Genomic DNA, 45,409 nt, shown 5'->3' on the forward strand with positions numbered 1-45,409 from the left:
GCTTTGAGAAAGCTGGGTGGTGCGTCAGGGAATGGGTTGCCGCTCGCAATCAGTTCGCCATTCTTTATCCAGAACGGTTCAACAGATGACCCGTCTCAATAGCATGGGCCGAACCCCATACAAAGAGTTTCAGACACTTCCAAGCGTTGTGATAAAATCAACCAATAAGGCTAGCCACCAAGCTGCGCCATCTTTGCTCGAGTAAGCGAAGACAGTTGCGCCAATGATGCCGACATCCGCCCCAGCAGTCGTTGCGACCTTAGCCGACTGCTCAAACACCAAGCCGAGAACAATTCGCAGTAATGCGCAAATTGGTGACAAAAGCAGCGCTATTGGAAGGATCACAGACTGCGCATTGCCCATACGCCGACGCCTTCAAGAACAGACAGCGGGCGGCTGTCGAGGATTATGCATACCAATGCAGATATGCCCCACCCAATCGGCGAGTGTGGAGCGATGCAGGCCTATTTGATCTCGGGCGTAGATTTTGGACTGTTGGTCAAGCGGCAGGTGATTGCACTTCTTGCCGACCAGTATGTACGCCAAAAGGCCAGAGCCGGGCCGACCACGTTTGATAGGTCGTGAAGGCAGATCAGCTTGGGTAAAGCGCTCGCAGGCCTTGCAGGCCATACGTGGGCGGATGACTTTGTTCACGACGAAGCGGTTAATGATGTATTCCAGTTCTTCGGTGATGTCCTCGCCGACTTGGCGCAACGCACCACCGCAAGCACAACTCTCCTCGGGTGACAAAACCTGTTCGCGCCGTTCCAGACCCTCTCGGGACATTGCTGCGTAGTACCCTACCTGACAGTGGATGGCCTCAGCGCTTTTTCCAAGCGCCTCCAGCAAATCGTCTCGGACATGCTCATCTCGGCGTATATTCGCTTCAGAAGGGGGTTCTCCTCGGCCATATCCTTCATCTCAGAAAACATCGACGCGCCGATACCGCCAAACTTCGCACACCATTTGTAAAAACTGGCAGCGCTCATGTCATGCTCGCGGCATGGTTCAGAAACCGGTACATCGCCCTCCACTTGCTTCAGGATCGCCCGCCGGGCAATGCATGATCAGCGCGTCGCTGGATCGTCTGTTCCTCATCGTAAATCTCCTCAGATATCTTGCCGAGAAAATTCTACTTTTGAACACCAATAATTCCCGGAGAGATTACCGGATGTCCATTATCAATGGTACACAATATTTGTGGACCGGGGCATTGAAGTTAAGCGGCTGTATCCTTGTTGCCATCGTTGTGTCGGTGCAATGAGCTTCTGATGCTTTTAGGTGTCGAAGAATCGACCACAAAACCAGCAACAAGAGTTGCCAGTTGACTTGCCTCATCAGTAAGCGCCTGACTGGCTGCGGTCGTGGTTTCAAACATCGCTGCGTTGTGCTGCGTTGACCGATCTAGTTGATCTACAGCGGTGTTGATTTCGGCAATGCCGGTAGATTGTTCATTCGTGGAGTTGGCAATGTCGGCAACATTTTGAGACACATTGATGATCCCACCAAGTATCGTGTCCAAGGCTGTATTGGTTTTATCAATCAACGAGACACCATTCTCGACATGTCCAGCAGATTCCGAAATGAGTTGGCTAATCTGCAACGCGGCTTCTGCACAGCGGTGTGCAAGGGTTCGAACTTCCGAGGCGACAACCGCGAACCCGCGCCCAGCTTCGCCTGCTCTTGCAGCCTCCACTCCGGCGTTTAGCGCGAGTAGGTTGGTTTGAAATGCGATGGAATCGATGACTTCCACAATTTTTGTGATCTTTGAGGACGAGGCTTCAATTTCACTCATTGCGTCGACTGCGTCCTGCATGACTTCCTGACTGTTTTCTGCGTCCTTTTTCACCGTCTCGACCGTCATGTTGGCGTCTGATGCACCACGCGCTGCGGACGAAACACTGCTTGTAAGTTCACTCAAAGCCGCGGCAGTTTCTTCCAACGTCGCCGCTGCTTTTTCGGTTCGATGAGATAGGTCAAGAGACGAAGACGCAATCTCCCCGCTGCTGGCGTCGATGTTGCCCGCACTATCCCCAATTTGACGTATTAGACCGGACAGGTTTGCAACGGCACCGTTGAAATCCTGCCTCAAGGCTTCATACGCGCCGGGGAATTCTTCGTAAATTTGGTGCGATAAATCACCTGCCGATAAGCGTTGTAAGCCGTTTGCTAATTGTTTCACAACGGCTTCTTGTTCCTCGGCATGAGCCTTGCGTTCGGCTTCTGTGGTTGCACGAAGTTCTTCATTGCGCGCCAGTTCTGCAGCCTCGCGATCTCTTTCATCGCGTTCACGTTTGGCTTGTGCTTCGCGTTCGCGATTTGCTGCTTCTTGTTGGGCTACTTCTGCTGCGCGTTCGGCGTCCATTGCCTGTTTTTGGCGCTCCTGTTCTTGTTCTTGCAGTTGAATGCGTTCTAAAGCACCGGTTCTGAACACCTCCAAAGCCCGTGCCAAACGCCCAATTTCGCCTTTTTGTTTTCCCAAGCCTTCGATAGGCGATAGGTCACCTTGTGCTAACCGCTCGGTCACCGAAGTGACTTTGTTTAAGGGGCCCGTCACCATCCGCCAAATAAAGAACGGAGCAAGAATAACGAGCACAAGGCTCGCGAGGCCAATTTGTTGCATTTGTTTCTTTGCATGCGCGGCTTCGGCATCAAGCTGTGCAGCCGCTGTATCGATCGCATCCTGCGCACCTGCAGCGAATGTATTTATCACGGATGCGATTTCACGCACGGCTTGAGTCGCACTCTGTGTGGAATTGAGTACTTTTTCACTTGCTTCGAATGCTGCGGCGCGGGTTGCGGCGATGCCAGTTTCAGGATCCGCGATCCGAATAATAGTTTGAAGGTTCTCGATGACATCGTCCGGTGCACCGGTCATAGCTTCTTCTAATTGAACGCTGCTCAATGTTAGGGCGCCCTGCAGGTTGCCCAACTCGACGATGTTGCGAGCCAATGCGGTTTGAATCGCGGAGGCAAAGAACGATTTTACAGCAGAGTCGAGAGCCGCTTGTTGTCGTATGCGGTTGACTTGACCATCCATCAAATTGCGAATGCTCTGTTCGTTGGTTGTCTTCGCGTCATCGCTGTTGATCACGAGTTCAAAGTATATGTCGTCCAACGCAGTTGCGAGCGCTGTGTCAGTTTGCTGCCGTAGGGCTAGAATGCTCTGGGGGCGCAATAGCGAACGGTTCTGGCCAAAGAGTTTCTCGAATTCGTTATGCGCGTTTTCTACGGTCTCATAGAGAGTGGGCGCGCCTCCTGCATCCGCGATGACAGGCAAAAGGTTTTGGAGTTCGCCTATTGCCGCATCAGAAAGATCTGTCAAAATTGAAAGTATGGCGGGATCATTGGTTTGCATCACGCTGATGGCCAAACCTGACAACAGATTGATTTCCGCGCGCACCTGCAACGTCGCTTGATATGCTGCGAAATCTCGCTCAATAAGCAGTGAAAGCGTGCCATCGATCTGTGCGATAGTATCGTCGGAGCCGAGCACCAAATCAAAATATGCATCGTCGGTAGCTTGATCTAGCAGCGCACTGGTCTGAGTTGACAGCGACAATGCTGCATCGACACGTGCCGACAAAGCATCTGCGCGGGAAAATTGTTCCAGACGCGCCTCTCTAAGCGAGGCGAGCGCGGTTTCGGTTTGTGCGATCTTGTCTGCAAGCATCGCTTTGCGTTCGGTCCCTAAGCTTTCAGCCGCCGAATCCAACTCTGCCAACACCAGGTTTGTCCTGCCAAGTAGACTATCGACTTCTTCAGACGTGGATGCTGTGAGGATGTTCGTGAGGGTTGCGCGAACACGGTCTGCTGCGGCAACAACGTGGGCGCTTTTGCGCAGCTCCGGTAACCGCTCGTGTGAAAGCTCGGTCATATGGCTCGCCATAGATTGAAAAACCATCCAGCCGATGACAATCGCGGCGGCGGTCATCGTTGCTAGAGCCCCAACTATCAATGCAAGGCGCATGAGAACTGAACCAAAGAGGTTTGAAACGGCGGAGCTCATAGGGAAGTGACCTTCTACTTCGAGATATGCTGGAGGCGGCTAGCGCACAGGTGTTTGGGAATGGCCCGCCATAACGGCGGGCCATTGTGTTAGCTTCCGGGACGCATTGCCTCAAAGCTGCCGTCGGCCAGAATGCGGGTCAAAAACACGTCGTCCGATCCCTGGTTGTCGCCTGGGCCAAAGCTCAAGGTCATCCCGCCTAGGTCTAACGTACCAAGCGTGTTCATGGCGTTGGTGAAGCTTTCACGCGACAGATCTGCCCCAGTTTGGCGCAAGCCTTCGATCACAAGACGACCGGCGACATAGCCTTCCAAGGAAACAAAACCTGGCTCTGCTGTGGCTTCAAGCGCGCTGAGAGCCGCTTGGTATTCTGCGACGATGGGCAGGTTGGTGTCCCAAGGCTCTGGCACGACTTGGCTGACAATGACGCCGTCTCCGTCGGGGCCCAGTTCGGCGGCCAGCGCTTTGGATCCGACAAACGAAATGGTCACAAATGTCGGATCCATTTTCATTTTTCGCGACAGTTTAATAAACTCTGACAGTGGCTTATACGCGCCAACCATAACCACGGCTTGCGGTTTTGCTTTGCGAATATCCAGCAGCGCCGACTTAACAGCGACGGTGTTACGGGTATAGCTGCCTTCGGCGACCAAAGACATGCCACGGGCTTCCAGCGCTTTTTTCACGCCGGACAAACCTACGCGACCAAACCCGTCATCTTGAAACAAGATCGCGATGTCTGTGTGTCCAAGCTCATCAACCAGGTAATCCACCCAAGCTTGGGTTTCGGCGTCGTATGTTGCGCGCACGTTTACCACATTTTGTAATGAAGGATCGCGCAGGAAACCGGCCCCGGTGAAGGGCGCAATCATTGGCATTCCGGCTTGTGTTGCAAGAGGTTGGGTGGCTTTGGTTGTTGGCGTGCCGACCGGGCCGACCAATGCGAGATAGTCATCGCCTTCGATTACGGAACGTGTGTGCGACACAGAGCGATCAGGCTCGTACCCGTCATCCATGCTGGTCAGGCTGATCGTGCGCCCATGAATGCCGCCCGCGCGGTTGGCCTCTTCAAATGCGGCCAACATGCCTTGGCGCATGCCAGTGCCCAAAGCAGCGGCAGGCCCTTCGAGGGCTGCGACCTGCGCGAGCCGGATTTCAGTGTCGGTTACGCCTTGATCGGCGGCGAGTGGGGCAGCAGTCAGAGCACATGCGGCAAAGGCCGCCGCGCGGGAAAGATGGAGCATAATATCGTCCTGAGTTTTGTGACTATCTGCGCCCAAAAGCACCGCAAAGTATCAAAAAACACTTAAAGGAGGATCAGCCTGCGTGAGAGGTTAGCTGGCGTGTCCTATGCCTTGAGGTGTTCGCACATTACAGCAGGTTGAAAAAAATATTTTAAAACAAGGTAGTAAAGGACTTCTGAAAACTGCATATATATTTTTGAGCCAAAACCGTGGCAGGGATTAATCGAATTTGAGCAATTTTCCACTCCGCCTGCGTGATATATCAGCCTTTGTTTCCAATAGCTTGTTGCTTAATCGCGATGGGACGTGTGCCGATCCGCTTTCTTGCGCACTAACACAGACCTTAGGTCATGCATGGCCAGTAAAAGCGCATCTGTGATGGTTTCGAGCTGCTCGGGGGTGGCGCGTGATTGTGCCCATTGAGCGGTCAGGTTCAGGTGGTCCACCGTCCGGTTGATCTGATCCGAATCGCGCGCAGTAAGGACGGTTTTGCGCGTATTCATCCAGTCTGCGATGGCCCGTTTGTCCGCATCCGACAAGACCCGACCGCCCTGCGGTTTGATCTCTCCGTTGCGCATGTTGAGAACGGCGATCTGCTCCATCTCGATCCGGCGTTGGCGGTTTTGCGTATCAACACGAAACACCGCCGCGCCATTTTCGCGGATTCGAAAGTAATACTCGGGCAGATCAGCCGTCATTCACGTGCCTCAATCAGGTCAATCCCGCACAGAAGGTTTGGATGCGCGTGCAGGCTTCGGTCAGGGCCGCGTCGGATGTGGCATAGCTGACCCGGAAATTCGGAGACAAACCAAACGCCGCACCAAACACCACGGCGACACCGGTTTCTTCGAGCAGTGCGGTGGCGAATGTTTCGTCATCGTTGATTTTCACGCCGCCCGCCGATGTTTTGCCAATGCAGCCCGCGATGGACGGATAAACGTAGAACGCGCCATCCGGCACCGGGCAACGGATGCCTTCGGCGTCGTTTAGCATTTTAACCACCAAATCGCGACGACGTGCGAACATCTCGTTGTTGGGGGCGATGAAATCCTGCGGGCCGTTTAGGGCCTCGACGGCGGCCCATTGGCTGATCGAACAGGGGTTCGAAGTGGATTGCGATTGCACCTTGCGCATCGCCTTGATCAAGTCTTCAGGCCCTGCGGCATAGCCAATGCGCCAGCCGGTCATGGCATAGGCCTTGCTGACGCCGTTCACCGTAAGCGTCCGGTCATAGAGCGCGGGTTCGACCTGTGCTGGGGTGCAGAATTCGAAGTCATCATAGACCAGATGTTCATACATATCGTCTGTCATAACCCAGACATGGGGGTGGCGCAGCAAGACGTCTGTTAGCTGTTTCAGTTCGTCGCGGGTATAGCCTGCGCCGGTGGGGTTTGAGGGGGAATTGAAGATCAGCCATTTGGTTTTGTCGGTGATCGCGGCTTCGAGCTGATCGGCGGTCAGCTTGAACCCCGTCTGCAACGACGCCTCGGCCACAACAGGGGTGCCGCCGGCCAACAACACCATATCGGGGTAGCTGACCCAATAGGGTGCGGGGATCACGACCTCGTCGCCTTCGTTCAGCGTGGCCATCAACGCGTTATACAGGATTTGTTTGCCGCCGGTGCCGACGCTGACCTGTGCGGGCGTGTAGGTCAGATCATTGTCGCGCTTGAGTTTTGCGCAGATAGCTTGTTTCAGTTCGGGAATGCCGTCGACCGCGGTGTATTTCGTTTTGCCATCTGCGATCGCGGCCACGGCGGCATCTTTGATGTTTTGTGGTGTGTCAAAATCCGGTTCACCAGCGCCCAGGCCGATGACATCGCGCCCTGCAGCCTTCAATTCTGCCGCCTTGGTTGTTACAGCAATGGTAGGAGACGGTTTGACGCGGGCAAGTGTCGTAGACAGGAATTCCATTTCGGCCTCTGGTTGGTAAGATCAGGACCGAGTAGTAGGGGGCAGAGTGCCGCCGTTCAAGCGCGATCATCACAAAGGAGATCACAGCATGCAAGATACTCAGGACTGGTATGGCCCCGATACCGCGACCTTCGGAGACCGTGTGGCGGCCGCCCGTGAGGTGGCAGAAATGACCCAGGCACAGTTGGCGCGCCGTTTGGGGGTGCGTGTCGCGACCTTACGATCGTGGGAAAACGACCTGAGCGAACCGCGCGCCAATCGGTTGTCGATGATGGCGGGTTTGTTGAATGTGTCGATGATGTGGTTGATCAACGGGCAGGGCGAAGGTCTGGATGCGCCGATGGAAGAAGCCACGTTACCGGCGTCGGCCCATGAAATTCTGAATGAACTGCGTGAATTGCGCACGGATATGTTGGCGCGGGTCGAACAAATGGCGCGTCTTGAGAAGAAATTACGGACAGCTTTGAAGGATGCCGGACATGAGCGAGCAGCGTGAAACCCGTATCAAGCGGTTAAAAATGCGGTCTATGCGGCGAGGGATCAAGGAGATGGATGTGATCCTGCAACCTTTTTCGGAAGCAAATTTGGCCGATATGGAGAGCGCCGATCTTGACCGCTATGAAGAGATGCTAAACGAGAATGACCATGACCTTTATCAATGGGTTAGCGGTCAAACCCCTGCGCCCGATCACTATAGTAATTTGATTGCCATGATCGCGAAACAGCTGCCGGGAATGACGGCCTGATACCACAACGTACGGTTTGTTCGACTGTTTTTAACGAATTATTGGCGTTTCTCATGCAAATTCTGACCAAATTGGAAAGAGTCGGAGCGTGCCGTAAATGAGTATTCAGGACCAAATCCCGTCAGACGCGTCAACGATGAGCCGCACTGAAGGCTTCATGAACAACTATCTGGAGGCGTTGTCGCTGGTAGAGCGGTTGCACCGCCTGCTGCTGGACGTCATCAAAGATGAGTTTGAGCGGGTTGGCGTGCTTGAGATCAACGCGGTGCAAGCATTGCTGTTGTTCAACATTGGCGACAACGAGGTCACCGCTGGCGAATTGAAAAGCCGTGGTTACTATCAGGGCAGCAACGTCAGCTATAACCTGAAAAAGCTGGTGGATGCAGGGTATATGCATCACCAACGCTGTGAGATTGATCGCCGGTCTGTCCGGGTGAAACTCACGGAAAAAGGCCAGAAAATTCGCCATGTGGTGTCAGACCTGTTCTCACGTCATGCGGACGGGCTGGAAGCCAAAGGCGTCTTGGGGCCGGACGGCATTGATGACATCACGCGATCCCTCAAACGGATGGAGCGGTATTGGTCAGACCAGATCCGTTATATCTACTGAAGCGCGCCGATGGTCATGCCTTCAATCTCTCGTTTGAGCTTGGCCGTCATCGCAGCTCCATAGTCGTCAAAACCCCGGGCCATTTGGACAAACGCATCCGGCCCGGTGATCACTTCGGCGGCAAAATAAGACGCTAGCGCATCAATCCCTATTTGACGTTGACTATCCGCAGGAACAGCCGCTGACCCGATAACCAGTGCATTGATGGTGATACCACGCGCGCCGATGGCCTCTTTTATATCCCGCGGGCGGGGGCCCAGATTTGATGGCCCGTCGCCGGATATATCCAGTGTCCGTTTCCAACACGCGCCTTTTTCATCCAACTGTGCCGCACCGTATTGCATCGCCGTTCCGAGTGCCGTTCCCGGCGTTGCAGCCCGTCGTGTTGTGTCTGCCAATGCGTTGCTGACATCCAAAAGCGCAGCATCGTCAACCAAGCTTGTCCATGGTACTAAAATGGCCTGATCGTCACGGCCGCTCCATTCGAAAACCATCAACATGACCGGCGCATTGGGCATAGCCAATATCGCGTGTGTTACATCGGGGTCATTCAGGGCTGAGACCAGACCATCCAATTGCAACCGGTATTCCCGTAAATCGACTGACCCCGACACATCAAGACCAAGCGCAAGTGCCTGACGGCACTCAGCAAAAGACGGACCCGCCAAGGCGGGAGCCGCGAATAAACCAAAGAGCGCGCGCCGAATGTAGTTCATCCCTGTGTCCCCTGTTGTGGGGTAAGCGACCCAATCACAGGCGGGGTCAATTCCCGCACCAGTTTGCGTCGCATCGCACGTTCGTAATCTTCAAAACCTTGGGCAATCTCAAGAAACGCGCCGGGGCCGTGCAAAACTTGCGATCGGTAATATGCGATCAAACCGGTCTGGGCTGGATCATCCGCCACATGCACGACCAACCCATTGACCGTCACATCGTCAAAGGGAAATGCGGCATAGGCCTGCGCGGGCCCAAACCCTTCATTGTTTTTCCCATCACCAGCCATATCAAGCGTCCGGTTATGGCACTGCGGCCCACGCCGGAACACACCGACCCCATATCCCAGAGCGTAACCCATCGCCGTGGGGAAATCATTGTGGCTCCGCGTGCTATGACGAATGACGCTGGCCGCGCCGAACAACGCCGCAGGGGTATCGATGATACGCCAATCCAACAGCAGCTTCTGATTGTGGCGGCCCGACCATTCGTAGATCGCAAGCGCCACGTGGTCGTCGGTCGCGAAAACCGCATCGCGCACATCGTCAGACATCAGGGCGGCCGCGAGACCGCCCCGTTGCAACAGGTCTTCTGCGGCATCCACGGAACTTGACACATCTAACGCCAAAACCAAGGCCAGCCGGCAGTCCGCTATTGCCGGACCGCCCAGAAACACCGCAGAAATGAAACCCGCGCGGATCACCAGTGACCAGTGTTTTCCATGCTCGCCCAAGGCTCCGCAGGGGCAAGGTCGTCACCCTCTTGCAGCAGCTCGATCGAGATATTATCGGGCGACCGGACAAACGCCATATGCCCATCGCGGGGGGGGCGGTTAACGGTCACACCGTTGTCCATAAGGTGCTGGCAGACCTCGTAAATATTGCCGACGCGGTATGCCAAATGGCCGAAATGACGGCTGTCGCCGGGCAACCCGGCGTCCCCATCCCAGTTATAGGTCAACTCGATCGGGCAGTCTTCCTGGCCGGGGGCGGCCATGAAAACCAACGTGAACCGGCCGCCTTCACTGTCCGTGCGGCGGGTCTCTTTTAAGCCTAAAAGCGCATAGAACGCGATCGAAGCCTCCAAATCTTTGACGCGGACCATCGTGTGCAGATACTTCAGGCTCATACCGTCTCTCCTCAATTTTTGATGTTCCGAGATACTAACACGGTCGCGGGCGGACACCAGTCACATGGGCCTGATGCGGCCTATGGGTTGTGGCTTTTTCAGAATACACCATATAGGTGTTCCGCGTATCGCATCCTCCAGATATAGTCGCCCCGACTCACGCCGCCGAAAGGATCTTTCCCATGCCGCTGACCCCCGAACATCAGGCCGAAATCGAAGAGCAGCGCAGCCAAAGCACGCAAACCCTGCGTGCCACTGCGCCGGGCATGGAAAAGCATTTGTATACCGCCCAACCGGTTCTGGATCATGGGTTTGTCCGGGTCATCGACTATATGGGCGACGATGCGGCGATTTGCCAAGCCGCCCGTGTGTCTTATGGGCGCGGCACCAAATCTGTTCAGAATGATGAAGGGCTGATCCGGTATCTGATGCGCCATTGGCATTCTACGCCGTTTGAGATGTGCGAGCTGAAATTGCATGTGAAATTACCGGTGTTTGTTGCCCGCCAGTGGATCCGTCACCGGACGGCCAACGTGAATGAATATTCCGCCCGTTATTCGATCTTGGACCGTGAATTTTACATCCCTGCGGCCGAAGATCTGGCCGCCCAGTCGGTTGTGAATAACCAAGGTCGTGGCGAGGCGCTGACTGGTGAAGAAGCGCAACGCGTTTTGCGGTATCTGCAGGACGATGCGATGCGCTGCTACGATCACTACGACGAGATGATTTCCCAAGATGGGCAGCAAGGGTTGGCCCGCGAATTAGCCCGCATGAACCTGCCTGCGAATGTCTATACGCAGTGGTATTGGAAGGTAGATTTGCACAATCTGTTCCATTTCTTGCGCCTACGTGCCGATGCGCATGCGCAATACGAGATCCGCGTCTACGCCGAAGCAATCTGTGCCATGGTCGCAGATTGGGTGCCTGCCGCATATGGCGCTTTTGAGGACTACCGTTTGGGGGGCGCAACCCTGTCAGGCCGGGCTTTGGAGTGCATCAAAAAGATGTTGGCGGGCGAAAACGTGACCCAAGAAACGTCGGGTATGTCCAAAGGCGAATGGCGTGAGTTTGTGGGGGTGGTCGGCGATCCCAAATGACCGGGTTGCTCTGATTATCCGAGCCTTAACTCTCTTTTGCTAAGTTATCGTCAGTCTTACGGCTGTGAAGGGCTTTGCAATGCAACTCTGGCGCAAGAACCGCGCGCCGACGCGATATTCGGCAAACCTACTCGTTGGTGGGGGATCGCATCGTGTGACAATCATGAATGTGCATGACGAAGGCGTTGGTCTTGAAGGTGCGCCGCAGATTGCGGTGGGGGCCACCGTAACGTTGCAGGTTATTCATCATCGGTTGCCGGCCAAGGTGGTTTGGCGCAAAGGCACCGCGTCGGGGGTCGTTTTCCAAACGCGCCTTGGGCCGCAAATATTGACGATCCTGCGCCGCTTGGTTGGGCAACCCATACGTTAAAGAAACGTGTTGGCGCCTATACCCAGAGAGCCAGGGCACCAACCGAGGTTGCATGGGTTTTGAACTTGCTACCTGAAATTACTGTCTGTTTTGTCTGACCGAACAAGGCCTTTGTCGGATCCAGAGCGGCTTGTTACCCGCAGACAACCTAAAGCAGTTTCAGATCGCTCGCCATATGGCGCCCGTCACGCCCTTCTTCCAACTCGAAGCTGACTTTTTGGTCGTCAGGTAGCCCTTGCAGCCCAGAGCGTTCCACGGCTGAAATATGTACAAACACATCAGATCCGCCTTCGTCTGGCGCAATGAAACCATACCCTTTTGTGGTGTTGAACCACTTCACGGTGCCATTTGGCATAAATTCCGTGCCTCCTTTGCCTTGTTGATCTGCCACAGGAGTGCCCGGACAGTTTCTCTATGAATTTGCCCAATATCTTGGGTTTAAATGCCCTTTAAAAGATTGCGCATGCTGTGTAAAAATCAAGAAAAACGGGCAAAAAAATAATCTTGTTTTGCTGAAATTCTTAGAAATGTGAGTAAAATATGCTGCTTTACGGTTTGAAAAACTGCGACACCTGTCGAAAAGCGATGAAGGCCCTGCCAAGTGCGGAGCTTGTTGACGTACGTGCAGACGGTATTTCTGATGATGTTTTGGGGCAGGCGTATGAGCGTTTTGGCGCTGCATTGGTGAACACACGTTCGACCACATGGCGCGGCCTAGACGAGGCGGCGCGCGCGCAGCCTCATTTAGATCTGTTGAAAGCGCACCCCAGTTTGATGAAACGTCCCCTGATCGTTGTCGGGGACGACATGCATCTGGGGTGGACGCGCAATGTTCAGCAGGCGTTGGGTGTTGCTTAACCTGCTCAGGTCGTTGGGTCGGATGCAGACACGCGGTTTTTGAGCAGGCGATCAAGCGAAAGCGGCCCGGCACCTTTGATCACTAAGACCAACAACACAAAGATCCAGAACGCACGTTGGTCAAGGATCGCGCTGTTGGGCAGACGGTCAAACCAAGCGCCAACCGTTTCGAGGTGTTCAAAGCCGCCATGGCCGATCAGATCTGTCAGGCTTTGTACGACGATAAAGCCGATCATACCCAGCGCTGACAGTCGGGTGAACAAACCAACCACGATCAATGCCGGCAGGATGAATTCCGCCCAAGTTCCGGCCACCACGACGGCCCAATGAAAGAGTGACAACTGCGACGTATCATAGGTGACGGTCTCCATCACCTTGGGGAAAATTTGCGCATAGGCCCCCACTGACGGTTGAAACAGGCCCAAGAAACCATCGCCCAGTTTTGTCACCCCCGAGGCCCAGAAATACATCAACAAGACAGCCGCAAACACGAAGCGCGCCAATGTTGTCAGCAGCCAGTCCGATTTGCCAAGCCGGTCTGTCACGGAAGCGTAGAGAGAGATCATTTAATGGTCCTTTGTGTGATGGTCTGTCAGCGCGCCGGTGTGTAGCGCCACAGACAATGTCTGGGTGAGATCAAAATCAGGGGTGGCCATTTGCGCAGTTTCAGTCGCTTCGCCAAGGGGGTACCCCTTGTGCAACTGTTCCAACCATGTGGCCCCGCCGGGGGGCAACAGATGGGGGGTCGGATCGAAGTTTGGCCGGGTGATGAGAACATTTTGCGCGACGGCGCGGGGTTTGGGCGCGCCTTCGACGGTGTTCATTTTCCAAATGTCATAGAGCGGCCAGCTGGAGCGGATAATTTGGGTCGCAGGGGCCAGAGCCAACTGTAACTGCATCAGATCTTCGGGGTCACATTGCAATTTTTCCGCCGATAGGGGGGCGCAGTCGCTCGCGTGATAAGAGGACCGAAGCGCCAGATCAAGACGCGCACAATCAGCCAGATATCCAATTTGGGCAAGAGGCGCGAAACCGGCAAGAAAATCCGGCAGGGCCGCGCCGTAATGCATCATCATAGGTGAGGCAGGTGGATGTGCGCGCACAAATATAGCGGCCAACTGGCCGAATGTGGCCCCGCCCAGAAGTTTGTGCACCAATGGGAAAGCCGTGCGCAGCGCTTCGGTCAGGGACACGACCACGTTATTGCGATACACGGAAAACCGGCGACCTGCAGGACCATCGGCCCCGTCTATCAGGCCATCGGGCACTGCTTGGGACGGATCCAGCACTGCCTGCCGGAAACTGGTCTGCGAGACGGTCATTTTGCCGGCGACAGTGCCAGCGCAGCACGTTCTGTTTCGCGACGCAAAGTGGGCCAATCGGGGACATCCGTATCCCATTCAACCAGTACGGGGCGAGGGCCGGATTTTTCTAATGTCATGTCCAACAGCGCCCAAACGGGATCATCCACGGGCTTGCCGTGGCTGTCGATCAACAATGGGGCGCCGTGGTCGTCGTGTTCTTCGTCGTGGCCCCCGACGTGAATTTCGCCAACGGCATCCAGCGGGAAGGCGTTTATGTAATCTTGGGTGGACAGGCCCAAATTCGTGGCTGAAATGAACACGTTATTGACGTCTAGCAGCAACCCGCAGCCCGTACGCCGCACCAATTCCCGCAAGAAATCCGTTTCTGACCAAGTGCTTTCAGCGAAGGCCAGATAGCTGGATGGATTTTCCAGCAACATTTGACAGCCCAATGCCGATTGAACTTGATCAATATGTTCGGCCACGCGGGCCAGGGTCACGGTGGTGTAGGGCAGGGGAAGCAGATCGTTCAGAAATTCGGCCCCATGCGTGGACCACGCAAGATGTTCCGAGAAACTTGCAGGTTTCGACCAGCTCACCAGATGTTTCAGCCGCGCCAGATGGTCTGCATCAAGCGCACCTTCGCCGCCAATGCTCAACCCGACACCATGCACCGACAGCGCGAATTGTTCCGACAGCGCGCGCAGCTGCGCGAGGGGTCGCCCGCCGTCGCCCATGTAGTTTTCCGCATGTACTTCGATCCACCGGACGGGGCCGGGGTCTGCACGCAACTCGTTGAAATGCTGAGGTTTGTAACCCACGCCGGGGGCGGGAGGCAGGCGGTCGAACCGAGGGGTGTTATCCAGCATCGTAGCTCTCCGAAAAATTCGGGTTCTGCGTATCAACAGGCCGTGAAACGCCGGCGGCGGGGTGCCGCCGGGTCTCAATTCGTATCACATCGTCGCCTTATGCGGGCAGATCGCGAGACAGTTCTTCGAGCGCGCCGTGGCGTGCGGAGCCATCTGCCTGTTGTGGCAATTCGATTTCGGCGCATGTGCCTGCGTCTACCAGCGTCCAGGCGTTGCCTTGGTAATCAACCGTGGATGTGCCTGCGCAAGTTGTGCCGGGGCCTGCGGCGCAATCATTCGCGCCTGCAAGCGACACACCAAAGCACTTCTCTTTGGACGCGGCGTCAACGGTGGTTACTTGTGCAGCCATAGCAGCGGCGACGGCACCGGCGATTGCAACGGTTTTCATGGTTTTTGACATGGTGTACTTCCCTATTTGTGGACCGATGTGGCCAAGAATAGATCAAAGAATAGATCTTGGGGAACAGACAATCCATTCACGACCGCGTGTGTCACGCTGGCGTCAGTGGAAGGTGACCGTCACCCATAGAAATCTCCTTCTACCCGCCAAAATGTTACAAAATCCCTACTCGCGCCATGGTTGGGCCCGGTGTCGTACACGAAATGTTACAAAAGGTCGGGTGGCGTGGCATCGCGGCCAAGGGTCTGTGCAACATCTGTCAACGCCTCTACGCGGGTCTGTTTTTCACCCAAACGCCGGACTGTGACGGTCCGTTCTTCGACCTCACGGGCCCCAACCGCCAAAATAACCGGGACCTTCCCAACGGAATGTTCGCGCACTTTGTAGTTGATCTTTTCGTTGCGAATATCGGCTTCAGCGCGCACGCCTGCCGCCACGAGCATGGCCACGACCTCGTGCACATAGTCATCTGCGTCCGAGATAATCGACGCCACAACCACCTGCCGCGGTGCCAGCCAAAACGGCAATTTGCCTGCGTGCTCTTCGATCAAGATACCAATAAAACGTTCGAACGACCCCAGCGTGGCGCGGTGCAACATGACGGGCATGTGTTTGCTGCCGTCTTGACCGATGTAGCTAGCACCCAGGCGTTCTGGCATATTGGTGTCGACCTGCAGCGTGCCGCATTGCCAAGTGCGCCCGATCGCGTCGGTCAGGGTAAATTCGAGCTTGGGGCCATAAAACGCGCCTTCGCCGGGCAGCAGATCGAACTCATATCCGGCAGCGTTACACGCATCCCCCAGCGATTTTTCGAGCACATCCCAGGTTTCATCCGACCCGATCCGTTTTTCCGGGCGGGTCGACAATTTCACCGTCCAGTTTTCGAACCCCAAATCGGCGTAGACCTTGGCCAAAAAGGCGATGAACTTTTTGGTCTCAGATTCGATCTGATCCATGCCGCAGAAAATATGCCCGTCGTCTTGGGTAAATCCGCGCACCCGCATGATACCATGCAGCGCGCCCGAGGGTTCATACCGGTGACACGCGCCAAATTCGCAAATCCGCAACGGAAGATCGCGGTAAGATTTGAGACCTTGGTTGAAGACCTGCACGTGACCGGGGCAGTTCATGGGCTTTAGGGCGTTCACGGCCTTTTCGCGCGCATGCTCTTCGTCGACCTCAACGATGAACATGTTCTCTTGGTATTTGTCCCAATGGCCCGAGGCTTCCCACAGTTTACGGTCAACCACTTCGGGGGTGTTGACCTCGTGATAGCCGTCTTGGGTCTGCATCCGGCGCATGTAATCCATTAGGGTGGTGTAGATTTTCCAACCGTTGGGGTGCCAGAAAACCTGCCCCGTTGCCTCTTCTTGCATATGGAACAGACCCATCTCGCGGCCCAGCTTGCGGTGGTCGCGTTTGGCGGCCTCTTCGAGCATATTCAAATGCGCGCGCAGCTTTTCCTTGCCGGTGAATGCCACACCGTAGATCCGTTGCAACATCGCGCGGTCGCTGTCACCGCGCCAATAAGCACCGGCAATGGACATCAATTTAAACGCATCACCCGGCACCTGACCGGTGTGTTGCAAGTGCGGACCCCGGCACAGATCTTGCCAGTCACCATGCCAATACATGCGCAGCGGCTCGTCGCCGGGGATCGCTTCGATCAATTCGACCTTGTAAGGCTCGCCCAGATCTTCGTAATGCTTGATCGCACGCGCGCGGTCCCAGACTTCGGTGCGCACGGGCTCGCGCTTGTTGATGATTTCCTTCATCTTTTTCTCGATGAGGCTCAGATCTTCGGGAGTAAACGCCTCTGCGCGGTCAAAGTCATAATACCAGCCGTCCTTGATCACCGGACCGATGGTGACCTTGGTGTCCGGCCAAATCTCTTGCACGGCGCGGGCCATGATATGGGCCAGATCGTGGCGCACCAATTCGTTGGCCTGATCTTCGTCTTGCATGGTGTGGATGGCGATGGTGGCATCTGCATCAATCGGCCAGGCCAGATCGTGATGCGCGCCGTTTACGGTCGCAGAGATCGCCTTTTTGCGCAGCGACGTGGATATGCTGGCTGCGACGTCGCCTGCGGTGATACCGGCGTCATAATCGCGTGCGTTGCCATCGGGAAAGGTGAGAGAGATCTGGGCCATGTCAGGCGCTCCTCGTCAGTTTGGCGCCTACGAGACGCCCGGTTGCGGGTTATGTGCGGCGCTGATGCGGCGTGGGGCGGTCAAAGTCAAGCGGTCAGGGCAATGTATACCCATGAATACGTTGACTGCGACATTCCATGTGGTAGTTCCGACGCATGTTAACCTGTATTGACCAAAGGTGAACCTCTATGCCGCGCTACAACCGGACATTTGATCTGAGCATCCGTGACGTTGATTTGATCGAAGAAGCTCTGCGGGCGCGTGGGCGCGAATTGTGCAAGATGCGGCGGGCGCTGTCGGATGATACCCCCGCAGATCTACCATCCATCGCGGTGATCGAAGCCGACCAACGCGAGAATGCAGAGCTTTTGGGGCGGTTGCACAACCAAAAGGTCTTTTACCGCCCCGAAAAGGCGGCCTACGTCAGCGGCTAACGGATACGCGCGCGCATACCGCGGTTTGGCTGACGTCTGGGTCGCCAAACCCAACGCGATCTTTTGCCCATAAATCTTGCCCCTTTTGACCTACCACACGAAGGCGTGCTGCCCCCGCGCCGCTGTCCCTTTCGCAGCGCAGGTCATTCTGTTACCGCACGTGAAACGCTCCCAATGCAATGGTCCCGCATCAGATGATGTTTCACAGATTCATCCAGGTCTTTATGCCGGCCTGTTTTCTGCAATCGGCGACCTACGGGTTGACCTTTTTATTGCCCGATCTGGTCGCGTCTATTGGCGGCACGACGGGGGATGTTGGTGCGGTGCTGGGGGGTAGCGCGCTGGTCACCTTGGTGGTCGTGCTGTTTTTGGGCGCACTCACGAAACGCGCGGGCTTTATGCTGCCTCTGGCCGGGTCGGGTGTGGTCTGCGCGGCGAGCCTGGCGCTATTTGCAACGGCATCATCTGTCGGTGCGCAGATATACATCGCAGGAGCGTTGCTTGGGCTGGGGTGGGGCGTGTTTTATGTGCTGGGCCCGATCACCTTGGCGCAGGTGCTGACGTCGGACCGGCGGGTTGTGTATTTCACATGGATGTCGACATTCGTAATCGCGGGTATCGGGGTCGGCCCTGTGATCGGATACGTGATTGGCGTGCCACAAGCCTTCTGGTTTGTCGCAGTATCGTGCCTTGTCTGCGCGGCGATATTTGCCGCCCTAAGGCCCAGCATGGCGGGGCTGCGCGTCACCAAAGCAGACGTAGAAAGTGATCTGTCCCTGCGCACGGGGCTGCAGGTTTTACGTTCGCCTGCATGGCGCCCTATCGTGATGGTGGGGTTGGGGGGCGCCGTATTCGCCGCGATTTCGAATTTTCAGACGGTCTATGCCGATGCAAACGGGCAAAGCTATGCGTTGTTTTTTCTGGCCTATACAGTGACGGTTATTGTCGGTCGGTTGGCCATGGCGCGGATGATCAGCGCGTGGGTGCCTTATGGGGTGATCGCCGGGTTGATGGGGGTCATGACACTGGCGGTGGGGGTGTTGTCGCTGCAATCGACCCATCTGACGTTATACCTGCTGGCCTCGGTCTTGTTCGGGGTCGGCTATGGGGTGGCCTATCCGATCGTCAAAGCGATGGCGGCCAATGACGCGCGCCCCGACCTGACGGCGGCAACCTTGCAGATGTTTGGGCTGTCGTATTTTGTGGGCATCTTTGGGTTCCCGTTTTTGGCAGGCGAGGTGATTGATGCGGCGGGGTTCGGGGTGCTCTTGATCATCGCGGTGATCCTAAGCATGATGGAAGGCGCGTTGGCCTACACGCGCTGGCGTCGCGATACGCGGGCGGCCTGAACGCACACCTCGATCACTGGCGCGCGCAGTTTCCGCACCAACCAGCGGCGGCCCATTGCACACCCGCCCAAGCGGCGCAGCGGACGGAATACACAATGCATGTTCTTACCATTCTGGACCACCCCAACCCCAAATCGTTTAGCGCCGCGGTGGCTCAGACCTTTCATCAAGGGGCGCAAAGTGCGGGCCATACGGTCGAATTGGCCGACCTGCACGCCGAAGGCTTTGACCCGCTGTGGTCAATGGCCGACATCAACGGCGATGGTGAGGGTGGTGGTAACGGTGGCGGGCCCCCACCAGACATCCGCGCGCAACACGACCGGATCGCACGCGCAGATGCGGTGGCGTTTGTGTTTCCGTTGTTTTGGTGGGGCATGCCCGCAATGACCAAAGGTTGGGTAGACAGAGTTTGGACGTGGGGTTGGGCCTATGATCAACTCGATGACCCAGAGGTGTCCTTGCAACGCCCCCGACGCGGGCTGTTGCTGGTGCCAGCGGGCGCGCGGTCTGACGAAATGCACGACCGTGGGTATACGTCCGCGCTCGAGACCATATGGATGGGCGGCACATTCGGGTATTTCGGCTTTGTGCGGCGGGACCTTGTGCTGTTACATGGCGCAACGGGGTCGGCGGCGCGACGAGACGCCCTGTTGGCACGTGCATATGACGCAGGAAAGGCGCTGCGACCTGTTGCAGGTTGCGGGGACGATCAAGGCAAAAGGATACCTTCGTGACGACAGCTGCATTTTTCGATGGCCCAAAGGGGCGTCGTCTGGCCTACCATCTGACACCGGGGCGCGGCCCTTGTATCGTGTTTCTGGGGGGGCTGAAATCAGACATGGAGGGCACCAAAGCGGTGCACCTAGAGGCATGGGCCAAACGCACGGGCCGGGGGTTCTTGCGGTTTGATTATTCGGGCCACGGGCAGTCTTCGAACCGCTTTGAAGACGGTGCAATTGGCGATTGGGCCGAGGATACATATGCGATTGTTGATGCGTTGACGCACGGGCCTATCGTGCCGGTTGGGTCATCGATGGGGGGGTGGCAGGCGCTGTTGCTGGCCCGCCGTGTGCCTGACCGTCTGGCGGGGGTGGTGACCATCGCCGCGGCGCCGGATTTCACCGAAGACGGGTATTGGGCGGGGTTTTCGGAGGCCCAAAAACAACAGGTTATGGAGGCAGGGCAGGTTGAGCTGCCATCTGACTACATGGACCCTTATATCGTCACGCGCCGCATGATCGAAGACGGGCGGCGCAATCTGGTGTTGCGGGGTCCGCTGCATCTGCCGTGCCCGGTGCGCTGTTTGCAAGGCACCGCCGATAGCGCCGTCAGCACGCAAACCGCGCTGCGGTTGCTGGATCATGCGACCTGCCCGGATATGCAACTGACGTTGGTCAAAGACGCCGATCACCGGTTTTCGGATGACGCGTGTTTGCGGCTGATTGAACAGGCCGTTACTGATGTGCTTAGCCACGCGGAGGGGGCAGATTGATGCAACAACGTACAAGCCTGATCACGCTTGGTGCCCGCGATGTGCCGGCACTTGCGCTGTTTTACGATGCCTTGGGCTGGGCGCGCACGCCGTCGCCCGAAGGTGTCGTGGCCTATGATTTGATCGGCCAGACGCTGGGCCTGTACCCGCTGGACAAATTGGCCGAAGACATCGGCGTGCCGGTCGCTGAGCTTGGGCATGGTGCAAGCACATTGGGCCATAACGTTCGACAAAAACCCGAAGTCGCCGAGATTTTGACCCGCGCGCAAGAGGCCGGCGCACGTCTGCTCAAACCCGCGCAGGATGTGTTTTGGGGCGGGCACCATGGCTATTTCGCCGATCCCGAAGGCCATATCTGGGAAATCGCATACAACCCGTTTTCGCCACTGCGTGCGGATGGCGCATTCCGGTGGTTGGGCTACGAGGCCGAATGATGCGCCGCCCCAAATCCATGTGGAGCCTCGAAACATTGGGCCGCGTGCGTTTGTCGAAACATTTTTATATGCGGGATTTTCTCTATTCTGAAATCAGCAATATGCACCGCGTCCCAAACGTGCCGCGCGACCCTGATCTGGCCATAGAAAACGGGCGCCGGTTGTGCGTTGATCTGTTGGATCCACTAGAGGCCACATTTGGCCGTCTTGCGATACGGTCCGGATATCGGTCGCCCGAAGTGAACGGGTACGGCAATGCGCACAAACTGAATTGCGCGGCCAACGACAACCCTATCGAATGCCATATCTGGGACAGGGGGCGCGGCGATGATGCGATCGCGGGTACCTCGCTGGCGATCCCGTGGTTCACCGACCAATACGAAGCGGGCAGGGATTGGCGAGATCTGGCTTGGTGGATCCACGACCATTTGCCCTATTCCGAGATGTGGTTTTTCCCGAAACTTGCGGCGTTTAATCTGGTCTGGCGACCCCGGCCTTTGCGCACAATCTCTAGCTATATCGCGCCACGGGGGATGTTGCTGCGCGCGGGCTATGACCCGGTTGAACCGCTGGCGCAGCGACGCGCGCGGTATGCGGATTTTCCCGGTCTTTGCGCGATCACATACCCCTAACGCAGGCGGGCCTTGCGATTATGGACCGCGCGGGCCAGTGTGGCCTGTGGCGCTAACCATGGGGGAGGCCATATGACGTGTAATCAGCTTAGTGCGGGGCCGTGCGATGCCTGATCCGTTGGTGTTTTTACCCGGTTTCATGTGTGACGCACGGGTTTTTGGCCCCCAAATCGCCGAGATGTCTTCGGACACGGCGGTGATGGTCGCGCCGGTCACCCAAGGGGAGCGGATCGAAGAAATCGCATCGATGTTGCTTGATCAATTGCCCGTGCGGTTTGCGCTGGCGGGGTTGGGTATGGGCGGGGTTGTCGCGCTGGAATTGTTGCGCCGCGCCCCGGACCGGATCACCCGGATCGCGCTAATGGCGACGACCCCGTTGGCCGACACCCCGCAGGTTGCGGCCGCGCGGGAACCGCAGATCGTTGCCGCGCGCACGGGTCGCGTGCTGGATGTGATGCGCGAGACAATCGACCGCAACATCATTGCGCCCGGGGCGCATCACGCACAGGTGTTGGATCTTGCCATGGATATGGCGGATGTTTTGGGCGCCGACGTGTTTGTGCGCCAATCCCGCGCGCTGCAACGCAGGCGCGATCAGCAAAGCACGCTGCGCAAATGCAAAACCCCCGCGTTGATTTTATGTGGCGCACATGATGCGCAGTGCCCTGTCAAACGGCACGGGTCTATGGCTGATCTGGCACCCAATGCGCAGCTGGAAATTTTGGAACACTCAGGGCATCTGCCAACGTTGGAACAGCCTGCCGAAACCACCCAAGCCCTGCGGGGTTGGATGGCCAGACCTGCCGTGCCGTAGTGAGCTATAAATCAGGCCGCGGCGTTTTTATTGGCTGATTTGCGTGGTTTTTTGGTTGGTTTGGGTGTGTTTGCGTCGATGAAATCCAACACCAGCGGGCGGATATTTTTACGCCAGCTTTTGCCTGCGAAAATCCCGTAGTGGCCCGCACCGTCTTCGAGGTGGCTGGCCTTTTTCGCGTCTGGCAGGCCCGTGCACAGATCCAATGCGGCGATGCATTGACCGGGCGCCGAGATGTCATCTTTGGACCCTTCAACGGTTTTAACCGCAACAGTCGTGATTTTACCGATATCAACCTGTTTGCCCGCGACAGAAAACTGGTTTTTGGCGATCTCACCGTTTTTGAAGATACGCTCAACCGTCGATAGGTAAAATTCGGCGGTCATATCCATAACAGCCAGGTATTCGTCGTAGAATTTATTGTGCTTGTCGTGGTCAGCGGCTTCGCCACGGGCGACACGGCCGATTTGATCGGTGAAGGCCTTGGCGTGGGTTTCGGCGTTCATCGAAATAAAAGAGCTGAGCTGTAACAGGCCGGGGTACACCAACCGCCCAACGCCGGGGTGCTTGAACCCAACCCGCTGGATCATCATTTCTTCGAGCTGACCCATGTTCATGCGGTGGCCAAAATCGGTCACATCGGTGGGGGTCGCGTCTGGGTCAATCGGGCCGCCGATCAAGGTCAGGCTGCGCGGTTGTGCCTCTGGGTCTTCTTCGGCCAGATAGGCCGTGGCGGCCAAGGTCAAAGGGGCGGGTTGGCACACGGCGATCACATGGGTGTCGGGGCCAAGTTCTTTTAGGAAATCCACCAGATAAAGCGTGTAGTCTTCGATATCGAACTTGCCAGCGCTGACGGGGATGTCGCGGGCATTGTGCCAATCGGTGATATAAAGGTCGGTATCGGGCAGCAGGCTGATCACGGTCGACCGCAGCAATGTCGCATAATGGCCCGACATCGGTGCGACCAACAGCACCTTGCGCGCAGGCGTTTCGCGCCCGGGGATCTCAAAATGTACAAGATCGCCGAAATCCTTGCGCACGACGATTTCTGTGTTGACGGTGTGGTCTTGGCCATCGCTGCTCGGGAGGGCCGGAATATTCCAATCGGGCTTCACGACCATGCGCTGAAATGTGCGTTCTGTGACCTCACCCCAGGCTTGCATCCAGGCAAAAGCGGGGTTTGGCATCAACGAAGAAGCAGGGTATGCTCCCATAGCGAGCGCAGTTGCACCCAACCATTGGTTGGTGTTGCGAAACGTCTCCATTAGGTCGTAAGTTGCCATATAGCGCATGAGGGGTCTCCTTGTTACTATCCGGGTGCACCGAAAGATACAGTCGCTTCGCCCCCTGAAATCCAACGACATGAATGCTGCACCTGCGAACATACGAGGGAAAGATTAATATGACAATACATTCCGACGCCGCGCTTATCCCCGCAGGTGAAACCCTAGAAAAGTTGACGGATAACCTGCAAAAGGTCGAGGAATTATCAGAACGTTTTCAAAAGGTTCTGACCAATCGTCAGACCCATAACGCCGCGTTGGATGGCCCCGGACAAGATTTATTTGGCCGCGCAGCACAGGCCTATTGGGCCGAAGCTGTGCATAATCCGGCCAAAGTATTTGAACATCAGATGGGGTTTTGGGCCGATACAATGAAGCACTTTGTGCAAGCGCAGCATGAGTTGTCCAAGGGGAAATTGGCCGCGCCAGCCGACCCCGGCCCAACTGACCGGCGGTTCGCAAATCCGTTGTGGGATACGCATCCCTATTTCAATTACGTCAAGAAACAGTATCTGATCAACGCAGACGCCCTGAAAACCGCGGTGCAAGACGTTACCCATCTGGATCCGGGTGAAAAGAACCGGTTGGAATATTTCGCCCGACAGATCGTTGATTTGATGTCGCCCACCAATTTTCTGGCGACAAACCCCGATGCCTTGGAAAAAGCGTTGGAGACCGAAGGCCAGAGCTTGGTGCGTGGGCTCGAAAACCTGATCAACGATCTGGAGGCCAACCGCGGTGAATTGGTGGTCAAGCTGGCGGATGAGGGCGCGTTTGAACTGGGGCGCAACATCGCCACGACGCCGGGCAAGGTGGTGTTTCGCAACCGTATGATGGAGCTGATCCAATATACGCCCACTACGGATAAAGTATGTAAAACCCCGTTGGTGATTTTCCCACCTTGGATCAACAAATATTACGTTCTGGATCTCAAAGCGCAAAACAGCATGGTGAAATGGCTGGTCGATCAGGGACACACCGTCTTTATGGTATCGTGGGTTAATCCCGACCCGACCTACCGCGATGTTGGCATGGAAGATTATGTCGAAGACGGCTATTTGACCGCGATCCGCGAGATCAAGGCGATCACCCGTGAGCGGCAGATCAATGTGGTGGGCTATTGTATTGCGGGCACGACGCTGGCGTTGACGTTGTCACTGTTGAAACAGAAGGGCGATAAATCGGTCAAATCGGCGACCTTCTTTACCGCGCTCACGGATTTTGCGGATCAGGGGGAATTTGCGCCTTTCCTGACGAATGATTTCATCGACGGAATCGAGGCCGAAGTTGAAGACAAAGGTGTGCTGCCATCTGTCATCATGGCGCGGACGTTTTCGTTTTTGCGGTCAAATGACCTGATTTATGGCCCTGCGATCAAAAGCTATATGATGGGGGAAACGCCGCCTGCGTTTGATCTGCTGTACTGGAACGGCGATGGCGCCAACCTGCCGGCCAAAATGGCGGTGCAATATTTGCGTGGGTTGTGCCAACGTGACGAACTGGCCAAAGGCGGGTTCGACTTGTTGGGGCATAAACTGACGTTGGACGATGTGGATGTGCCGCTGTGTGCGATTGCCTGTGAAGCTGACCATATCGCGGCGTGGAAAGACAGCTACCGGGGCATTCAGCAAATGGGGTCAAAAGATAAGACCTTTATCATGACCCAATCCGGCCACATCGCGGGGATCGTTAACCCGCCCACCCGCAAAAAGTACGGACACTATACCAACCCCGATCTGGGACTGTCGCATCAAGAGTGGCTGGCGCAGGGCGATTTTCACGAAGGGTCGTGGTGGCCACGTTGGGATGACTGGTTGAAAAAACGCGGTGGTGCGCAAATCTCTGCACGTATTCCGGGAGATTCGGTGCACCCAGTTTTGTGTGATGCGCCGGGAACATATGTCTGCAAAAAGGCATCTCTTTGATTTCACGTGGTTTAGTGTCGGTTTTTGGGGGATGCTGCGATGCAGAAAAAAAACTTGAAATGCTGCGATGCAGCATGTATATAGATATCAGACGATGACACAGCGGGGGTGCCCCGCAGCAGCCAAAAGGATTTGTGAAATGACAAAGACACCTGATATGACCGCGATGCTGAAAGACGTAATGGGCGCATTCCCTGTGGACACCGCAGCGATGGAAGATGCGTTCAAAACAACTGCGTCTTTGAACGAAAAACTATCTGGCGTGGCGCTGACAGCTGCCGAGAAATCAACCGCGATTTCCAGCAAATGGACACAAGACACACTGGCCAAACTGTCAGACATGGCAAAAGCCAAAGCAGAGCCTGTTGATTATGCCAAAGCGATGACCGATTTCGCATCGGCCTATTCCGAAACAGCGGCCGAGCACATGGCAGCTTTCGCCGAAGTGGCGAAAAAGGCACAGATGGAAACCGTTGAGCTGATGATGGCCGCTGGCAAGGACATGAGCGAAGATGCGTCTGCTGCCGTCAAAAAGGCAACAAAAGAGGCAACTGCTGCGGTCAAGAAGGCAGCAACTGCAAAGTAACCAGTTCTACTTGCGCTATATCCTCCCTGAATAGCGCAAATTTGGAGGGTGGGCTTTTTCCGAAAGCCCGCCCTTTCTTTTTGTAAAACCCTGCCCTAAGCTGCACTGCAGCGTCTGGTGCGGGAGAAGCGATGTGGCTGAAAAAAGTAAACCTTTGCTGATCAAGCGATATGCAAGCCGCCGCCTGTATAACACCGAAACCAGCGACTACGTGACACTAGACGATATCGCCACGTTGATCCGTGAAGGGCGCGAGGTGCAGATCGTTGATCTGAAGTCGGGCGACGACCTGACACGGCAATATCTGCTGCAGATCATCGCCGAACACGAAAGCCGGGGCGAGAGCATTTTGCCTGTGGATGTGCTCAACGATTTGGTGCGCAGTTACATGACCCCGGGCGGCAGTGTCGTGCCGCAGTTCCTGCAGGCGTCCTTTGAGATGCTGCGTGATGGTCAAAGCCAGATGATGGACAAGATGACCGCGATCAACCCGATGGCCAAAATGCCGGGGTTTGAGCTGATGCAAGCGCAACAGCAGGCCTTTGTCAAAGCCATGACCGGTGGTTTGGGCAACACCCCCGGATGGAGCGCACCGGCCAAAGATGAGGAAACGCCCGAGCAGGGCGAAGACCTCGACGTGATCAAAAAGCAGCTTGCAGAGCTTCAGGACAAGCTGTCCAAGCTGAAATAATCACGCAGGTTCTGTCAGGGATGTGGCGGCCACCTTGGTCACGGCATCTAGCAGAACCTGTGCAACGGCATCCAGATCTTTGCGGGTCAACCGCACGGGCAGGCGCACGTCGCAGGCCCGCATCAGCATCCGGCGTGTTTGCGGTAAGTCAGGCAGGTCGTCGATGAATTGCCAGTTCCAGAATGCGCGCGCGTTGTCGGCGCTTTGACCAAAGACTTGTACTTTGACGCCGGCTGCATCGGCGGTGCGGGCAAACTCGGCGATCGCGGTGTCGTCCAAGCCGTTGATATTAAACTGTATACTGTCGGGCGCGCGCTCTTCCCCATCAAGTGGGGCAGGCACCGTGAAATAGGGCGACGCGTTCAATTGATCGGCCATATAATCGTGGTTGCGCCGCCCGTCTTGCACCCGTTGGGGCAGCGCATCTAGCTGCGGGCGGATCAGCGCGGCCGACATATTATTGAGCCGCAGGTTATATAACGGCAGCTGGTTTTGATGCTTGGCAAAGGCGTTTTGCAACACCGGGTGTTTTTTCCAGTTATGTTCGTAGGCGCCGGACATGATGATAGCACGGGCCACCAGATCGGGGTCATCGGTGATCATGATCCCGCCTTCGCCGGCGTTGATCATTTTGTAGGACTGAAACGAAAAACATCCGATCCGCCCCAGCGTGCCGATTTTTTGCCCACGCCATAGGGTGCCCAACGAATGCGCGGCATCTTCGATGACGGGGATCTGCGCGGCGTCGCACAGCGACAAAATCGCATCCATATCGGAGGTGTGCCCACGCATGTGGCTGATGATCACCGCGTCTGCATTGGGCAGACGTGCGGCGAAGTCCTTGATATCAACGCGGTAGGTGTCGTCCACTTCGCACAGAAGGGGGGTGCAATCGGCATGCACCACGGCAGATGGCACCGCGGCAAATGTAAATCCGGGCAATAAAACCTTGGCGCCGCGTGGCAGATCCAACGCTTTCAGGGACAAAAATAGGGCCGCCGAACACGACGACACCGCGAGCGCATATTTGCTGCCCATGAGGGTTGCAAATTCCGCCTCCAACAGGGCAACGGGCGCGTCCGTTGCTGCGGTGTAGCGAAACAGATCGCCGCTTTGCAACAATCGGTCTATTTCGGCACGGGCAGTTTCGGGAATGGGGTCGGCGGCATGCATGTCGGGCAGTGACATATTTCAGCTTTCTGAACTTTAGGTTGCACGGATCATAAATTGCGCATCGCGGCGCGCCAAGTGAATTTTTCGTAATAACAGCGGGGTTACAGGCCCAGACGGTCACGCATGGCGTACCATGTCATCGCCAGCGCCAACAACGGCGTGCGCAATGCGCCGCCACCGGGAAACGCCGGGGTTGGGATGCAGGTCATCGTGTCGAACCCCGCAGTGTCACCGGCGATGGCGTCGGCCATCAATTTGCCCGCGTGGGTGGCCGTGCCCACACCATGGCCGGAATAGCCCGACGCCGACAGCACATTGGGCGCCACCCGTGCCAGATACGGGAACCGTTTCATCGTGATGCCCAAGGTGCCGCCCCACGCATAGTCGATTTTGACGTCTTTGAGGTGGGGAAAGACCACCTGCATGGGCTTGCGCACCGTGGCGGGGATGTCGCGTGGGAATGTGTAGCCATAGCTTTCGCCGCCGCCAAACAGCAGCCGACCATCGTGGCTGAGACGGAAATAATTCACCACAAACCGGCTGTCGGCCACGGCGACGTCACGTGTTAGCACACGCCGGGTGTCTGCGCCCAAAGGTTCGGTGGCGACGATGAAATTGTTAATGGGCATCACGCGCGCGGACACCGACGGGGCCAACGCCGACAGATACCCGTTGCACGCAAGGATCACGTGATCGGCTGTGATTTGGCCTGCATCGGTGCGCACGGTCGCAGGCTGGCCGTGGCCCAGGTGATGCACGCAGGAGTTTTCGTAGATCTGCACCCCTGCCGCGACGGCCGTGCGCGCCAACCCCAACGCATAGGCCAGCGGATGCAGATGTGCCGCGCCCATGTCCAAGATGCCGCCCTGATAGTCGGGCGAGGGGCACAGCGCGTGGCAGGCTTCGGCATCGAGGGACGTCACATCCGCATAACCATATCGATCGGCCAGCAGGTCGGCGTAGTCATGCAGGTCCGCGACCTGTGCGGCGGTTGATGCGGTATGTGCGACGCCGGGTGTGAGGTGGCATTCGATTTTATGATCGCGGATCAGGGATTTGACCAGTGCCTTGGCGTCTTCGGCCAGATGCCACAGGGCGTGGGCCTGCGTCGTGCCGACCATGCGTTCAAGGGCGTCTTGTTCCACCCGCTGGCCGCTGCCCAACTGCCCACCATTGCGCCCGGATGCGCCAAAACCGACCCGCTGTGCTTCTAGCACAACAACCCGGTGGCCCGCCTGCGCCAGATGCAACGCCGCTGACAACCCGGTATAGCCTGCGCCAATCACGCAGACATCGGCCTTGACCGCCCCGCGCAAGGCGTCAAAAGGCGCCAAGGGCGGGGTGCTGGCGGCATACCAACTGGGCGGGTAGGCCCCGCGCGTGTCATTGGCATAAAGCAGGTTCACGCGCGTCGCCCCACCGGGTGGCCGGTCATACGTTCAACAGCAGATGTTCGCGTTCCCACGGGGAAATGACCTGTAGGAATTCGTCATATTCGGCGCGTTTCACGATAGAATAGACCCGCGCAAATTCGGGGCCTAATACGTCGTGCAATTCGGTGGCGCTTTCGAACAAATCAAGCGCCGAGCCCAAAACGCGCGGGATATCACCTTCGTCGTCATAGGCATCGCCCTTGAATTCCCGCGTCGGTGCCGTGTGTTGCATCAGCCCCAAGTATCCGCAGGCCAGACTGGCCGCGATGCCCAGATAGGGGTTGCAATCCATCCCCGCCAGCCGGTTTTCGACACGCCGCGCATCCGAGGTCGACAGCGGCACCCGAATGCCCGTGGTGCGGTTGTCGCGCCCCCAATGCAGGTTGATCGGCGCGGCGTGGTCCTTCACATACCGGCGATAGCTGTTCACATACGGGGCAATGACGGCCAACGCGGCGGGCATATGGGTTTGCAGCCCCCCAATGAAATGCGCAAAAGCGTCCGTTTCTTCGGCATCGGGACCAGAAAATATATTGGCGCCGGTTTTGGTATCCAGCACCGAATGGTGGATGTGCATGGCGCTGCCCGGTTCATCGGCGATGGGTTTGGCCATGAAGGTGGCGAAACAATCGTGCCGCAGGGCAGCTTCGCGGATCAGCCGTTTGAAATAGAACACCTCATCCGCCAGTTTGACAGGGTCGCCGTGCAGCAGGTTGATCTCGAGCTGGCCCGCGCCGCCCTCTTGGGTGATGCCGTCAATCTCAAACCCCTGCGCTTCGGCGAAATCATAGATATCGTCGATAACGGGGCCAAATTCATCCACCGCAGTCATTGAATAGGCCTGCCGGGCTGCGGCGGGCCGACCAGACCGCCCCATCATGGGTTTTATTTCATGGGCGGGGTCAATATTGCGTGCGACCAAGAAAAACTCCATTTCGGGGGCGACAACAGGTTCCCAGCCTTGATCACGGTATAGCTGACACACCCGTTTCAAGACATTGCGCGGGCTGAAGGGCACGGGGTTGTCGGCGCGGTCGTAGGCATCGTGGATCACCTGCAACGTCCAATCGCCCGTCCAGGGGGCGGCGGTGGCGGTGGTCATGTCGGGCTTGAGGATCATGTCTTTTTCGATGAACCCTTCGTCGCCGGCGGCTTCGCCCCAATCGCCGGTGATGGTCTGGTAAAAGATACTGTCGGGCAGGTGAAAATAATCCTGCCGCGCAAATTTCGACGCCGGAACCGCCTTGCCCCGCGCAATTCCGGGCAGGTCCGAGATAATGCACTCCACCTCATCCAAACGACGCCCTTCCAGATAGGCCTGTGCGGGGGCGGGCAGTCGGCTTGTCCAATCGGCCATCAGGCCCTCTCTTTCTTGAAAAACGCGGCCATAGTATCTGCGACATCCATCCGGTCGGTGGGGGTGTTTAACCGCGCGCTTGCCTCCTGCAGCAGGCCCGCTGGCACCACGCCTTTGCCGCGTGTGCGGATCAATCCGTCAATGAAATCATGCCCGTATTCAGGGTGGGGCTGCAACGTCCACATTCCGTCACCATAAACCAACCCTGCGTTTTTGCAAAAATCATTGCTGGCGAAAACCTCTGCGGCCTGCGGTTTTTCAACGACCTGATCCTGATGCCAGGCGTTCACTGCGATGCGACTGCCACCCACGTCATATTCGGTGCGCCCAACGGCCCAGCCACCTGCGTATTTCTCCACACGGCCCCCCATCGCTTGGGCGATGATCTGATGACCAAAACAGATGCCAATCATGGGCCGCCGCGCGGTATGGGCGGCACGAATGAAATCCTCCAACGGGGGGATCCAATCGTGATCTTCATAGGCGCCGTGTTTCGACCCGGTGATCAGCCAACCGTCGGCGGCCGTCACATCATCTGGCATCTCGCCGTCACACACGCACCACCCCTGAAAGGTAAACCCACGCCCCTGTAAAAGACGGGCGAAATACTGATCATATAGCCCCCCTTCCATCATGGTGTCGGGCGGGTGGCCGGTGATCAGAATGCCGATTTTCATGGGTGCCTCATACGGTATCAAGATAAATCGCAGATTGTTCCTCGGGGGACAGCTCTTGCATATCGCGAAACTCTTGCCGCTTGGTAAGCACAAAGTTGCGGATCAACTCGGGGGGGAATATACGCGCAATCTGCGGGCTGCTCTCAAAGCGATCAATCGCCGCGCCCCAGTCGCCGGGGATCTGCGGCAACTGCGCTTCATAGGCGTTGCCGGTGATGGGGGCGGGCGGTTCTGCGCCGTCCTCGATACCTGCAATGGCGGCGCCCAGAACGGCCGTTAACATGAGATACGGGTTGACGTCGCCACCGGCGACCCGGTGCTCGATGCGCCGGGCCGCCGGCGCCCCCGACGGAATGCGAATGGCTGAGGTGCGGTTTTCATAGGCCCAGCTGATCCCCGTCGGCGCGTGGGCCCCCGGTACCATCCGGTCAAAGCTGTTGGCGTGGGGCGCAAACACCAGCGCGGACCCCGGCATCGCGTCCAGGCACCCCGCAACCGCGTGGCGCAGCACATCCGTGCCGTCCTCGCCGCCATCATCAAAAACGTTGTTGCCATCCGCATCCAGCACCGAAAAATGCATATGCAGCCCCGAGCCTGAATAATCGGGGTAGGGTTTGGCCATGAAACTGGCGGCAAACCCGTGTTTGCGCGCCATGCCCTTGACCAGCATCTTGAACAACCACGCATCGTCTGCGGCGCGCATCGCATCATCGCAATGCATCAGGTTGATCTCAAACTGTCCCAGACCCGCCTCTGAAATGGCGGTGTCGGCGGGGATGTCCATGTCTTCGCAGGCGTCGTAAAGATCGGTGAAGAAGCTGTCGAATTGATCCAACGCGCGCAACGACAAAATTTCGCCCGCCACACGGCGTTTGCCGGACCGGGGCGAGGGGGGCACCTGTAGGGTACGCCCGGAATCGTCGATCAGGAAAAATTCCAGCTCTACGGCGCAGACAGGCGTCAGCCCGCGCGCGGTAAACCTGTCCAACACGGCCTTGAGGGCATGGCGCGGATCGCCTGCAAAAGGCGTGCCGTCTTCGTGAAACATCCAAATCGGCAACAGCGCGGTGGGGGCATCCAGCCACGGCATGGGCATAAACCCGCGTTCGGTCGGTTTGAGCACCCCATCGCGATCGCCGTGTTCAAAGACCAGGGGGCTGTTTTCGATGTCTTCGCCCCAGATATCCAGGTTCAACACCGACAGCGGAAATCGCGTGCCTCCCTCGACGGCTTTGTCGGCAAAGCGGGCGGGGATGCGTTTGCCGCGGGCCTGACCGTTCAGGTCAGACGCGGCCACGCGGATGGTGCGCACGTGCGGGTTCTTACGGAGCCAGTTCTTCATGTCTCACCGATGTGATGGGGTCATCACACGCCCAAAATAATTTGATCAAATCCAGAAGTACTACCGGATCAGGTTCGGGCGCAACCTCAATTTACGACGCATGGTTTGGGGTAAATGGCGGTTCAGCCGTTTGTTCACCAGACCAAAAACACCAATCACCACCAGCGTAAGCATGATGAAATAGAACGCAAGGATCGGGTAGGGTACAAAGGGATTGAACGTCTTGTCGGCGAAATAACTGGCGTAATAAAGCGCGTCTCCGCGTTGTTGCCACGCGGGAAACCCCGAGAAAAACACCAGCGCGGTGCCGTGAAACAGAAAGATCGCCTCGTTGGTATAAGACGGCCATGCCAGCCGCAGCATGGTGGGCCAGATGATCCGTTTGAACCGCATCCACCCCGACAGACCGTAGGCATCTGCGGCCTCGATGTCGCCCTTTGGGATGGACATCAGCGCGCCGTAAAAGATCTCGGCGGAATAGGCGGCGGTGTTGAAGAACAACACCACCAGCGCGCCCAACCAAGCGGTCGTAAATGGGTCAAACAGCGGTGACACTGATTTGAGGTTCAAGAACAGGAAATACGCAAAAAAGAACTGTATAAACAACGGCGAGCCGCGAAACAGGAAGATGAACCATTCCGCCGGTTTGCGCAAAATTTTGCGCTGTGAGGCCTTGCCCATGGCCAAAGCTGTGGCAAAGAAAAACCCCATCATCAAGGCCGCCACGCCGAAATAGACGTTCCAGATCATGCCAGATCCGATCAGCGTGAATTGTTCGCATAGGGTGAAGTCGTTGCGCGGAAGCAACCGTTCGCCGATGCCGATCGCGCGCAGTCCATAGTCTTGGATGGTTTGCAGGCAACTCATGAGGTGGCCTTGCGTTGGGCTTCGCCGGCCGCCGTGGCCTGACCACGTGTCAACCGGGCCATTATGCGTGCCAGCACCACTTCGGATACGCGCGTGAAGAGCAGGTAAAACACCAACAGCGCCAGAAAGTACCACATGCGCCAGTCGCCATGCGGATAGTCGGTGAACCGCGGTGTTTTGGTGCCGCCCAATTCGCGGGCCCAATAAACGATGTCTTCTACGCCGAGCAGAAATAACAGTGGCGTGGCTTTGATCAAAATCATCCAAAGGTTGCTCAGACCGGGCAGGGCAAATACCCACATTTGCGGAACCAAAATACGCCAAAACGTTTGGCGTTGCGTCATGCCATAGCTTTCGGCGGTTTCAAGTTGCGCGCGTGGTACGGCCTGCATGGCACCAAACAAAACATTGGCCGCAAACGCGCCAAACACGATGGCAAACGTCAGGACCGCAAGGGAAAACCCGTAGGTTTCGTGCACCCATTGCGGCGCGCTGCCCAAGGGCATTTTGGCCGCCTGACAGACGACAAAGTCACTGCCTTGGCGGATCGGGGCGGTCGCATCAGGGCACAACGCTTTGTGGCGCAGATATTCGATACCCTGATCCAGCGCGATCACGAAAAACAAGAAGAACGCGATGTCGGGCACGCCGCGCACAATAGAGATGTAGCTTTTGCCCAACCACCGCAGGGGTGCAACCTGCGCGCGCGCTGCAGAGGCGCCACCAAAGCCAAACAGCAGCGCAATTGGCGCAGTGATCGCCAGCAAAGAAAGCACCGTCAGGACCGACCAATAGATCGACATGTGTTTGCCCGTGGTCAGGTAACACGCCATCCACTGCCAATCCGGTAAGGTGCTGGGATCTGTACAAAAACTAAAAATAAGAGCCTCTTAAATGGTCAGGGGGCGGCCCGTGCCACCCCCTGTTGTCTGTTTAGAACTGTCCGAAAATTTCCCATTTTGCGAGCAGTTTATTCAGTGTGCCATCGTCCTTCATAGAGGTGATGGCCGCGTTGAGCTTGGCCTTCAGGTCTGCATCGCTTTCGCGCACACCAAGGCCGATGCCACCGCCGATGAGCTCTTCTTGTTCTAGCAAAACCAGGTCGGCGTCGGCGTCGGCGATGGGGGACAAGAACGCCTTATCGGCCAAAACGGCATCCGCTTCGCCGTTTTTGACGGCCGCGATGGTCTCTTCGGGTGTCGCGAATTCAACCAACGTGCCGGCGCCTGACGCGATGAAGGCGGCCTGAATGGTGTTGGTTTGCGCCGCAAGAATACCCGATTTCAGGTCTGCATCGGCAGAGAGCGCGATATAGCCAGATGGGTCGGGAAGCGTATAGTTTTGCGTGAAATCAATGACTTCGTCGCGTTCATCCGTGATGGACATGCCCGCGATGATCACATCATAGTTGCCTGAAACGAGGTTGGGGATGATACTGTCCCATTCGTTGGTGACCCATTCGCAGGTCAGTTCGGCACGGGCGCAAAGGGCGTCGCCCACTTCGCGTTCGAACCCATCAACTTCGCCCGCATCGTTGAGGAAGTTATAGGGAGGGTAGGCGCCTTCTGTACCTAAGCGTATGGTTTTGCCGTGGCCATCGGCCAGTGCCACACCAGCGGTTGCCGCCAGAATTGTGGTGGTGAGGATGAGGTTTTTCATTGATCGTCTCCCAGTTTATTATGGTGATTATGTCGCGTGAGTGGCTGACAGAAACCCACGCAATCGTTCGGATTTTGGCGCGCCAAAAACCGTATCCGGCGGGCCTTGTTCTTCGATCCGCCCATGATGCAGGAACACCACGTGGTTTGACACATCGCGGGCCAGTTTCATGTCGTGGGTCACAATGATCATCGTCCGCCCTTCGGCGGCTAGATCTTTGATAACCTTGACGACTTCTTGTTCCAGCTCGGGGTCGAGGGCGGATGTGGGTTCGTCAAACAGCAAGGCTTGCGGTTCCATGCACAATCCCCGCGCAATCGCCGCACGCTGTTGTTGCCCCCCCGACAATTGCGCGGGATAGGCATCGCATTTGTCGCCGATCCCGACCTTGTCGAGGTACCCGCGCGCGGCCTCTTCGACCTGCGTCCGGTCGCGCCCCAGAACGGTCAGCGGCGCTTCCATCACGTTTTGTAGGATGGACATATGTGACCACAGGTTAAACTGTTGAAAGACCATCGACAGATTGGTGCGCATGCGCAGCACTTGGGCGGCATCTGCGGGGCGCCGGTTATGGCCCGCACCTTTCCAACGCACGGGTTCGCCCTTGAACGATATCTCGCCTTGCTGGCTGTCTTCGAGCAGGTTGCAACACCGCAAAAGCGTGGATTTGCCAGACCCGGACGAGCCAATCAACGATACAACATGGCCCTTGGGCGCGCGGATACTGACGCCCTTCAAAACCTCAAGCGGGCCGTAAGCCTTGTGGAGATCGGTGATCTCTATAACGGGTTGGTCTGGTGCCAAAATGCGATGTCCCACACGTGAATCAATGCTTTATAAAGAGGCAGATCTACGGGTTTTGCAATGTAGAATGCATGAAATGAGTGCGCTGCACTGCGATTTTGGGCCGGATGCTGCGATGCGTGCAGATGGCGCAGCCGCGCACCATCTGTGGGCCGGAGGGGTCAGGCGCTGCCGTCGACGGCCTGCCGGGCGAGCGCAGAATCACGGTCGCTGATGCCCAGAAAGTTGGTCACCATACGCACCAATGCGTCTTCTTCTTGGGCGCGCGCGCCATCCGCCAACACCACCTGCCATAAGGCGTGCACCACGGCGCGGCGTTCTTCATATGGGACGGCGTCTTTGATGGCGCGGGTGAAACGTACCGTATCAGGGGCCTCTGCCTCTAACGCTTCGGCTTCGGCGCGCAATGCGGTGACTGCGCCGGGGCCTATGCCATAGCGCCGCGCCGTGATCTGGTCGATCCGGGTTTTTTCGCGGTCGCTATAGTCGTTGTCGGATCGGGCGATACGAACCAGCAGCGCAGTAAGAGCCAGACGCGCGTCCTCATCGGGAAGCGCCTCGTCAGAGGGTTGGGTCAACCGTTTTATGAAATCAGCAAACATATCGTTGATATAGTTCCGTTTTGTGGGCGTGCAAATGTCACGTGTGTCGCAGGGCTGTTTGGCGGGCGGCGGCGATGTCTTCATCGCTGAGGCCAAGGGCGGTTTCGATGGCCAACAGTTGTATTTCTTCGTCAAGGGCGCGGTCGCCGTCGGCCAAAGCCACCGTCCACATGGCATCGGCGAGCGCCTTGCGGTCTTCATAGGGGATTTCATCGCGCAGGATTTGGGCAAATTCGGGCGTGCCGGGCGCATGCCGTTCGAGCGCCTCACAGGTTGCGCGCAGCTTGGCGGCATCCAACGGTTTGAGCCCAAAGGTGGCCGACAAAATGCGGTCAATCTGGCTGACTTCGGTGGCCTCATAACTGCGGTCCGCCATGGCCACCCGCACCAGCAACGCACCCAAGGCCAACTGGGCATCTGGTTGTGGCAATGGTTTCGGGTCGGGTTTTCTGCGTGGAAACAGGCGTTCAAACATGGGCAACTCGTCGGGTTAGGCGGGTTTAGAAAAACACGGTGCGCGGGCGGGGCATCACCGATAAAACGGCAGTGGGCATTTACAAAACATACGCACAGTGTGGCAGGCAAAATACAAAACGCAACCTGCCTAACAGCGCGTCTGGGGTGGGTGACCCAACGTTCCAAACAACGTGCCAAGCTGCGTTGCGGCGTGCGACACCCCATAGGGCGGGTTGATCACAAAAAGACCCGATCCGATCATCCCGTGGCCGGGGCGGGCAGGGGGGAACCGCACTTCATGGCGCAGCGCATCGGGGTATTTGGCGATCAACGCGTCCAGCATGGGGGCGTGCAACTGCGATGTCAGCAGCGGATACCACACACAAATGGTGCCCACATTCCACGCCCGTGTGATCCGCGCGATATGTTTGGGGATCTGGGCATAGTCGTCTTTGATTTCATAGCTGGGGTCGATCAACATCAACCCGCGTCTGGGGGTCGGCGGGGTCAGCGCATGGGCCAGCGCAAAGCCGTCTTGTTGGTAGCATTTCGCCGGGTACCCCCGCATCGCCTGACGCAGCGCGGCGTGTTCTGTGGGGTGCATTTCGGCCAGGTGCATGCGGTCGGTGGCGCGCAGCAATTTGCCCGCAATCAGCGGTGATCCGGGGTAACTGGTGGCATCATGCGCGCGGTGCAAATCGGCCAAAACCTGCGCCAGTGGATGGTCAGCGGCAAACCAGCCCGACACGGCCTCTATGCCCTGCGCGGCCTCGCCGGTTTTGCGTGCCGCGTCCGATGACAGATCGTACAGCCCGCGCCCCGCATGGGTTTCGATATAGCTGATAGGTTTGTCTTTGCGCGTCAGATACGTCAACATCCACGCCAAAAGCGCGTGCTTATGCACATCCGCCAGATTTCCGGCGTGGTAGATATGTTGATAGCTCAGCACGCCGCCCGTTTAGACGTTTAGCGCCCAGACGCAATCGGAAAACGGCGTGCTATGTCCCTTAGACCAAGCGCGAGATTTCTTTGGCCGCGCGGACAAAATCCTTGAACAGCGGGTGCGGGTCAAACGGTTTGGATTTCAGCTCTGGATGGAACTGCACCCCGACAAACCACGGATGATCGGGCCATTCGATGATTTCGGGCAACGTGCCGTCTGGGGACATGCCCGAGAACCGCAGGCCCGCGGTTTCGAGTTTGTCGCGGTATTTGATATCCACCTCATAGCGGTGGCGGTGGCGTTCGTCGATGGTGGTGGTGCCGTAAACCTCGGCCACTTTTGACCCCTCGGCCAGCACCGCATCATAGGCGCCCAACCGCATGGTGCCGCCTTTGTCGTCGCCGACTTTACGCGATACCTTTGCGTTGCCCTGCACCCATTCCCTGAGGTGGTAAACCACAGGTTCAAAGCGCTTTTTACCCGATTCGTGGTCAAATTCCTCGGACCCGGCCGTCTTGATGTTGGCCACATTGCGCGCGGCTTCGATCACGGCCATCTGCATGCCCAGGCAGATGCCCAAATAGGGCACGCCGTTTTCGCGCGCATATTGTGCGGCCTTGATCTTGCCCTCGGTGCCGCGTTCGCCAAACCCGCCGGGCACCAAAATAGCGTGGAACCCTTCGAGATGCGTGGCCACGTCATCCGATTGGTCAAACACTTCGGCATCGACCCATTCCACCTTGACCTTGACCCGGTTGGCCATGCCGCCATGGGTCAGCGCCTCGGCGATGGATTTATACGCGTCTTCCAACTGGGTGTATTTGCCTACAATCGCGACTTTCACGGCGCCTTCGGGGTTGTGCACCCGGTCAGAGACGTCGTCCCAGACGGTCATATCCGGGCGTGGTGCGGGGGAGATATCAAAGGCGTCCAACACCGCCTGATCAAGGCCCTGCGCGTGATAGGCCAGTGGCGCGTCATAGATGGTTTTCAGGTCGTAGGCCGCAACCACGGCCTCTTTGCGCACGTTACAGAACAGTGCGATTTTTTCGCGTTCTTTCTCGGGGATCGGCTGTTCGGAACGACATACCAAGATGTCGGGTGCGATGCCGATGGATTGCAATTCTTTGACCGAATGCTGTGTCGGTTTGGTTTTCAGCTCGCCCGAGGCGGCCAGATAGGGCAGCAATGTCAGGTGCATGAAAATGCACTGGCCGCGGGGTTTGTCATGGGCGAATTGGCGGATGGCCTCGAAAAACGGCAGCCCTTCGATGTCACCAACGGTGCCGCCAATCTCGCACAGCATGAAATCAACCTCATCGCCGCCCACATCAAGGAAGGCTTTGATTTCATTGGTAACATGCGGGATCACCTGAATGGTTTTGCCCAGATAATCACCACGGCGCTCTTTTTCCAGCACGGTGGAATAGACCCGACCGGACGAAATAGAATCGGTGTTGCGTGCCGCGACCCCGGTGAACCGTTCGTAGTGGCCCAGATCAAGATCCGTCTCGGCGCCGTCGTCGGTGACGAACACCTCGCCGTGTTCAAACGGTGACATCGTGCCGGGATCGACGTTCAAATACGGATCCAATTTGCGCAAACGCACAGAAAACCCGCGCGCCTGAAGCAATGCACCCAAAGCTGCCGATGCCAACCCTTTGCCCAGAGAGGAAACAACACCGCCGGTGATGAAAATGTAACGTGCCATGGTCAGATATGCTCCCGTGCATCTACGCGGTCAAAAACAAGCCGCCCGGATGGGTTGCGAAAATCGCAACTCCACGGGACTTAAGCCTAACAGGATTCGGGTGGAAAAAGCAAGACGCGCCGCAACATGCTGTTGCAAAACGTCCTACACCCGCAAGGGGTTGTAGTAAGAGATTAATCTACAGCGGGAACGAGCGGTGTCGTATCATCCGCAGCAGGGGGCAGCAGCAAATCGCCATCCGGCAGATCAGGGCTGGCAGGTTCGTTCAGGGCAGGGGGCGTCACGCCCAACCGGTCGATCACCGAAGACCCAGACGCATTTTCAGCGGCAAAGATCGTCAAGGTGATTGATGTGCAAATAAATGCCGCGGCCAAGGCCCAGGTCATTTTGCCCAACGCGGTTGCAGCCGCGCGGCCTGACATGGCCCCGCCGCCACCTCCGCCGCCCATACCCAGGCCACCGCCTTCGGAGCGCTGCAACAAGACGACAGCGATCAGGCCAAGTGCCAGTATAAGGTGGACGATCAGGACGACGTTTTCCATGGATGACCCAATGTGGTTCAAATTACTTTCGGGGTATCTAGGCAAGTTTGCGGTTGCTCGCAAGGGAGGATTGCCCCGGATTTCACAGCATCTGCAATGTGCATGGCGATATGCCCGAAATGGGAGGCCGGTGCTGTGCCAAAATCATGCGCAACTGTTGCGGGTGTTCTATGGGCGTTCGGATCAACGGGGGGCGCTAAGATATGGGGCAATCACTGCGGGTATCGCACCCCGGACCGCACGGAAAAACATCTATATCTCAGACGAATGGCCCCGATAGGTGGGATCGTACTGGACAACGCGGGCGGGGAAGATCAAAGTCCGCGTTATGCCACATGATGATCCAAACCACCCGCATAGCCTGCTGCCCTCTGACCCGGCGCTCCGCGTCAAGGCGCTCGAAACGATTCTGACACGCAAAGGGTTGGTCGACCCCGCCGCGCTGGACACAATTATTGACACTTACGAAAATAAGATCGGCCCTCGGAACGGTGCGCAGGTCGTCGCCCGTGCCTGGCTGGACCCGGCGTTCAAGGCGGCGTTGTTGCAAGACGCGACCGCAGTTGTCGCCGATCTGGGGTTCTACGGGCGCCAAGGCGAACATATGGTGGCCGTTGAGAACACCGCCGAGACGCATAATATGGTCGTGTGTACCTTGTGCAGCTGCTATCCGTGGCCGTTGCTGGGCATTCCGCCGGGGTGGTATAAATCTGACGCGTACCGTGCGCGTGCGGTGCGTGAACCGCGCGCAGTGTTGGCTGATTTTGGTGTGACATTGCCAGAAGAGACGGCGGTGCGGGTGTGGGATTCCACCGCTGAGGTGCGGTATTTGGTTCTCCCACGTCGTCCCGAAGGCACCGGCCACATGGACGAGGCGGCGTTGATGGATTTGATCACCCGCGACAGCATGATCGGCACCGGACTGGCGGTGACCCCGTGACCCGGCTGCATGACATGGGCGGGCGCTATGGCGATGGGCCGGTGATTCCCGAGGACGAAAGCGTGATCTTTCACGCGGACTGGCACCCGCGGGCATTGGCGTTGACCTTGGCATCTGCGGCCCACGGCACATGGAATATCGACGTGTCGCGCCATGCCCGCGAAAGGTTAGCTCCGTTGGATTACGCCCGTTTTTCCTACTACGAAAAATGGATGGCGGCTTTGGCGGACTTGTTGGTCGAGACCAAGCTGGTCAGCCGTGAAGAGTTGGCCGCCGGTGACACGGCCCCCACGCCCATGGCCGACCGCACGCTGACCGCACAGAAGGTTGCGCCGATGTTGGCCGCAGGCGGCCCGTCGGATCGGCCCAGTGACATTGCGCAAAAATTCCAACCCGGTGACGCCGTGCGCACCCGCCGTCTTGCCGCCAATACGCAGGTCGATGGGGGGCACACGCGGCTGCCGGGCTATGCGGCGGGCGCAGTGGGGCGGATCGTGCGGATGCATGGCACGCATATTTTGCCCGACAGTTCGGCCCACCGGATGGGCGACGCAGCAGAGCCGCTTTATGCGGTGGCTATTGCCGCATCTGAACTTTGGGCCCACCCCGAACACCCCCGCGACGAGGTCGTGTTGGATCTATGGCAAAGCTATCTGGAGCCCGCATGACCGCCCAACCTGATCCGGTGTTCACCGAACCTTGGCACGCGCAAGTCTTTGCGTTGACAGTGTATTTGAACGAAGCGGGGCAGTTTGATTGGCCCGATTGGGCGACGCAATTCGGCGCGATGCTAAAGCAACACGGTCTGTCCAAGGACCTGGATGGCGGGCACGATTATTTCATCGCGTGGCTGGACACATTGGAACAGGTGTTGGCGCAAATGGCCTTGGCCGATCCGCAAGAGGCCGAAAAGGTAAAGGCCGATTGGGAAGCCGCCTATTTGCGCACCCCACACGGCGCGCCGGTTTCATTAGACGGCTGATCATGTGGCAAAGGCGTGGGCGGGTTAGTCGTCCACGTCGTCTACATCGGACTGGCCCGACAGGGCACGGCGCACGTGGCTCCAGCTGAGCCCGATCCCAAGCACCACCGACAGCGCCAGCACCCCAAGCCAGACGTTCAGGCTCGAATTGTTCAGCCGCAGCACGCCTAGATCATGCAACACCCAGATCAGCGCACCAACAACGGCCAGCACCAAAACCATGCCGCCCGCCCCAATCGACCGCAACGTCGCGCGCAGGTAAATGATGTAGCCAATCGCCAGCACCAACCCCAGCAACACCGCAACAGATAGGTTCGTGCCGCCATAGTCACGCACCCATTGGATATAGTTGTATGGGGTTGGGTTGAAGGTCAGGGCCAGCAATACAAAGGCAAACGCCCACCGTGTCAGAAAACCCATATCGCTGTCTCCGCCTTGCGCAATTTCGCGGGAAACTACGTGTGTGGCTGGGGGAATGTCCATGGGGAAAGCGGTGGTGCAGATCGCCATGCGTGATGCGGCTTTTTCGCTTTCGCCCCGGAGACTGTGCGGCTATACCGGCGCGGGTTTGACGGACATTTGAGAGGATCAGCCATGGCCAATGTAGTCGTCGTCGGTGCGCAATGGGGCGATGAGGGAAAAGGCAAAATCGTGGACTGGCTCTCTGAGCGGGCAGACGTGATTGCACGGTTCCAAGGGGGACATAACGCAGGTCACACGCTGGTGATCGACGGTAAAGTCTACAAATTGAACGCGCTGCCTTCGGGCGTTGTGCGCGGTGGCAAGCTATCGGTGATCGGCAACGGTGTGGTTCTGGACCCGTGGCACCTGCTCAAAGAGATCGAGACGATCCGCGAACAGGGCGTTGAAATCACCCCCGAAACTCTGATGATCGCGGAAAACACGCCGCTGATCCTGCCGATCCACGGTGAATTGGACCGCGCGCGCGAAGAAGCCGCGAGCAAGGGCACCAAGATCGGCACCACCGGGCGCGGTATTGGCCCGGCCTACGAAGACAAAGTCGGGCGGCGGTCTGTGCGGGTTGCCGATTTGGCGGATCTTGCCACATTAGAGGCACGCGTGGACCGTGCGTTGCAGCACCACGACCCGCTGCGCCGCGGCATTGGGATCGCGCCGGTGGACCGTGACGCGCTGTTGGCGCAGTTGCGTGAGGTCGCACCGCGTATTTTGGAATATGCGGCCCCGGTCTGGAAGGTGTTGAACGAAAAGCGCAAGGCCGGCAAACGGATCCTGTTTGAAGGCGCGCAGGGCGCGTTGCTGGATATTGATTTCGGGACTTACCCGTTTGTGACCTCGTCAAATGTCATCGCGGGGCAGGCGGCCACGGGTGTTGGCGTCGGGCCGGGTGCGATCGATTACGTGTTGGGCATCGTCAAGGCCTACACGACGCGCGTCGGGGAAGGCCCGTTTCCGACAGAATTGGATGACCCGGACGGGCAACGTTTGGGCGAGCGTGGCCATGAGTTTGGCACAGTTACCGGGCGCAAACGGCGATGCGGGTGGTTTGATGCGGTGTTGGTGCGCCAGACCTGCGCGACATCCGGTGTGACGGGTATCGCCTTCACCAAGCTGGACGTGTTGGACGGTTTCGAGACGCTGAAAATTTGCGTGGGCTATGATCTGGACGGAGAGCGGATGGATTATTTGCCCACGGCGGCGGATCATCAGGCGCGCTGCACGCCGATTTATGAGGAAATGCCCGGCTGGTCGGAATCGACCGAAGGCGCGCGCAGTTGGGCTGATTTGCCCGCCAATGCGATCAAATATGTGCGCCGTGTCGAGGAGTTGATCAATTGCCCTGTCGCGCTACTCTCTACTTCGCCCGAACGCGAGGACACGGTCCTTGTGACGGATCCCTTTGCCGATTGAGAGACCAAATGGCCCTAACCTATAAAGCCCGACGCAGATTATCGCTTTTGATCCTCTTGATCGGGCTACCGCTTTATATTGTCACGTCGATTACGGTGATCAACTGGTTAGAACGCCCGTCTATCCTGTTGGAATTGTTTATTTACGTCGTGTTGGGCGTGGTGTGGGCCTTGCCATTTAAGTTTGTCTTCAAAGGGGTCGGGCAAGCCGATCCCGACAAGGCGGACCCTTAAACGACGTCACCCGGCCGCTCGTTCATCAGGTTGAAACCCGATGCTGTCGGCGGCGCGAAACCGCCCGCCTTCGATTCGTTCGATTTTCCCACTTCTGAGCAATTGCCCAAAGGCACGCAGTTCGTTTTCGCGATCAAAATCGCCGGGATGGGCCTGTCGCACGTTGGCCATTAATTCGGGGCGCGAAAAGTCAACGCGGTCTTCGACAAACCCAAGATAGGCGGCTGCAGCCTCGACCAGCTCTGGCAAGGTGGTTGCATCGACGTTTTGCGCAAAGCCGGGAAACCCGCTGTCGCTGGCAGGCACCGTATCATCTGCATGATTGGCCGCGGCGAGATTTTGCCGCAAAGGTCTGCTTTTGCGTAGGTTTCCGGTATCAACCCGTTGCTCTGCGTCGAGCCGAAGTGGGGCAAGCTCTGACGACCGGCGCGGTCGCGCGCGCGATCCAGAGGCCACGGGTCGGCGAGGTTTCACTGCCTGGGCCAGATCTTTGCGATAGGGTTGAGCGACGGTTTCTTCGAGCGTGGTATCGCGCATGGTTTTATCGGCAAACCGGGCGGCGACGGCGGCGCGCAAGTGGTCAAAGGCGCTGCGACGGGTGGCCCCGCCGGGATCTTGCATCTGCGTGTCGGCCTCCGCCATAAGGCGCGACAAATCTTCTGCCGCATCGGTTTCGGTCTGCGCAGTCTCCTGGTTTTCCAAGAGCAGCGGCGCCTGGGGGGGAACGGGCTCTGATACGTCG

52 protein-coding genes and 2 pseudogenes are annotated in these 45,409 nt (G+C 57.4%); 21 read left to right on the forward strand and 33 right to left on the reverse strand.

Features of this window, described 5'->3' with window-relative positions:
• Window positions 1-129: 129 nt before the first annotated feature.
• The 7 genes and pseudogenes from ABJH13_RS02615 to ABJH13_RS02645 all read right to left on the reverse strand — a co-directional run bounded on the left by ABJH13_RS02615 (window position 130) and on the right by ABJH13_RS02645 (window position 7,167).
• Window positions 130-363: a hypothetical protein gene (locus tag ABJH13_RS02615; protein WP_348404660.1), complete on the reverse strand. Its 234-nt coding sequence runs from the start codon at window positions 361-363 to the stop codon at window positions 130-132.
• 12 nt (window positions 364-375) lie between these two features.
• Entirely contained in the window at window positions 376-786 is a 411-nt protein-coding gene (locus ABJH13_RS02620; RefSeq protein ID WP_348404661.1) for an IS66 family transposase zinc-finger binding domain-containing protein, read from the reverse strand.
• A gap of 26 nt (window positions 787-812) precedes the next feature.
• Window positions 813-1,098, reverse strand: a pseudogene (locus ABJH13_RS02625) (transposase); the annotation flags it as partial.
• Window positions 1,099-1,219: 121 nt separating this feature from the next.
• Entirely contained in the window at window positions 1,220-4,009 is a 2,790-nt protein-coding gene (locus ABJH13_RS02630) for a HAMP domain-containing methyl-accepting chemotaxis protein (RefSeq protein ID WP_348404662.1), read from the reverse strand.
• 89 nt (window positions 4,010-4,098) lie between these two features.
• Window positions 4,099-5,253: an ABC transporter substrate-binding protein gene (locus ABJH13_RS02635; protein ID WP_348404663.1), complete on the reverse strand. Its 1,155-nt coding sequence runs from the start codon at window positions 5,251-5,253 to the stop codon at window positions 4,099-4,101.
• 290 nt (window positions 5,254-5,543) lie between these two features.
• Window positions 5,544-5,951 carry a hypothetical protein gene (locus ABJH13_RS02640; protein ID WP_348404664.1) on the reverse strand — a complete coding sequence of 136 codons (408 nt, stop codon included), beginning with the start codon at window positions 5,949-5,951 and terminating at the stop codon, window positions 5,544-5,546.
• Window positions 5,952-5,964: 13 nt separating this feature from the next.
• Entirely contained in the window at window positions 5,965-7,167 is a 1,203-nt protein-coding gene (locus tag ABJH13_RS02645; RefSeq protein ID WP_348404665.1) for a pyridoxal phosphate-dependent aminotransferase, read from the reverse strand.
• An 88-nt stretch (window positions 7,168-7,255) separates the two neighbouring features.
• On the opposite strand from ABJH13_RS02645, the gene ABJH13_RS02650 reads away from it, so the two are divergent.
• The 3 genes from ABJH13_RS02650 to ABJH13_RS02660 all read left to right on the forward strand — a co-directional run bounded on the left by ABJH13_RS02650 (window position 7,256) and on the right by ABJH13_RS02660 (window position 8,523).
• On the forward strand, window positions 7,256-7,663 hold the full coding sequence (locus ABJH13_RS02650) for a helix-turn-helix domain-containing protein (protein WP_348404666.1): 408 nt from the start codon (window positions 7,256-7,258) through the stop codon (window positions 7,661-7,663).
• Entirely contained in the window at window positions 7,647-7,913 is a 267-nt protein-coding gene (locus ABJH13_RS02655; protein ID WP_348404667.1) for a succinate dehydrogenase assembly factor 2, read from the forward strand. The genes ABJH13_RS02650 and ABJH13_RS02655 overlap by 17 nt, the downstream gene beginning before the upstream one ends.
• Window positions 7,914-8,010: 97 nt before the next feature.
• Window positions 8,011-8,523 carry a winged helix DNA-binding protein gene (locus ABJH13_RS02660; RefSeq protein WP_348404668.1) on the forward strand — a complete coding sequence of 171 codons (513 nt, stop codon included), beginning with the start codon at window positions 8,011-8,013 and terminating at the stop codon, window positions 8,521-8,523.
• Here ABJH13_RS02660 and ABJH13_RS02665 read toward each other — a convergent pair.
• The 3 genes from ABJH13_RS02665 to ABJH13_RS02675 are packed head-to-tail and all read right to left on the reverse strand — an operon-like array spanning window position 8,517 to window position 10,365.
• Complete coding sequence (locus ABJH13_RS02665) at window positions 8,517-9,239, reverse strand: DUF1194 domain-containing protein (protein WP_348404669.1); 723 nt, start codon at window positions 9,237-9,239, stop codon at window positions 8,517-8,519. The genes ABJH13_RS02660 and ABJH13_RS02665 overlap by 7 nt on opposite strands.
• On the reverse strand, window positions 9,236-9,937 hold the full coding sequence (locus ABJH13_RS02670) for a DUF1194 domain-containing protein (RefSeq protein WP_348404707.1): 702 nt from the start codon (window positions 9,935-9,937) through the stop codon (window positions 9,236-9,238). Before ABJH13_RS02670 ends, ABJH13_RS02665 begins: the two co-directional genes overlap by 4 nt.
• Complete coding sequence (locus tag ABJH13_RS02675) at window positions 9,937-10,365, reverse strand: VOC family protein (RefSeq protein ID WP_348404670.1); 429 nt, start codon at window positions 10,363-10,365, stop codon at window positions 9,937-9,939. The genes ABJH13_RS02670 and ABJH13_RS02675 overlap by 1 nt, the downstream gene beginning before the upstream one ends.
• Before the next feature lie 182 nt (window positions 10,366-10,547).
• On the opposite strand from ABJH13_RS02675, the gene thyX reads away from it, so the two are divergent.
• Window positions 10,548-11,462, forward strand: coding sequence for an FAD-dependent thymidylate synthase (gene thyX / locus ABJH13_RS02680; RefSeq protein WP_348404671.1), 915 nt, complete (start codon window positions 10,548-10,550; stop codon window positions 11,460-11,462).
• Window positions 11,463-11,541: 79 nt separating this feature from the next.
• Entirely contained in the window at window positions 11,542-11,832 is a 291-nt protein-coding gene (locus tag ABJH13_RS02685) for a PilZ domain-containing protein (RefSeq protein WP_348404672.1), read from the forward strand.
• Window positions 11,833-11,980: 148 nt separating this feature from the next.
• Here ABJH13_RS02685 and ABJH13_RS02690 read toward each other — a convergent pair whose 3' ends face one another.
• Complete coding sequence (locus ABJH13_RS02690) at window positions 11,981-12,187, reverse strand: cold-shock protein (protein ID WP_348404673.1); 207 nt, start codon at window positions 12,185-12,187, stop codon at window positions 11,981-11,983.
• Between the two features lie 185 nt (window positions 12,188-12,372).
• Between ABJH13_RS02690 and ABJH13_RS02695 the strand changes: the two genes are divergently transcribed.
• Window positions 12,373-12,690 (forward strand): ArsC/Spx/MgsR family protein, encoded by a 318-nt coding sequence (locus ABJH13_RS02695; RefSeq protein WP_348404674.1) that lies wholly within the window; start codon window positions 12,373-12,375, stop codon window positions 12,688-12,690.
• A 5-nt stretch (window positions 12,691-12,695) separates the two neighbouring features.
• On the opposite strand, the gene ABJH13_RS02700 is transcribed toward ABJH13_RS02695, so the two are convergent.
• The 5 genes from ABJH13_RS02700 to thrS all read right to left on the reverse strand — a co-directional run bounded on the left by ABJH13_RS02700 (window position 12,696) and on the right by thrS (window position 17,416).
• Window positions 12,696-13,256, reverse strand: a complete 561-nt coding sequence (locus ABJH13_RS02700) for a DoxX family protein (RefSeq protein ID WP_348404675.1) — start codon at window positions 13,254-13,256, stop codon at window positions 12,696-12,698.
• Window positions 13,257-14,012 (reverse strand): DNA-binding domain-containing protein, encoded by a 756-nt coding sequence (locus ABJH13_RS02705; protein WP_348404676.1) that lies wholly within the window; start codon window positions 14,010-14,012, stop codon window positions 13,257-13,259. It lies immediately after the preceding gene.
• A complete protein-coding gene (locus tag ABJH13_RS02710; protein ID WP_348404677.1) occupies window positions 14,009-14,863 on the reverse strand; it encodes a DUF692 domain-containing protein in 855 nt (284 codons plus the stop codon). Before ABJH13_RS02710 ends, ABJH13_RS02705 begins: the two co-directional genes overlap by 4 nt.
• 97 nt (window positions 14,864-14,960) lie before the next feature.
• Window positions 14,961-15,263 (reverse strand): DUF2282 domain-containing protein, encoded by a 303-nt coding sequence (locus ABJH13_RS02715; protein WP_348404678.1) that lies wholly within the window; start codon window positions 15,261-15,263, stop codon window positions 14,961-14,963.
• A 206-nt stretch (window positions 15,264-15,469) separates the two neighbouring features.
• Window positions 15,470-17,416 carry a threonine--tRNA ligase gene (gene thrS, locus ABJH13_RS02720; RefSeq protein ID WP_348404679.1) on the reverse strand — a complete coding sequence of 649 codons (1,947 nt, stop codon included), beginning with the start codon at window positions 17,414-17,416 and terminating at the stop codon, window positions 15,470-15,472.
• Window positions 17,417-17,604: 188 nt separating this feature from the next.
• Between thrS and ABJH13_RS02725 the strand changes: the two genes are divergently transcribed.
• From ABJH13_RS02725 to ABJH13_RS02755, 7 genes are all read left to right on the forward strand, one after another.
• A complete protein-coding gene (locus ABJH13_RS02725) occupies window positions 17,605-17,850 on the forward strand; it encodes a hypothetical protein (RefSeq protein ID WP_348404680.1) in 246 nt (81 codons plus the stop codon).
• 194 nt (window positions 17,851-18,044) lie between these two features.
• A complete protein-coding gene (locus ABJH13_RS02730) occupies window positions 18,045-19,199 on the forward strand; it encodes an MFS transporter (protein WP_348404681.1) in 1,155 nt (384 codons plus the stop codon).
• 95 nt (window positions 19,200-19,294) lie between these two features.
• A complete protein-coding gene (locus tag ABJH13_RS02735) occupies window positions 19,295-19,933 on the forward strand; it encodes an NAD(P)H-dependent oxidoreductase (protein WP_348404682.1) in 639 nt (212 codons plus the stop codon).
• Window positions 19,930-20,691 carry an alpha/beta hydrolase gene (locus ABJH13_RS02740; RefSeq protein WP_348404683.1) on the forward strand — a complete coding sequence of 254 codons (762 nt, stop codon included), beginning with the start codon at window positions 19,930-19,932 and terminating at the stop codon, window positions 20,689-20,691. Before ABJH13_RS02735 ends, ABJH13_RS02740 begins: the two co-directional genes overlap by 4 nt.
• Complete coding sequence (locus ABJH13_RS02745) at window positions 20,691-21,125, forward strand: VOC family protein (protein ID WP_348404684.1); 435 nt, start codon at window positions 20,691-20,693, stop codon at window positions 21,123-21,125. The genes ABJH13_RS02740 and ABJH13_RS02745 overlap by 1 nt, the downstream gene beginning before the upstream one ends.
• 17 nt (window positions 21,126-21,142) lie before the next feature.
• The gene (locus ABJH13_RS02750; protein ID WP_348404708.1) at window positions 21,143-21,757 is read left to right on the forward strand and encodes a hypothetical protein; all 615 of its coding nucleotides are present in this window, start codon (window positions 21,143-21,145) and stop codon (window positions 21,755-21,757) included.
• Window positions 21,758-21,863: 106 nt separating this feature from the next.
• Window positions 21,864-22,571 (forward strand): alpha/beta fold hydrolase, encoded by a 708-nt coding sequence (locus ABJH13_RS02755; RefSeq protein WP_348404685.1) that lies wholly within the window; start codon window positions 21,864-21,866, stop codon window positions 22,569-22,571.
• An 11-nt stretch (window positions 22,572-22,582) separates the two neighbouring features.
• Here the strand turns inward: ABJH13_RS02755 and phaZ are convergent, their stop codons facing one another.
• The gene (phaZ, locus tag ABJH13_RS02760; protein ID WP_348404686.1) at window positions 22,583-23,863 is read right to left on the reverse strand and encodes a polyhydroxyalkanoate depolymerase; all 1,281 of its coding nucleotides are present in this window, start codon (window positions 23,861-23,863) and stop codon (window positions 22,583-22,585) included.
• Window positions 23,864-23,973: 110 nt separating this feature from the next.
• Between phaZ and phaC the strand changes: the two genes are divergently transcribed.
• From phaC to phaR, 3 genes are all read left to right on the forward strand, one after another.
• Window positions 23,974-25,779 (forward strand): class I poly(R)-hydroxyalkanoic acid synthase, encoded by a 1,806-nt coding sequence (phaC, locus tag ABJH13_RS02765; RefSeq protein WP_348404687.1) that lies wholly within the window; start codon window positions 23,974-23,976, stop codon window positions 25,777-25,779.
• Between the two features lie 139 nt (window positions 25,780-25,918).
• Window positions 25,919-26,365 carry a phasin, PhaP gene (locus tag ABJH13_RS02770; RefSeq protein ID WP_348404688.1) on the forward strand — a complete coding sequence of 149 codons (447 nt, stop codon included), beginning with the start codon at window positions 25,919-25,921 and terminating at the stop codon, window positions 26,363-26,365.
• A gap of 133 nt (window positions 26,366-26,498) precedes the next feature.
• Window positions 26,499-27,056 carry a polyhydroxyalkanoate synthesis repressor PhaR gene (gene phaR, locus ABJH13_RS02775; protein ID WP_348404689.1) on the forward strand — a complete coding sequence of 186 codons (558 nt, stop codon included), beginning with the start codon at window positions 26,499-26,501 and terminating at the stop codon, window positions 27,054-27,056.
• Here phaR and ABJH13_RS02780 read toward each other — a convergent pair whose 3' ends face one another.
• The 14 genes from ABJH13_RS02780 to secG all read right to left on the reverse strand — a co-directional run bounded on the left by ABJH13_RS02780 (window position 27,057) and on the right by secG (window position 40,622).
• Complete coding sequence (locus ABJH13_RS02780) at window positions 27,057-28,244, reverse strand: aminotransferase class I/II-fold pyridoxal phosphate-dependent enzyme (RefSeq protein ID WP_348404690.1); 1,188 nt, start codon at window positions 28,242-28,244, stop codon at window positions 27,057-27,059. It abuts the gene before it with no gap.
• An 86-nt stretch (window positions 28,245-28,330) separates the two neighbouring features.
• Complete coding sequence (locus ABJH13_RS02785; protein ID WP_348404691.1) at window positions 28,331-29,635, reverse strand: FAD-binding oxidoreductase; 1,305 nt, start codon at window positions 29,633-29,635, stop codon at window positions 28,331-28,333.
• Window positions 29,636-29,660: 25 nt separating this feature from the next.
• The gene (locus ABJH13_RS02790) at window positions 29,661-31,019 is read right to left on the reverse strand and encodes a glutamine synthetase family protein (RefSeq protein WP_348404692.1); all 1,359 of its coding nucleotides are present in this window, start codon (window positions 31,017-31,019) and stop codon (window positions 29,661-29,663) included.
• A complete protein-coding gene (locus ABJH13_RS02795) occupies window positions 31,019-31,696 on the reverse strand; it encodes a type 1 glutamine amidotransferase (RefSeq protein WP_348404693.1) in 678 nt (225 codons plus the stop codon). Before ABJH13_RS02795 ends, ABJH13_RS02790 begins: the two co-directional genes overlap by 1 nt.
• A gap of 7 nt (window positions 31,697-31,703) precedes the next feature.
• Complete coding sequence (locus ABJH13_RS02800; RefSeq protein ID WP_348404694.1) at window positions 31,704-33,038, reverse strand: glutamine synthetase family protein; 1,335 nt, start codon at window positions 33,036-33,038, stop codon at window positions 31,704-31,706.
• Window positions 33,039-33,098: 60 nt separating this feature from the next.
• Entirely contained in the window at window positions 33,099-33,905 is an 807-nt protein-coding gene (locus tag ABJH13_RS02805) for an ABC transporter permease subunit (protein ID WP_348404695.1), read from the reverse strand.
• Entirely contained in the window at window positions 33,902-34,786 is an 885-nt protein-coding gene (locus tag ABJH13_RS02810; RefSeq protein ID WP_348404709.1) for an ABC transporter permease subunit, read from the reverse strand. The genes ABJH13_RS02805 and ABJH13_RS02810 overlap by 4 nt, the downstream gene beginning before the upstream one ends.
• 52 nt (window positions 34,787-34,838) lie before the next feature.
• Window positions 34,839-35,564 carry a transporter substrate-binding domain-containing protein gene (locus ABJH13_RS02815; protein WP_348404696.1) on the reverse strand — a complete coding sequence of 242 codons (726 nt, stop codon included), beginning with the start codon at window positions 35,562-35,564 and terminating at the stop codon, window positions 34,839-34,841.
• Between the two features lie 27 nt (window positions 35,565-35,591).
• The gene (locus ABJH13_RS02820; protein ID WP_348404710.1) at window positions 35,592-36,368 is read right to left on the reverse strand and encodes an ATP-binding cassette domain-containing protein; all 777 of its coding nucleotides are present in this window, start codon (window positions 36,366-36,368) and stop codon (window positions 35,592-35,594) included.
• Between the two features lie 161 nt (window positions 36,369-36,529).
• On the reverse strand, window positions 36,530-36,970 hold the full coding sequence (locus ABJH13_RS02825) for a TerB family tellurite resistance protein (RefSeq protein ID WP_348404711.1): 441 nt from the start codon (window positions 36,968-36,970) through the stop codon (window positions 36,530-36,532).
• Between the two features lie 37 nt (window positions 36,971-37,007).
• Window positions 37,008-37,445, reverse strand: coding sequence for a TerB family tellurite resistance protein (locus ABJH13_RS02830; RefSeq protein ID WP_348404697.1), 438 nt, complete (start codon window positions 37,443-37,445; stop codon window positions 37,008-37,010).
• A 129-nt stretch (window positions 37,446-37,574) separates the two neighbouring features.
• Complete coding sequence (gene rlmJ, locus ABJH13_RS02835; RefSeq protein ID WP_348404698.1) at window positions 37,575-38,375, reverse strand: 23S rRNA (adenine(2030)-N(6))-methyltransferase RlmJ; 801 nt, start codon at window positions 38,373-38,375, stop codon at window positions 37,575-37,577.
• Window positions 38,376-38,433: 58 nt separating this feature from the next.
• Window positions 38,434-40,080 (reverse strand): CTP synthase, encoded by a 1,647-nt coding sequence (locus tag ABJH13_RS02840; protein WP_348404699.1) that lies wholly within the window; start codon window positions 40,078-40,080, stop codon window positions 38,434-38,436.
• Between the two features lie 173 nt (window positions 40,081-40,253).
• The gene (secG, locus tag ABJH13_RS02845) at window positions 40,254-40,622 is read right to left on the reverse strand and encodes a preprotein translocase subunit SecG (RefSeq protein WP_348404700.1); all 369 of its coding nucleotides are present in this window, start codon (window positions 40,620-40,622) and stop codon (window positions 40,254-40,256) included.
• A gap of 328 nt (window positions 40,623-40,950) precedes the next feature.
• On the opposite strand from secG, the gene nthA reads away from it, so the two are divergent.
• Genes nthA through ABJH13_RS02860 form a run of 3 tightly spaced genes read left to right on the forward strand, consistent with a single transcriptional unit; the run spans window position 40,951 to window position 42,544 of the window.
• Window positions 40,951-41,562 carry a nitrile hydratase subunit alpha gene (gene nthA / locus ABJH13_RS02850; protein WP_348404701.1) on the forward strand — a complete coding sequence of 204 codons (612 nt, stop codon included), beginning with the start codon at window positions 40,951-40,953 and terminating at the stop codon, window positions 41,560-41,562.
• Window positions 41,559-42,230, forward strand: coding sequence for a nitrile hydratase subunit beta (gene nthB / locus ABJH13_RS02855; protein WP_348404702.1), 672 nt, complete (start codon window positions 41,559-41,561; stop codon window positions 42,228-42,230). The genes nthA and nthB overlap by 4 nt, the downstream gene beginning before the upstream one ends.
• A complete protein-coding gene (locus ABJH13_RS02860) occupies window positions 42,227-42,544 on the forward strand; it encodes a nitrile hydratase accessory protein (RefSeq protein WP_348404703.1) in 318 nt (105 codons plus the stop codon). The genes nthB and ABJH13_RS02860 overlap by 4 nt, the downstream gene beginning before the upstream one ends.
• Before the next feature lie 24 nt (window positions 42,545-42,568).
• Here ABJH13_RS02860 and ABJH13_RS02865 read toward each other — a convergent pair whose 3' ends face one another.
• Complete coding sequence (locus tag ABJH13_RS02865) at window positions 42,569-42,964, reverse strand: DUF6524 family protein (protein ID WP_348404704.1); 396 nt, start codon at window positions 42,962-42,964, stop codon at window positions 42,569-42,571.
• A gap of 174 nt (window positions 42,965-43,138) precedes the next feature.
• On the opposite strand from ABJH13_RS02865, the gene ABJH13_RS02870 reads away from it, so the two are divergent.
• Window positions 43,139-44,434: an adenylosuccinate synthase gene (locus tag ABJH13_RS02870; RefSeq protein WP_348404705.1), complete on the forward strand. Its 1,296-nt coding sequence runs from the start codon at window positions 43,139-43,141 to the stop codon at window positions 44,432-44,434.
• Between the two features lie 8 nt (window positions 44,435-44,442).
• The gene (locus ABJH13_RS02875) at window positions 44,443-44,667 is read left to right on the forward strand and encodes a DUF2842 domain-containing protein (protein WP_348404706.1); all 225 of its coding nucleotides are present in this window, start codon (window positions 44,443-44,445) and stop codon (window positions 44,665-44,667) included.
• Window positions 44,668-44,673: 6 nt separating this feature from the next.
• Here ABJH13_RS02875 and ABJH13_RS02880 read toward each other — a convergent pair.
• A pseudogene (locus tag ABJH13_RS02880) lies at window positions 44,674-45,409 on the reverse strand (hypothetical protein); the annotation flags it as partial.

The sequence above is a fragment of the Roseobacter sp. genome, from assembly GCF_039970775.1.
Classification (GTDB): Bacteria; Pseudomonadota; Alphaproteobacteria; order Rhodobacterales; family Rhodobacteraceae; genus Roseobacter.

Bases quoted from the DNA above. Each gene is read 5' to 3' on its own strand.
- ABJH13_RS02640 (WP_348404664.1), bottom strand. From the start codon at position 5,951: ATGACGGCTGATCTGCCCGAGTATTACTTTCGAATCCGCGAAAATGGC.
- ABJH13_RS02650 (WP_348404666.1), top strand. From the start codon at position 7,256: ATGCAAGATACTCAGGACTGGTATGGCCCCGATACCGCGACCTTCGGA.
- ABJH13_RS02690 (WP_348404673.1), bottom strand. From the start codon at position 12,187: ATGCCAAATGGCACCGTGAAGTGGTTCAACACCACAAAAGGGTATGGT.
- ABJH13_RS02695 (WP_348404674.1), top strand. From the start codon at position 12,373: ATGCTGCTTTACGGTTTGAAAAACTGCGACACCTGTCGAAAAGCGATG.
- ABJH13_RS02700 (WP_348404675.1), bottom strand. From the start codon at position 13,256: ATGATCTCTCTCTACGCTTCCGTGACAGACCGGCTTGGCAAATCGGAC.
- ABJH13_RS02870 (WP_348404705.1), top strand. From the start codon at position 43,139: ATGGCCAATGTAGTCGTCGTCGGTGCGCAATGGGGCGATGAGGGAAAA.
- ABJH13_RS02705 (WP_348404676.1), bottom strand. From the start codon at position 14,012: ATGACCGTCTCGCAGACCAGTTTCCGGCAGGCAGTGCTGGATCCGTCC.
- ABJH13_RS02635 (WP_348404663.1), bottom strand. From the start codon at position 5,253: ATGCTCCATCTTTCCCGCGCGGCGGCCTTTGCCGCATGTGCTCTGACT.
- ABJH13_RS02730 (WP_348404681.1), top strand. From the start codon at position 18,045: ATGATGTTTCACAGATTCATCCAGGTCTTTATGCCGGCCTGTTTTCTG.
- ABJH13_RS02645 (WP_348404665.1), bottom strand. From the start codon at position 7,167: ATGGAATTCCTGTCTACGACACTTGCCCGCGTCAAACCGTCTCCTACC.
- ABJH13_RS02790 (WP_348404692.1), bottom strand. From the start codon at position 31,019: ATGGCCGATTGGACAAGCCGACTGCCCGCCCCCGCACAGGCCTATCTG.
- ABJH13_RS02840 (WP_348404699.1), bottom strand. From the start codon at position 40,080: ATGGCACGTTACATTTTCATCACCGGCGGTGTTGTTTCCTCTCTGGGC.
- ABJH13_RS02825 (WP_348404711.1), bottom strand. From the start codon at position 36,970: ATGTTTGCTGATTTCATAAAACGGTTGACCCAACCCTCTGACGAGGCG.
- ABJH13_RS02815 (WP_348404696.1), bottom strand. From the start codon at position 35,564: ATGAAAAACCTCATCCTCACCACCACAATTCTGGCGGCAACCGCTGGT.
- phaZ (WP_348404686.1), bottom strand. From the start codon at position 23,863: ATGCGCTATATGGCAACTTACGACCTAATGGAGACGTTTCGCAACACC.
- ABJH13_RS02755 (WP_348404685.1), top strand. From the start codon at position 21,864: ATGCCTGATCCGTTGGTGTTTTTACCCGGTTTCATGTGTGACGCACGG.
- ABJH13_RS02780 (WP_348404690.1), bottom strand. From the start codon at position 28,244: ATGTCACTGCCCGACATGCATGCCGCCGACCCCATTCCCGAAACTGCC.
- ABJH13_RS02665 (WP_348404669.1), bottom strand. From the start codon at position 9,239: ATGAACTACATTCGGCGCGCGCTCTTTGGTTTATTCGCGGCTCCCGCC.
- ABJH13_RS02795 (WP_348404693.1), bottom strand. From the start codon at position 31,696: ATGAAAATCGGCATTCTGATCACCGGCCACCCGCCCGACACCATGATG.
- ABJH13_RS02745 (WP_348404684.1), top strand. From the start codon at position 20,691: ATGCAACAACGTACAAGCCTGATCACGCTTGGTGCCCGCGATGTGCCG.
- phaC (WP_348404687.1), top strand. From the start codon at position 23,974: ATGACAATACATTCCGACGCCGCGCTTATCCCCGCAGGTGAAACCCTA.
- ABJH13_RS02685 (WP_348404672.1), top strand. From the start codon at position 11,542: ATGCAACTCTGGCGCAAGAACCGCGCGCCGACGCGATATTCGGCAAAC.
- ABJH13_RS02770 (WP_348404688.1), top strand. From the start codon at position 25,919: ATGACAAAGACACCTGATATGACCGCGATGCTGAAAGACGTAATGGGC.
- ABJH13_RS02630 (WP_348404662.1), bottom strand. From the start codon at position 4,009: ATGAGCTCCGCCGTTTCAAACCTCTTTGGTTCAGTTCTCATGCGCCTT.
- ABJH13_RS02875 (WP_348404706.1), top strand. From the start codon at position 44,443: ATGGCCCTAACCTATAAAGCCCGACGCAGATTATCGCTTTTGATCCTC.
- ABJH13_RS02715 (WP_348404678.1), bottom strand. From the start codon at position 15,263: ATGTCAAAAACCATGAAAACCGTTGCAATCGCCGGTGCCGTCGCCGCT.
- ABJH13_RS02620 (WP_348404661.1), bottom strand. From the start codon at position 786: ATGTCCCGAGAGGGTCTGGAACGGCGCGAACAGGTTTTGTCACCCGAG.
- ABJH13_RS02655 (WP_348404667.1), top strand. From the start codon at position 7,647: ATGAGCGAGCAGCGTGAAACCCGTATCAAGCGGTTAAAAATGCGGTCT.
- ABJH13_RS02710 (WP_348404677.1), bottom strand. From the start codon at position 14,863: ATGCTGGATAACACCCCTCGGTTCGACCGCCTGCCTCCCGCCCCCGGC.
- ABJH13_RS02860 (WP_348404703.1), top strand. From the start codon at position 42,227: ATGACCGCCCAACCTGATCCGGTGTTCACCGAACCTTGGCACGCGCAA.
- ABJH13_RS02660 (WP_348404668.1), top strand. From the start codon at position 8,011: ATGAGTATTCAGGACCAAATCCCGTCAGACGCGTCAACGATGAGCCGC.
- ABJH13_RS02735 (WP_348404682.1), top strand. From the start codon at position 19,295: ATGCATGTTCTTACCATTCTGGACCACCCCAACCCCAAATCGTTTAGC.
- ABJH13_RS02725 (WP_348404680.1), top strand. From the start codon at position 17,605: ATGCCGCGCTACAACCGGACATTTGATCTGAGCATCCGTGACGTTGAT.
- ABJH13_RS02830 (WP_348404697.1), bottom strand. From the start codon at position 37,445: ATGTTTGAACGCCTGTTTCCACGCAGAAAACCCGACCCGAAACCATTG.
- thrS (WP_348404679.1), bottom strand. From the start codon at position 17,416: ATGGCCCAGATCTCTCTCACCTTTCCCGATGGCAACGCACGCGATTAT.
- ABJH13_RS02615 (WP_348404660.1), bottom strand. From the start codon at position 363: ATGGGCAATGCGCAGTCTGTGATCCTTCCAATAGCGCTGCTTTTGTCA.
- secG (WP_348404700.1), bottom strand. From the start codon at position 40,622: ATGGAAAACGTCGTCCTGATCGTCCACCTTATACTGGCACTTGGCCTG.
- ABJH13_RS02750 (WP_348404708.1), top strand. From the start codon at position 21,143: ATGTGGAGCCTCGAAACATTGGGCCGCGTGCGTTTGTCGAAACATTTT.
- ABJH13_RS02805 (WP_348404695.1), bottom strand. From the start codon at position 33,905: ATGAGTTGCCTGCAAACCATCCAAGACTATGGACTGCGCGCGATCGGC.
- ABJH13_RS02800 (WP_348404694.1), bottom strand. From the start codon at position 33,038: ATGAAGAACTGGCTCCGTAAGAACCCGCACGTGCGCACCATCCGCGTG.
- thyX (WP_348404671.1), top strand. From the start codon at position 10,548: ATGCCGCTGACCCCCGAACATCAGGCCGAAATCGAAGAGCAGCGCAGC.
- ABJH13_RS02865 (WP_348404704.1), bottom strand. From the start codon at position 42,964: ATGGGTTTTCTGACACGGTGGGCGTTTGCCTTTGTATTGCTGGCCCTG.
- ABJH13_RS02675 (WP_348404670.1), bottom strand. From the start codon at position 10,365: ATGAGCCTGAAGTATCTGCACACGATGGTCCGCGTCAAAGATTTGGAG.
- nthA (WP_348404701.1), top strand. From the start codon at position 40,951: ATGCCACATGATGATCCAAACCACCCGCATAGCCTGCTGCCCTCTGAC.